The organism is Agrococcus terreus (assembly GCF_014645235.1).
GTDB classification, from domain to species: domain Bacteria; phylum Actinomycetota; class Actinomycetes; order Actinomycetales; family Microbacteriaceae; genus Agrococcus; species Agrococcus terreus.
On the sequence record NZ_BMLM01000002.1, the window covers coordinates 113,481 to 168,268 of the forward strand.

The window sequence follows — 54,788 nt, forward strand, 5'->3', positions numbered from 1 at the left end:
CGACGCCGAGGCCGGAGCGCCCGCCCTCCAAGAGGCTCGGCGCGAGCGCGAGCGCGTGCTCGAACGCCGGGAGCGGATCGTCGAGCGCGGCCTCCCACGTCGCGTCGTCGAGCAGGTCGAGCGCCGCGTCGACGCGCCCCTGCGCCTCGGCATCGGGGCTCGGGAGCCCTGGCACCGAGGGCGGCACCGGGACGCCGGGCGCCGGGTCGCCGAGCAGGTCGAGCTCCGCGCGCGGCCCACGGGCCCCCTGCGGCTGCGCGTAGTCGCCCCAGGCGTCGGGCGCGAGCGCGAGCGACTCGAGCACCCCGAGGCCCGCCGCGTCGATCGCGGCGATGAGGGCCCGCTCGGCGCTCGCGCCGGGCAGCGGGCCGGCGCCGATCGGCTCGGCGAGGCACGCGACGAGCACCACCGCGTCGGCCTCGGGCGCCGAGCGGCGGATCGCCGCGGCGACGGCCGCGACCTCCGACCGGCCGGGCAGGTCGAACGCCATCGGCATGCCGGAGCGCCCCTGGCGCAGCGGCAGCACGACGAGCGAGCCGGGCTCGGCCTCGCCGGCGATGCGCGGCAGCAGGCTGAGGAGGGACTGGGGCGTGCGGATGCGGACTCGTTCCATGCCGCGGAGCATGCGCCCGCGGGGGCGACCGCCGCTCCGCGCTCCCGCCCGGCTGTGGACGATCGCCCGGGCGGGACGGCCCTTGCGAGATACCCCTAGGGGGTATACCGTCGTCACCATGTCGAGCCACGAGCAGCATGCGCGGGCCTCGGCGCCGGAGGGCCACGAGCCCGCGACGCACGCACACGCCCACGAGCACCACGGCCACAGCCGTCCCGCCTCCAGCGACCACGCCTCCAGCGGCCACGGCGAGCACGCGTCCTCGGGGCACGCCGGCCACCGCGACCACGCCGGCGAGTTCCGCCGCCTCTTCTGGGGCATGCTCGTGCTCGCGGTGCCGACGGTGCTCGCGAGCGGCATGTTCGCGATGATCGTCGGCTACGAGCTGCCGGACGTCGCCTGGCTGCCCTGGGTCTCCCCCGTGCTCGGCACCGCCATGTTCATCGTCGGCGGCCGCCCCTTCCTCGTCGGGGCCGTGCAGGAGCTGCGCGCCCGCCGCCCCGGCATGATGCTGCTCATCGGCCTCGCGATCACGGTCGCCTTCGTCGCCTCCTGGGCGGCCTCGCTCGGCATCGCCGACCACGAGCTCGACTTCTGGTGGGAGCTCGCGCTGCTCATCGCCATCATGCTGCTCGGCCACTGGCTCGAGATGCGCTCGCTGGCGCAGACCTCCTCGGCCCTCGACTCGCTCGCGGCCCTGCTGCCCGACGAGGCGGAGCGGGTGGTCGCCGGCGGCACGGAGCGCGTCGCCCCCTCGGACCTCGCGGTGGGCGACGTCGTGCTCGTGCGACCCGGCGGCCGCGTGCCCGCCGACGGCCGCGTCGTCGACGGCGAGGCGAGCGTCGACGAGTCGATGATCACGGGCGAGTCCCGCCCCGTGCGGCGCGCTAGGGGCGACCGCGTCGTCGCCGGCACCGTCGCCACCGACTCGTCGCTCCGCGTCGAGGTCGACGCGACGGGCGACGACACGGCGCTCGCCGGCATCCGACGCCTGGTGGCGGACGCGCAGGCATCGTCGACGCGGGCGCAGCGGCTCGCGGACCGCGCCGCCGGCTGGCTCTTCTGGTTCGCGCTCGTGGCCGCGGTCGTCACCGCGATCGCCTGGACCGCGGCCGGGATGCCCGACGACGCGGTCGTGCGCGCCGTGACCGTGCTCGTCATCGCCTGCCCGCACGCGCTCGGCCTCGCGATCCCCCTCGTGGTCTCGATCGCCACCGAGCGCGCCGCCCGCGGCGGCGTGCTCGTGGCCGACCGCCTCGCGCTCGAAACGATGCGCCGCGTCGACGTGGTGCTCTTCGACAAGACCGGCACGCTGACCGCCGGCGAGCCCGCCGTCGTCGACGTCCTCGTCGCCCCGGGCGGCGCGGCGCCCGACGCGCGTCGGCTCCTCGCGCTCGCGGCCGCCGCGGAGTCCGAGAGCGAGCACCCGCTCGCCCGCGCGATCGTGCGGCGGGCGGAGGCCGACGGCATCGCGGTGCCCGCGGCCTCCGGCTTCGCCTCCTCCCCCGCGGTCGGCGTCACCGCGCTCGTCGACGGCGCCCGCGTGCGCGTCGGCGGCCCGCACCTGCTCGCCGAGGAGGGGCTCGCCGACGAGGGCGCCGCCGAGCTCGACGGCGTCGCGCCGTGGAAGGACGCGGGCGCCATCGTGCTGCACGTGCTCGTCGACGGCGCCGTCGGCGGCGCGCTCCGGCTCGCCGACGAGATCCGGCCGGAGTCGCGCGAGGCCGTCGAGGCGCTCCACGCGCTCGGCATCGAGGTCGCGATGGTGACGGGCGACGCGGAGGCCGTGGCCCGGCAGGTCGCGGGCGAGCTCGGCATCGACCGCGTCGCCGCGGGCGTGCGCCCCGAGCACAAGGAGCACGAGGTCGCGCGGCTGCAGGACGAGGGCCGCACGGTCGCGTTCGTCGGCGACGGCGTGAACGACGCGCCGGCGCTCGCCCGCGCCGACGTCGGCCTCGCGATCGGCGCCGGCACCGACGTCGCCATCGCCGCCGCGGGCGTCGTGCTCGCGAGCTCCGACCCGCGCAGCGTGCTCGGCGTCGTCGAGCTCTCGCGCCGCTCGGCCCGCACCATGGTGCAGAACCTGTGGTGGGCGGCCGGCTACAACCTCCTCTCCGTCCCGCTCGCGGCCGGCGTGCTCGCACCCGTCGGCTTCGTGCTCCCGATGTCGGTGGGCGCGCTGCTCATGTCGGCCTCGACGATCGTCGTCGCCCTCAACGCGCAGCTGCTCCGCCGCCTCGACCTCGACCCCGCCCGGACCGCCGCCCGCATCGTCGGCCGACCGGCCACCGCGGACGACCGACTGCCTGCAGCCGCCGGCACGGAAGCGCCTGCAGCCGCAGGCACAGAAGATGAGGAGCGCTGATGCGCCGACCCGCCCCCGCCCGACTGCTCGCCCTCTCCGCCGCGCTCGCGGCGGCCGTCGCCCTCGGCGGCTGCGCCGCGAGCGGCGGCTCGACCGAGCCCGCGAGCTCCGCCTCCGACCACGGCGGCGACGAGCACGGCGGCTCGACCGCGACCGCGACGGCCGGCACCGCCAACGAGGCCGACATCGCCTACGCGATGGGCATGGCGGCGCACCACGAGCAGGCGGTCGAGATGAGCGAGATCGTGCTGGCCCACGACGGGCTCGACGAGCGCGTCGCCGACCTCGCCGAGCGCATCCGCGACGCGCAGGGCCCCGAGATCGCTCAGATGGAGGCGTGGCTGGAGGCCTGGGGCGCCGACACGTCCGACATGGCCGGCCACGGCGACCACGGGATGGCCGGCATGCAGTCGGAGGAGGACCTCCAGGCGATGCGCGACGCCGACGCGGGCGACGCGCAGGTGCTGTTCCTCGAGGCGATGGTCGAGCACCACGAGGGCGCGCTCGACATGGCCGAGGCGCACCTCGAGGAGGGCGCCGACCCCGACGCGCTCGCCCTCAGCGAGCAGGTGATCGCCACGCAGCGGGCCGAGATCGACGAGATGCGGGCGCTGCTCGACGAGCTCGCCTGACCGCTCCCGGCCGAGGCGGCCTCCCTGCGGACCTCACTACGGTGGAGGGCATGATGCGCACGAGGCCGCCGCTGCAGGGATCGTTCGGAGCCGTCGCGTCGACGCACTGGCTCGCGTCGTCGAGCGGCATGGCCGTGCTCGAGCGCGGCGGCAACGCCGCCGATGCCGCGGCGGCCGCGGGCTTCGTGCTCCACGTGGTCGAGCCGCACCTCAACGGGCCCGGCGGCGACCTCCCCGCCATCGTGCGCCTCCCGGGGCAGGAGCCGCAGGTGCTGTGCGGCCAGGGCGTCGCGCCCTCAGCCGCCACGATCGAGCGGATGCGCGCCGAGGGCATCGACCACATCCCCGGCACGGGCCTCCTCGCCGCCGTGGTGCCGGGCGCCGTGCCCGCGTGGCTCGCGCTCGTGCGCGACCACGGCACGTGGGCGCCCGCCGATGTGCTCGCCTTCGCGATCGAGCTCGCCGAGCGCGGCCACCGCGTGCTGCCCCGCGTCGCCCGCACGATCGCGGGCCGCGCCGCCTTCTTCGAGGAGCACTGGCCCGAGTCGCACGCCCTCTGGTCGGCGCAGGCGCCCGAGCCGTGGGACCTCGTGCGGAACCCCGCGCTCGCCGCGACCTATCGCCGCCTCGCCGAGGCCGGCGCCGGGCTCGGCCGCGAGGCCGCGTGCGACGCCGCGATCGCGGCGTGGAGCGAGGGCTTCGTCGCGGAGGCGGTCGACCGGCACGCGCGCACGGCCCGCATGGACTCCTCGGGCGCCGCGCACGCGGGGCTCCTCACCGGCGACGACATGGCGTCCTGGCGCCCGACGTGGGAGCCGACGCTCTCGATGCCGTGGCGCGGCACGACCGTGCACAAGGCCGGCGCCTGGACCCAGGGCCCGATGGTGCTCGAGACCCTCGGGATCCTCGACCCGCTGCTGCCCGACGCCGCCGACGCGTTCGACGAGCGGCTCGTGCACCTCGCCGCCGAGGCGACGAAGCTCGCGCTCGCCGACCGCGACGCGTGGTTCGGCGACGGCGCCGACATCTCGGGCCTCCTCGACGAGGCGTTCCTCGCCGAGCGGCGCGCCCTCATCGGCGAGGAGGCGTCGCTCGAGCTGCGCCCCGGCGCCCTGCGCGGCGAGCCGCGCCTGCCGCGCGTCGAGGCCGCGGGCCCGGCGCCCAAGGCGGCCGGCACCGGCGAGCCGACGCGCGGCGACACCTGCCACATCGACGTCGTCGACCAGTGGGGCATGGTGATCTCGGCCACCCCGTCGGGCGGCTGGCTGCAGTCGAGCCCGACGATCGGCGAGCTCGGCTTCTGCCTCGGCACCCGCGCGCAGATGCTGTGGCTCGAGGAGGGGCTCACGACGAGCCTCGCGCCCGGCGTCCGGCCCCGCACGACGCTCTCGCCCACGATGCTCGTCGACGACGACGGCGCCACCGCGGCGCTCGGCACCCCGGGCGGCGACCAGCAGGACCAGTGGCAGCTCGCGATGCTGCTCGGCATGCGCGTGCTCGGCCTCGACCCGCAGGCCGCGATCGACGCGCCCTCGTGGCACGTCACGCACCTGATCTCGTCGTTCGAGCCGCGCGTGTGGGAGCCCGGCGGCCTGCACGTGGAGTCGCGGCTCCGCGAGGCGACGATCGCGGGCCTGCGCTCGCGCGGCCACGTCGTCACGGATGCGGGCCCGTGGTCGCTCGGACGGCTCTCGTTCGCCGGGCGCGATGCCGACGGCACCGTGCGGGCCGCCTCGAACGCGCGCGACGAGCAGGGCTACGCGGCCCTCCGCTGAGCCGCACCCCGCTGATCCCGGCTCGACGCGACGATGCCCGGCGGCCCCCGCCGCAGGGCATCGCTGCGCGTCAGGCGAAGAGGGCGGAGATCTCCTCGACCGTCGCGGCGTCGAGCTCGCCGCGGCCCGCCGCGGCGTTCTGCGCGACCTGCTCGGGGCTCGTCGCGCCGGCGATCACGCTCGTGACGGCCCGCTGCGCGAGCAGCCACTGGAACGTCGCCTGCAGCATGGTGCGTCCGGCGTCGCGCGCGACGCGGTCGTACTCCTCGAGGCGAGCCCAGTCGGTCTCGGCCAGCAGCTGCGGCTTCAGCGCGGTGAGGCGCGCGTCGGCGGGGCCGGTGCCGCCGGAGTACTTGCCCGAGAGCAGGCCGTTCGCGAGCGGGAAGTAGGGCAGGAAGCCGAGCCGGGCCTCGAGCACCGCCGGGAGCACGTCGCGCTCGACGCCGCGCTCGATGAGCGAGTACTCGTCCTGCGCGCTCACGAACCCGTTCGGGCTCTCGACCGCCGCGGCCTCGCGGATCTGCGCCGCGGAGAGGTTGGAGTGGCCGTAGGCGCGGACCTTGCCCTCGGCGACGAGCTCGTCGAGGGCGCGGACGGTCTCCTCGATCGGCGTCTGCGGGTCGGGCGTGTGCAGCTGGTAGAGGTCGATGCGGTCGGTCTGCAGGCGCCGCAGCGACGCCTCGACGGCGTTCCGGATGTAGGGGCGGGCGCCCTTCGCGCCCCAGCCCTCCGTGCCCTCGACGGGCAGGCCGCTGTGCCCCCACTTCGTCGCGAGCACGACCCTGTCGCGCGCGGCGGAGCCGGCCTTCGCGAGCGCGACGCCCATGAGCGTCTCGGAGGTCGTGGCCGGGTTGCCGTAGATGTCGGCCGTGTCGAGCAGCGTGATGCCGTGGTCGATCGCCGCGTGGATCACGGCGTCGGTGCCCGACTGATCCTCGGTGCGGGTGCCCTTCCGGCCGAAGTTGTTGCAGCCGAGCCCGATCGTCGAGACCTCGATGCCGCTGGTTCCCAGGGTGCGCGTCATGCCTCCGAGCCTAGGCCTCGTGGGAGGCGCCTCCCTGACCACCGGCCCGGCGCCGAGGCTTGGTCGTCCGCGGCTTCGCCGGGCCCGCGCCGCGCGCTCGCGGCGGCTTGTGCGGCTGCGTCGCGGCGATCGTCTGCGCGACCTCGTGGAGCCACTCGGTGTCGTCCATCGCGTCGTCGTCGACGATCCCGTAGGGCTTCGAGCCCGGGTATGCCTCGCCGCGCGCGAGGTGCGCCGTGAGCTCCTCGGCCTCGGGCACGAGCTTCAGCAGCAGCGTGTCGTCGCAGACGAAGGCGAAGATGCGGTCGTCGCAGTAGAGCGCGTGCTCGCCGAACATCGGGTGCAGGCGGATGGGCAGCGGGTCGAGGGCGCGCTCGATGCGCTCGAGGGTCTCTGGCCGGTTCGGCATGCGTCGATCATGGCCCACGCCGCCCACGGCGCGGTCAGGCGATCCGCAGCACCCCGGTGCGCTCGATCGCCGCGATCGCGAGCATCTTGTAGCCCTCCTCGTCGAAGAGCACGGTGATGCGATCGCCCTCGACGCCGACGACGCTGCCGCCGCCCCACGAGTCGTGCTCGACGGCGGCGCCCACCGCGAAGGCGCCGTGCTCGCCGTCGGCCGCCCGGCCGTCGGCGCCGGCCTCGTCGCGCGCTGCGTCGGTGCGCTCGGCGGCACCGCTGCGGCAGGTGTCGCACGCGCCGCAGCGCTCGGCGAGCTCCTCGCCGAAGTAGCCGAGCAGGAAGCGACGGCGGCAGCCGGTGGTCTCGGCGTAGCCGCGCATCATCTCCACCCGGGAGCGGTCGACGCGGCGACGGGCGTCGGCGAGGCGCGCAGCCTCGTCCACCGCCGGCGCCACGGTGCCCTCGCGCCACACGAGCGCGCCGTCCTCGTCGGTCGCGACGGCGCCCGCCTGCTCGAGCAGGTTGACGGCCGCGGTGAGCCGGCTCGCGCCGACGTCGAGCCGCTCCCGCAGGCGCTCGGGCGGCACCGGCAGCTTCGCGCGCCGCACCCGCTCCGCGACCTCCCGGAGCATCCTCCGATCGGCCCTGCCGCCCGTGCGGAAGCGATGGAGCCCGAAGTCCTCGCCCCGGGCGTAGAGGGCGGCGAGCGCGGGCTCGCCGTCGCGCCCGGCGCGCCCGAGCTCCTGGTAGTACGCGTCGAGCGACTCCGGCGGCGCCGCGTGGAGCACGAAGCGCACGTCGGGCTTGTCGATGCCCATGCCGAAGGCGCTCGTGGCGGCGACGACCCGCGCGCTCCCGCTGTGGAACGCGTCGTGGACGCGCTCGCGCTCGTCGCGCCGGAGGCCCGCATGGTAGGCCTCGGCGGCGACGCCCCGCGCCCGCAGCGCCTCGGCGATCCGCTCGGCCTCCGCGCGCGCCGCCACGTAGACGAGGCCGGCGCCCTCCTCGGCCTCGGCGCGCGCCACGACGGCCTCCCGGCGCGCGTCCGCGTCGTGCTCCCGGTGCACCTCGAGCTCGATGTTCGGGCGGTCGAACCCGCGCACCACCTGGGCGGCGCCGGCCATGCGGAGGCGCTCGACGATCTCCTCGCGCACGGGCGGCGCGGCCGTCGCGGTGAGCGCGACCGTCGTCGGCGCGCCGAGCGCCTGCCGCGCATGGCCGAGGCGCAGGTAGTCGGGCCGGAAGTCGTGGCCCCAGGCCGAGACGCAGTGCGCCTCGTCGACCACCAGCAGCGCCGGCTCGAGCGCGGCCAGCCGCTCGAGCACGGCACCGTTCGCGAGCTGCTCGGGCGCGAGGAAGACGAACGACGCCTCCTGGGCCTCGATCGCGGCCCATGCGGCATCCGACTCCGCCTTCCGCTGCGCCGAGTTCAGCAGCACGGCATCGGCGGCGCCGAGCCCCTCGAGCTGCTCCACCTGGTCGCGCTGCAGGGCGATGAGGGGCGAGACGACGATCGTGAGGCCGCCGCGGATGCGGGCGGCGAGCTGGTAGATCGCCGACTTCCCGTGCCCGGTCGGCATGACCGCGAGCACGTCGCGGCCGTCGACGAGCAGCTCGACGGCCTCCCGCTGGCCCGGCCGGAGCGCATCCCAGCCGAGGTCGTGGGCGGCGCGGTCGATGGGGGACAGATCGGGCATCCCCCGATGCTAGGCGCGGGCGCCCACCGACGCGCTGGACGTGCGCGGATCCTGCACCGTGAGCCGCAGCCCCGCGTCGGCGCGCTCGAGCGGCAGCCCGGCCGTCGACGCCCACGCCGCGAGCGCATCGGCCGATCCGGCCTCCGCCCCGGCCTCGGCGAGCGCGCGCACGAGGGCGCCCTTGCCCGCCTTGTTCCAGTGGTTGAGCGCCTTGCCCTCGGGCGAGACGACCTCGACCGCCACCGCGCCCGGCACGGGCGCGAGCTGCGCGTAGGCCTTCGATCGCAGGTCGAGCGCGAACCCGTCGAGCTCGTGGCCCGCGTCGGCCCACAGCGCGCGCATCCGCTCCCCCGGCAGCCTCGTGTGCTCGGACACCTTGTAGGCGGGGATCGCGTCGCCCGCCCGCACGAACCCGAGCAGCGCCGACTGGATGACGACGTGCCGCTCCACCCAGGCCCGCGCGTCCGGCGCGAGCGACGCGGCGTCGAGCGCGTCGTAGAGCACGCCCGTGTAGCGGTCGATCGCGGGCATCGTGGGCGCCGTGCGCACGGCGGCGTTGTCGGCCGCCGCGCGCGCCTTCGCCGGCGTCGACGTGTCCTGCCCTGCGGCGACGAGGCGGTCGAGCGCAGCCAGTGCCCGCGAACGGGCGACGGCCAGCCCGGGGAACCCCAGGCCGGCCGTCGTGAGGCTGGCGCCCGTCCCGCCTGCCGCCTTCGTCTCGCTGGGCGGCAGGAGGACGATCACGCGAGCGCTGCGTCGCGGGCGACGATCTCCACGCGGTCGTGGTCGACCGAGAGGAAGCCCTCGTCGGCCTGCACGCGGTGGACGGTGCCGGCGGTGTCGGTGACGCGCACCTGCCCCTCGGCGAGCAGCGCGAGCACGGGCTCGTGACCGGTCAGGATGCCGATCTCGCCCTCCACCGTCTTGGCGATGATCTGCGACGCGTCGCCCGACCACACCTCCTGGGTGGCCGACACGATGCTCACCGAGAGGGGCATCAGCCGTTCTCCTTCTGGATCTGCGCCCACTTGGCCTCGACGTCAGAGATGCCGCCGACGTTGAAGAACGCCTGCTCGGCCACGTGGTCGAACTCGCCCTTGACGATCGCGTCGAACGACTCGATGGTCTCCTTGATCGGGACCGTGGAGCCCTCGACGCCGGTGAACTTCTTCGCCATGTAGGTGTTCTGCGAGAGGAACTGCTGGATGCGGCGCGCGCGCGACACCGTGATCTTGTCCTCCTCCGAGAGCTCGTCGACGCCGAGGATCGCGATGATCTCCTGCAGCTCCTTGTTCTTCTGGAGGATCTGCTTCACCGAGGTCGCCACGCGGTAGTGGTCGGCGCCGATGTAGCGCGGGTCGAGGATGCGGCTCGTCGACGTGAGCGGGTCGACGGCCGGGTAGAGGCCCTTCGACGCGATCTCGCGGCTCAGCTCCGTCGTCGCGTCGAGGTGCGCGAACGTCGTGGCCGGGGCCGGGTCGGTGTAGTCGTCGGCCGGCACGTAGATCGCCTGCAGCGAGGTGATCGAGTGGCCGCGGGTCGACGTGATGCGCTCCTGCAGGATGCCCATCTCGTCGGCGAGGTTCGGCTGGTAGCCCACGGCGGAGGGCATGCGGCCGAGCAGCGTCGACACCTCGGAGCCCGCCTGCGTGAAGCGGAAGATGTTGTCGATGAACAGCAGCACGTCCTGCTTCTGGACGTCGCGGAAGTACTCCGCCATCGTCAGCGCCGACAGGGCGACGCGGAGACGCGTGCCCGGGGGCTCGTCCATCTGGCCGAAGACGAGGGCGGTCTTGTCGAAGACGCCCGCCTCCTCCATCTCGTGGATGAGGTCGTTGCCCTCACGGGTGCGCTCGCCGACGCCGGCGAACACCGAGACGCCGCCGTGGTCCTGCGCGACGCGCTGGATCATCTCCTGGATGAGGACGGTCTTGCCGACGCCGGCGCCGCCGAACAGGCCGATCTTGCCGCCCTGCACGTACGGCGTGAGGAGGTCGATGACCTTGATGCCGGTCTCGAACATCGCCGTCTTCGACTCGAGCTGGTCGAACGCGGGCGCCTTGCGGTGGATCGACCAGCGCTCGGAGACCTCGAGCTGCTCGCCCTCGGGGAGGTTGAGCGGCTCGCCGATGACGTTGAAGACCTTGCCCTTGGTGATGTCGCCGACGGGCACCGTGATCGACTCGCCCGTGTCGCGCACCTCCTGGCCGCGGACCAGGCCGTCGGTCGGCTTCAGGGCGATGGCGCGGACGAGGTCGTCGCCCAGGTGCTGCGCGACCTCGAGCGTCAGCGTGAACGACTCCGAGCCCTCGCCCAGCGAGACCTCGGTCTTGAGGGCGTTGTAGATGCCCGGGATGGCGTCGTGCGGGAACTCGATGTCGACGACGGGGCCGGTGACGCGAGCGATGCGACCGACGCCGCCTGCGGCCGCCTGCGGGGCCGACTGGGTGTCCGTGATGGTCATGTCGTTGCCTTTCGTGGCTTACTTCGCCGAGGAGAGGGCGTCCGCGCCGCCCACGATCTCGGAGATCTGCTGCGTGATCTCGGCCTGACGCGCGTTGTTGCGGAGACGCGTGTAGTCCGTGATGAGCTTGTCCGCGTTGTCGGAGGCCGACTTCATGGCCTTCTGCGTGGCCGCCTGCTTCGCGGCGGCCGACTGCAGGAGCGCGTTGAAGATGCGGCTCTCGACGTAGACGGGGAGGAGGGCGTCGAGCACCGACGCGGGCTCCGGCTCGAACTCGTAGAGCGGCAGCGCCGCCTCGTCGGAGGCCTGGTCGGCCTCGACGATCTCGAGCGGGAGGAGGCGCACGACGCTCGGCTCCTGCGTCATCATGCTCACGAAGCGGTTGTAGACGACGTGGATCTCGTCGACCTCCCCCTTCGTGTACGACTCGATGACGAGGTCGGCGATCTCGCGGGCCAGCTCGGCGTCGGGCACGTCGGTCTGGCCCTGCCAGTCCTTGATGAAGGCGCGGCGGCGGAACTGGAAGTACTGCACCGCCTTGCGGCCGACGAGGTAGTGGTCGACCTCCTTGCCGTCCTGCTCGAGCTGCGCCCGGAGCTCACCCGCCTCGCGGATGATCTGCGAGTTGAACGCGCCGGCGAGGCCGCGGTCGCTCGTGAGGACGATGACGGCGGAGCGCTTGATCTCCTCGCGCTCCGTCGTCAGTGGGTGCCCCTCGTTGGAGTACGTGGCCACGGCCGAGACGGCGCGCGTGATCGCCCGGGCGTAGGGGCTCGACGCCTCGACGCGACCCAGAGCCTTCTGGATGCGGGAGGCGGCGATGAGCTCCATCGCCTTCGTGATCTTCTTGGTCGTCTGCGCAGACTTGATCTTCTGCGTGTAGACCCTGAGCTTGGCGCCCATGGATCAGCGCTTGCCCTTGACGATCTGCGCCTGGTTGACGTCCTCGAGCGGCATCGCGCTCGAGGGGTCGTTGTCGACGATCGAGTCGGAGCCCTTGGCCTGGAAGCCCTTGGCGAACTCGTCGACCTCGCGCTCGAGCGTGGCGAGCGTCTCGTCGTCCAGCACGTTCGTCGTGCGCAGCGTCGTGAGGACCTCCGAGTTGTTGCGGAGGTGCTCGAGCAGCTCGCCCTCGAAGCGGAGGATGTCCTCGACCGGGACCTCGTCCATCTTGCCGTTCGTGCCGGCCCAGATGGAGACGACCTGCTCCTCGACCGGGTACGGCGAGTACTGCGGCTGCTTGAGGAGCTCGGTGAGGCGCGCGCCGCGCGCCAGCTGCCGGCGGCTCGCCGCGTCGAGGTCGGACGCGAACATCGCGAAGGCCTCGAGCGAGCGGTACTGGGCGAGCTCGAGCTTGAGCGTGCCGGAGACCTTCTTGATCGACTTCACCTGCGCGTCGCCGCCGACTCGCGACACCGAGATGCCGACGTCGACCGCGGGGCGCTGGTTGGCGTTGAAGAGGTCCGACTGGAGGAAGATCTGGCCGTCGGTGATCGAGATCACGTTCGTCGGGATGTAGGCCGACACGTCGTTGGCCTTCGTCTCGATGATCGGCAGGCCGGTCATCGAGCCCGCGCCGAGCTCGTCCGAGAGCTTCGCGCAGCGCTCGAGGAGGCGCGAGTGCAGGTAGAACACGTCGCCCGGGTACGCCTCGCGGCCCGGCGGGCGGCGGAGGAGCAGCGAGACGGCGCGGTAGGCCTCGGCCTGCTTCGACAGGTCGTCGAAGATGATGAGGACGTGCTTGCCCTGGTACATCCAGTGCTGGCCGATGGCCGAGCCCGTGTACGGCGCCAGGTACTTGAAGCCGGCGGGGTCGGAGGCGGGAGCGGCGACGATCGTCGTGTACTCCATCGCGCCGGCGTCCTCGAGCGCGCCCTTCACCGAGGCGATGGTCGAGCCCTTCTGGCCGACGGCGACGTAGATGCAGCGCACCTGCTTCGTGATGTCGCCCGAGTCCCAGTTGGCCTTCTGGTTGATGATCGTGTCGATCGCGATCGCCGTCTTGCCCGTCTGACGGTCGCCGATGATGAGCTGGCGCTGGCCGCGGCCGACCGGGATCATCGCGTCGATGGCCTTGATGCCCGTCTGGAGCGGCTCGTGCACCGACTTGCGCTGCATGACGCCGGGGGCCTGGAGCTCGAGGGCGCGGCGGCCGGTCGACGAGATCTCGCCGAGGCCGTCGATCGGGTTGCCGAGCGGGTCGACGACGCGGCCGAGGTAGCCCTCGCCGACGGGGACCGAGAGGACCTCGCCCGTGCGGGTCACCTCCATGCCCTCGACGATGCCGTCGAACTCGCCGAGCACGACGACGCCGATCTCGGCCTCGTCGAGGTTCTGGGCGAGGCCGAGCGTGCCGTCCGCGAAGCGCACGAGCTCGTTGGCCATGACGCCCGGGAGCCCCTCGACGTGGGCGATGCCGTCGGACGCGTCGATGACGTGGCCGACCTCGGCCGTCGTCGACGACGACGCCTCGTAGGACGAGACGAAGTCGGCGAGGGCGCCCTTGATCTCGTCGGGGCTGATGGTGAGCTCTGACATGTGTCTTCCTCTTCGGATGCCTTCGACCTAGCCGAGCTGCAGGCGGAGGTCGGTGAACTTGGAACGGACGGTGCCGTCGATGACGTCGTCGCCGATCGCGACGCGGAGGCCGCCGAGGACCGCCGGGTCGACGATCTGCTGCAGCTGGAGCGTGCGGCCGTACTGGCGCTCGAGGCCGGCGCGGAGCCGGTCGAGCTGGGCCGCGGGGAGCTCGCGAGCGGTGGTGACGGTCGCGAGCGAGCTGCCGGACGCGGAGGCGACCTGCGCCGTCGCCGCTCGGAGGAGCTGCCGCACGCGGCGGCCGCGGGGTGCGCGCACGAGGTGGTCGAGGATCGCGGCGGCGGCTGCGCTCGCGCGGCCGGCGAGGAGGCGCTCGACGAGCACCGCCTTGTCGTCCGCCCGGCCGAGCATGCCGCCGAGCGCGAGCTCGAGCTCGGCGTCGGAGGCGACGGTCCGCTCGAACGCCGCGAGCTCGCCCGCGACGTCGGCGCCGCCGGCGGAGCGCACCGCGATCCGGATGCCCGCGTCGTCGAGCGCCGCGAGGATGTCCTCCGCCTTCGACCAGCGCTGGCGCGCGAGGTGCGCGGCGACAGCGCGGGCGGGGGCGCCCAGCTGGCCGAGCACCCGCTCGGCGAGCGCCGCGCGGGCGTCCGCCGTCGCGACCGGGTCGACGAGCGCCGAGAGCACCTGCGGGCTGCGCTCGATGGCGCGCGAGGCCTGGAACAGGTCGCGCGCGTCGTCGAGCCCGGCCTGGGGCTGGCCCTGGAGCGCCTCGTCGATGCCGGCTCGCGCCTGGCTGGTCGCGCTGCCCACTAGCGGGTCGCCCCGTCGCGCTCGAGGTCGGCGAGGAAGCGGTCGACGATCGCCGCGCTGCGCGCGTCGTCCATCGACTCGCCCACGACCTTCTCGGAGAGGTCGATCGCGAGCGTGCCCACCTCGGTGCGCAGCGACGAGAACGCCGCCTGGCGCTCGGCCTCGATGCGCTGGTGCGCCTGCGCGGTGATGCGCTCGGCCTCGTCGTTGGCGCGAGCCTTGAGGTCGGCCTCGATCTTGGCCGCGTCGGTGCGCGCCTGGTCCTTGATGCGAGCGGCCTCGGCACGTGCCTCGGCGAGCTGCGTCGTGTAGGTCTCGAGCGCTGCGGCGGCCTCGGCCTGCGCCTCCTCGGCCTTCTTGATGCCGCCCTCGATCGCAGCCGAGCGCTCGTCGAGGAGCGCCTGCATGCGAGGGAGCACGACCTTCCAGAAGATCAGCAGGAGGACGACGAAGATGACCGACGACCACAGGATGTCGTAGAACGCGGGGAGCAGCGGGTTGGGCGTGCCCTCTGCGCCTTCCTCCGCGAGGAAGAGAGGAGTGGTCAGCATGTCGCCTCGATCAGTTGGTCATGAAGAAGTACGTGGCGATGCCGATGAACGCCAGGGCCTCCGTGAACGCGATGCCGATGAACATGAGGACCGTCAGGCGGCCCTGCAGCTCGGGCTGGCGGGCGACCGACTCGATCGTCTTGCCCACCACGATGCCCACGCCGATGGCGGGGCCGATGGCCGCGAGGCCGTAGCCGACGGTGCCGATGTTGCCGTTGATCTCGGCGAGGATGGTCGTGGCGTTGTCCACGGTCGTTCCTTTCGGTTGTCCGGGGGTTCCGGGGTCAGTGCTCTTCAGCCAGCGCGAGCTGGATGTAGACGGTGGTCAGGATGGCGAAGACGTAGGCCTGCAGCACCGAGACGAGGAGCTCGAAGGCGGTGAAGGCGAAGCCGAAGGCGAGCGTGCCCACGCCGAGCAGCGGGAACAGGCCGCCGGCCGAGAACATGAAGAAGTGCGTGGCCGCGAAGAACAGCACGAGCAGCAGGTGGCCGACGAACAGGTTCATCATGAGTCGGAGCGTCAGCGTGATGGGACGCAGGACGAACGTCGAGACGAACTCGATCGGCGTCACGATGATGTAGAGGAACCACGGCACGCCGCTGGGGAACAGCGCGTTCTTGAAGAAGGCGCCGGGGTGCTTCTTGATGCCGGCCCACATGAACGCCACGTACGAGACGAGCGCGAGCACGAGCGGCACGCCGATCACCGAGGTGCCGGCGATGTTCAGGAACGGGATGACGCCCGTGAGGTTCATCGCCAGGACCATGAAGAAGATCGTGGTGATGATCGGCAGGAAGCGCTTGCCGTCCTTCTCGCCGAGCAGGTCGTAGGCGATGCCGTCGCGCACGAAGCCGAGCGGCAGCTCGACGAGGCTCTGCGCGCGGGTCGGGATGATGCGCATGCGGCGCGTGCCGAGCACGAACACCAGGATGAGCACCGCGGCGGCGATGAAGCGCACCAGCATGATGCGGTTGATCCCGAAGATCGGGTCCTCCTCGCCCAGCCACGCGATGGTGGGCTCCTGGAACAGGAAGACCTGGGGGAAGAACTCGGAGATCGACGGCGGGTGGAAGGGCTCCGGCTCGGATCCTGCAGAGGCCAGCAACGACATGGGGACGTTCAGTGTCTCTTCCTCAACCTCATGGCGCCTGGCGCCTTCTCGACGTCGGTGCGCCCCCTCGCGCGAATGCGCTCGAGAACGAGCGCTGCAGTCGGGGGGACGCTGAAAACCCTATCAGAACCTGGGAGCCTGGGGGCCCGCCGCGGTGGCGGCGATCAGGCGCGGGCGCCCGAAGCGGGGCGCCCCTGCGTCTCGTCGTCGGCGTCGCTGTCGACGATCGGCTGACGGCTCGTGGCGACCACGACGCAGTCGATGACGAGCGAGCCGATGACGGCCGCGACGAGCGAGCCGAAGGCGACGCCGCGGTGCAGCCAGTCCTGGTCGGCGAGCACGAAGACGAGCACGATGAACAGCACGAACTTCACGAGCCAGCCGCCCAGCACGATGCCGAAGAACGCGCCGGAGAGCATCTGGCCGCGGGAGGCCTTGAACGCGAGCACGATGCTGGCTGCGGTGAGGCCGCAGAAGACGATGGCGAGGGCCGTGCCGACGAGCGCCGAGGCCACGCCCGCGCCCTCCGCGGCGATCCAGCCGACGATGCCGCCGATCACCGCCACGGCGGCGGCGAGCATGCCGCCCCAGAGGAGGATGCGACGCATGATCGCGTTCGTGGTCATCGGTGGTCTCCCGGTCGGTCGGAGCTGGTCGCGGCGAGGCGGCTGGGCCGGACTCCCCTGCGCGCAGCGCGCCGCTCGTGCAGCACCCGCAGGAACGTGCGCCACACGCGCCGGCTCACGGGCGCTGCCGTCAGCACCGCGCATACGACGAATCCGCCCACCATGATACCGACGGCCACCCACCAGGGCTGGATGAGGAAGACGAGGCAGCCCACCGAGACGACGGCCGTCCACGCGTAGAAGATGAGCACGGCGCCCAGGTGCGAGTGCCCCATGTCGAGCAGCCGGTGGTGCAGGTGCTTGCGGTCGGCGGCGAACGGGCTGTTGCCGTTCGCGACGCGGCGGATGACCGCGAGGGCGAAGTCGGTGAGCGGCAGCAGCAGGATCGCCAGCGGCAGCAGGATCGGGATGAACGCAGGCAGGATCTGGCTGCGGCCGCCCATCGTGCCGAGGTCGATCTGGCCGGTGACCGCGATCGCGCTCGCGGCCGTCAGCAGGCCCAGCATGAGCGCGCCGCCGTCGCCCATGAACATCTTCGCGCGGTGCCAGTTGACCGGCAGGAAGCCGACGCAGACGCCGATGATGATCGCGGTGATCAGGCTCGCGAGCGAGAAGTAGGCGTTCCGCTGCGCGAAGTTCTCGCTGATCATCCAGATGTACGCCCAGAACGCCGCGGCGCCGATGATCGTCGTGCCCGCGACGAGCCCGTCGAGGCCGTCGATGAAGTTCACGGCGTTCATCACGAGCACGATCACGAGGATCGACAGCGCGATCGACATCTGCGACGAGGGCACCGTGAGGCCCGCGACCGGCAGGCTCACGATCTGCACCGCGAGGACGGCGACGCCCGCGGCGACCAGGATCTGCGCGCCGAGCTTCAGCATCCAGTCGAGGTCGACGAGGTCGTCGAGCACGCCGACGGCGCAGATCGCGATCGCGGCGCCCAGCAGCGTCCAGATGCGGATCGGCTCGGCGAAGACGCCGGCGAAGTCGGGCAGCAGCGACGCGACGCCGAAGGCGCCGAGCACGCCGAGGCACATCGCCACGCCGCCGAGCCGCGGCGTCGGCCGCGAGTGCACGTCGCGCTCGCGCACGGGCGGGTGGATGCCGTGGCGCAGGGCCAGGGCGAGCACGACGCGGCTCGCGACGAAGGTGACGAGGGCGGCGACCGCTGCGACGAGGAGGAAGGTCACGCGCTCACTCGGCGGCGAGCAGGTCGCCGAGCGCCTCCGCGACCGCCTCGCGCGGCAGCACGCCCTGGCGGACGATGCGGACGACGCCGTCGGTCGAGCAGTCCAGGATCGTGGAGCCGTTGGCGGCGCCGTCCGGCACCGGGCCGCCGACGGGGCCGGCGTCGAGCACGACGTCGACCCGGTCGCCCAGCATGTCGGCGGCCTCCTGCGCCGTCGTCGCGGCGGGCATGCCGTGCAGGTTGGCGCTCGAGACGGCGAGCGGGCCGGTCTCGCGGAGCAGGCCGATCGCGATCGGGTGGTCGGGCACGCGCAGCGCCACGGTGCCGCCCGTGTCGCCGAGGTCCCAGGTGAGCGAGGCCTGCGCGCGCACGATGATCGTGAGCGGGCCGGGCCAGTGCGCATCGAGGAGCGCCTCCACCTCGGGCGGGATCCGCTCGGCGAGCGCCGCCGCCATCGGCCGGTCGGCGACCAGCACGGGCGGCGGGAAGCCGCGGTCGCGGCCCTTCGCCGCGAGCAGCGCCGCGACCGCCGAGTGCGAGAAGGCGTCGGCGGCGATGCCGTAGACGGTGTCGGTCGGGATCACGATGCAGCGCCCCGCCGCGACCGCCGTGCGCGCCGCCCGCACGCCCTCGAGGAGCGAGGCGGGATCGGCGCAGTCGTGGATCGCGGGCACGGGCCCATCGTACCGCCGCGGTGCGCGACGGTCCCCGCCGCAGCTGTCGTCAGCGGACCGCGGAGGTGACGCGGTCGCGCCCCGCGAGGTCCTGGCGCGTGCGCGCGCTGTGGAACCCGGCGTCCTCCAGCAGGCCCCGGATCGCGGCGCCCTGGTGCTCCGCGTGCTCGAACGCGACGAGGCCGCCCGGCGTGAGCAGGTCGGCGGCGAGCGGGGCGAGGCTGCGCACGAGGTCGAGGCCGTCGGCGCCCGAGTAGAGCGCGAGCGCGGGGTCGTGCGAGCGCACCTCGGGGTCGGCGGGGATGGCCGCGTGCGGCACGTAGGGCGGGTTCGACACGAGCACCTGCAGCGAGCCGGGGACGACGCCGATCGCATCGAGCGCGGCGAGGTCGCGGGCGTCGGCGTGCAGCAGGCGCACGCGCGGCGCGAGCTCCCGCACGTTGCGGCTCGCCCAGACGAAGGCCGCAGGGCTCGCCTCGACCGCGACCACGCGCGCGCGCGGCGCCTCGCGCGCGATCGAGATCGCGACGGCGCCCGAGCCGGTGCCGACGTCGAGCACGAGCGGCTCGCGGCCGGCGCCGCGCAGGTGCTCGAGCACGACGTCGACGAGCACCTCGGTCTCGGGCCGGGGCGTGAAGACGCCCTGCCCCACCGCGAGCTCGACGTGGCGGAACGGCGCGACGCCGATGATGCGCTGCAGCGGCTCGCGCCGCGCGCGCCGGACCACCGCGTCCGCGAGCCTCGACTCCGCCTCCGGCTCGAGCGCGCGCCCGACCGCCATGTCGAGGCGGAGCTCGCCGAGCGAGCGGTCGGTCGCCCAGGCGGCGAGCAGCTCGGCGTCCGGGCCATCCACGCCGGCTTCGGCGAGGACGGCCCGCACGGACCGGACAGCCTCGGCGACGCTCCTGGTGGGCATCCGTCCACGGTACTCGGCGGCGGCGCCGCCCCACGCCGCGCAGGGGCGATCCTGCGCCGTCGTGGAGCGAGCGCTGACGCTCGGGCCGCGAGGAGGATGACGGCCGTATGCTGAAAGCCCCGCTTCCATCGGATGAAAGGCAGGCGCATGGCCCGCATCTTCGACGACATCACCGGCACCATCGGCGGCACGCCGCTCGTGCGCCTCCAGCGCCTGGACGACACGCACGCCACCGTGCTCGTCAAGCTCGAGTCGTTCAACCCCGCCGGCTCCGTGAAGGATCGCATCGGCAAGGCGCTCATCGACGCGGCCGAGGCCTCCGGCGAGCTCCAGCCGGGCGGCACGATCGTCGAGGGCACGAGCGGCAACACCGGCATCGCGCTCGCCTTCGTCGGCGCCGCGCGCGGCTACCGCGTCGTGCTCACGATGCCCGAGACCATGTCGGTCGAGCGCCGCGCGATCCTCAAGGCCTACGGCGCCGAGCTGGTGCTCACCCCCGGCGCCGACGGCATGCGCGGCGCCGTCGAGCGCGCGCAGCAGATCGTCGACGAGACTCCCGGCGCGATCCTCGCCCGCCAGTTCGAGAACGAGGCCAACCCGGCCGTGCACCGCGCCACGACGGCCGAGGAGATCTGGGCCGACACCGACGGCGACGTCGACGTGTTCGTCTCGGGCATCGGCACGGGCGGCACCATCACGGGCGCCGGCAACCGCCTCAAGGAGCTGGACCCCGACATCCGCGTCGTCGCCGTCGAGCCCGCAGACTCGCCGCTGCTCACGAAGGGCCAGGCGGGCCCGCACAAGATCCAGGGCCTCGGCGCGAACTTCGTGCCGGCGCTGCTCGACACCGACGTCTACGACGAGGTCGTCGACGTCGAGCTCGACGACGCCGTGCGCGTCGGCCGACGCCTCGCCGCCGAGGAGGGCATCTTCGCCGGCATCTCCTCGGGCGCGATCGTGCACGCGGCGCTCGAGATCGCCCGCCGGCCCGAGTCGGAGGGCAAGACGATCGTCGCGATCGTCTGCGACACCGGCGAGCGCTACCTGTCGATGCCCATCTACGCTGAGCTGGCGCAGCAGGGCTGACGCCGACGCCGGACCGGGAGCCCGGCAGCCACGACGAGCCGGCACGACGACGAGAGGGAGGCGATGGGCCTGCTGCACGTCCGCGAGGACATCGAGAACGCCAAGCGGCACGACCCGGCCGCGCGCGGATCGCTGACGATCGCGCTGACGTACTCGACCCTCCACGCCGTGTGGGCCCACCGCGTCAACCACCGCCTCTGGCACGCCGGCGCGCGCTCGCTCGCGCGCGCCGGCAGCCAGTGGGCGCGCTTCATGACGGGCGTCGAGATCCACCCCGGCGCCCGCATCGGCCGTCGCTTCTTCATCGACCACGGGATGGGCGTCGTGATCGGCGAGACCGCCGAGGTCGGCGACGACGTGATGCTCTACCACGGCGTCACGCTCGGCGGCACGGCCCGCGGCGCCGTGAAGCGCCACCCGACGATCGGCGACCGCGTGCTCGTCGGCGCCGGCGCGAAGGTGCTCGGCGCGATCTCGCTCGGCGACGATGTGAAGGTCGGCGCGAACGCCGTCGTGCTGCACTCGTTCCCGGCGGGCACGACGCTCGTCGGCATCCCGGCCGTCCCGGTCGAGCGCGGGACGCCCACCGGGCTCATCGAGTACGTCATCTAGCGGCTCGCGCCGCCTCGCCTCGAGTGGCGCCGACTCCTGCCGAGTGGCGGCGATCGGCGCCGAGTGGCGGCGATGTGCTGGCGATCGCCGCCACCGTCGACCAGATGCCGCCACTCGAGACCGGATGCCGTCACTCGATGCGGGAGCCGCGGCTGGGCGGCGGCGTGGTCAGGCCGCGGGCCCCCCGGTCGGAGGTCGGGGCCGCGGGCGCCGCGGGCTTCGGCGCCGTGAGCTTCAGGCCGATGACCGCGGCCACGATGACGGCCACGAACAGCACCGTCCACCACGAGAACGCCTGCGCTCCCGTCGCGATCGCCCACCCGACCGTGAGCGCGGCCCCGAGCCCGACCCACACCGCGTAGGCGGTGCCGATCGGGATGCTGCGGGCCGCGCGCTCGAGGCCGATCATCGAGAGCACGATGCCGATCGCGAAGACCACGGTCGGCACGGGCTGCGTGAGGCCCTGCGACTCCCCGAGCGCCGTCGCCCAGACCGCCTCCAGCACGGCCGAGACGACGAGCACGATCCAGGCCGATCGGCCCGCGGCCGCCGCCCGCGCGTCGCCCCCCGGGACGCCGGCGCTCCGCGCGCCGCCCGACTGCGCCCCGGCCACTAGGCCACGACCTTCAGGCCGACGACGGCGGCGACGAGCACCGCCAGCAGCAGGATGCGCACGAGCGTCGCGCGCTCGGCGCGCGTGACCATCGCCCAGCCGGCGGTCGCGGCTGCGCCGATCCCCACCCACACCGCATAGGCGGTGCCGGTCGGGATCGTGAGCATCGCGAGCGCCAGCCCGGCCATGCTCGCGACGAGCGCGATGCCGAAGACGACGGTCGGGCGGCGCTTCGTGAAGCCCTCCGAGCGCGAGAGCGCGATGGCCCAGACCGCTTCGAGCAGTCCGGAGACGATGAGGACGAACCAGTCCATGACGAAGACCTCCAGTGGTGGTCAGTCTTGTCGCTGTGCGGGTACTGCGCCCTCGTCCGCAGGCCTGTCTGGGCCTGCCCCCAGGGTAGCCGAGCCCCAGCGCGGCGGCTAGGGCCTGCGACCGCCGAGCGCTGCCGTGACGCGGTCGGCGGCCGCGACGACGTCGTCGACGAGCGCCTCGCACGCCTCGCGCGTGAGCCGCAGCGTCGGCCCCATGACGGTGAGCGCGCCGACGAGCTGCGCGTGCGCGTCGAACACCGGCGCCGAGAGCCCGCTCGCCGCCTCCACCCGCTCGCCCGTCGTGATCGCGAAGCCCTGCGCGCGCGTCGTCGCGACGACGTCGCGGAGCGACTCGGCATCGGTGATCGTCGACGCGGTGAGCGCCTCGAGCGGCCCGCCCGCGACCTGCTCGAGGAGCTCGTCGCTCCAGGCGAGGATGACGCGGCCGGCGCTGCCGACGTGGAGCGGCTGGATGCGCCCGACGTACATGTCGCGCTTCAGTCCGTGGCGGGTCTCGGCGACGCCGACGCACACGCGCGCCAGGCCCTCCGGCCGGAAGAAGCACGCCGTCTCGCCTGTCGCGTCGCGGAGCGCCGTGAGCTGGGGCGAGAGCAGCTCGCCGAGGTCGCGCGTGCGCGCCGCGGGACCCGCCCAGTAGGCCATCCGGGCGCCGATCGCGTAGTCGTCGCCGACGCGGTCGAGGAAGCCGTGCTCGACGAGGTTGTGGAGCAGTCGGTGCGCCGTCGAGGCGGGGATGCCCGTCGCGCGCCGCACGTGCGCGGCGGTGAGGCGCGGACGCTCGAGCGTGAAGGCGTCGAGGATCGCGGCGATCTTCGCGAGCACGAGCAGCGGCGCATCGGACATGGCGCGATCGTACCGCCGCCCGACACGCCCATGGCACCGTGATGTGGGATGTGTCCTACGATGTGGGAATCCGTGGCGCCGCCGCTCGGGCGCGCGCCACCCTCGACGGAGAGGGAAGCACCATGCCCGAATGGACCATCCTGGCCGTGGTCGCGGTCGCCATCATCGCGGTCGTCCTGATGATCGTGAAGCTGCACGTGAACCCGGTCATCGCGCTCGCGATCGGCGCCGCCGCCATCGGCCTCATGTCGGGCCTCGGCGCCGTCGGCACGGTCGAGACCATGGCCACCGGCTTCGGCGACACGATGGCCGAGGCGGGCCTGCTCATCGCGTGGGGCGTGCTCATCGGCTCGCTGCTCAACCGGATGGGCGCGATCACGAGGCTCGTCGAGACGCTGCTCAAGGCGTTCGGCCCCAAGGGGGTGCCGTACGCGATCGGCGTCTCGTTCGCCACCTACCTGCAGACGATCTTCGTCGACGTCATGATCGTGCTCGCCGCGCCGCTCGCGCGCCGGATCGCGCCCCGGCTGGGGAAGGCGGGCGTCGGCATCATGGCCGCGACCTTCGCGATCAGCCTCGAGGTGGGCATCGCGCTCATGGTGCCCGGCATCGGCGCCGTCATGATCGCCGCGAGCCTCGGCATCCCGATCGGGCAGATGCTGCTGTGGGGCGTCGTCGTGGTCGTGCCGACCGTGATCATCTCGATCCTGCTCATGACGATCGCGTTCCGCGCCGGCTTCTGGAAGGCCGAGACCGACGAGCTCGCGATGATCGACGACGGCGGCGACCGCCCCGCCGACGGCGCAGGCCCCGAGGACGCCCCGCGCTCGGTCGCCGGCGCCACCCGCTCGATCCCGGTCGCCGACGCGGACGCGCAGCGCAGCGCGGTCGCCGTCGCCGAGCACGACGACGAGGGCCTCCGCCGCCTGCCGCTGCTCGTGCTCTTCGCACCGCTGCTGCTCTCGCTCGTGCTGATCGCCTCCGGCGCGCTGCTCGACGTGGCCGAGCTCGAGGTGCCGCCGATGCAGTTCCTCGGCGCCCCGGCGATCGCGCTGCTCATCGGCGTCATCGGCACGGCGATCATCGCCCGCCGGGTGCTCGGCCGCACCGAGCTCGAGCGGGCGCTCGTGCAGGGCTTCAAGGACGCCGGCCAGATCTTCGCCCTCACGGGCGTCGGCGGCGCCCTCGCCGCGGTCATCGCCGCGGGCGAGCTCGGCCCGCTGCTCACGCAGTACCTCGGCGCCTCCGCCTTCGCGCCCATCCTGCTCGTGTGGGTCTTCGCGGCCGTGCTGCACATCGCCGTCGGCTCGGTGACGCTCTCGGCCATGACGGCCGCCGGCATCCTCGCGCCCGTCGCGGCGAGCCTCGGTCTCAACCCCGTGCTCGTCGGCCTCGCGGCCGGCGCGGGCGCCCTGTTCTGCATCCACGTCACGTCGAACACGTTCTGGCTGCTGCAGTCGTTCCTCGGGCAGTCGGTGCGCGGGGCCCTGAAGTCGGTGACGGTCGGCGTCTCGGTCGCGAGCCTCGTGGCGCTCGGCATGGTGCTGCTGCTCTCGCTCGTGCTCTGACCCGCCTCCCCGATCCGCCCCGATCCCGAACCGTCCGAACCCTGGAGGGAGCCCCGTGACCCACGACCGTCCGCTCGCCGGCATCCGCGTGCTCGAGCTCGGCAACTACATCGCCGCCCCCACCGCGGGCCGGCTGCTCGCCGACTTCGGCGCCGACGTCGTCAAGGTCGAGCGCCCCGGCACCGGCGACGAGCTGCGCCGCTGGCGGCTCCACGCCGGGGAGACGTCGATGCTCTACCGCGCCATCAACCGCGGCAAGCGCTCGGTGGTGCTCGACCTGCGCAGCGATGAGGGCCGGGAGGCGGTGCTCGCGCTGGCCGCGGAGGCCGACGTGCTGCTCGAGAACTTCCGCCCCGGCACGCTCGAGCGCTGGGGCCTCTCCCCCGCCGAGCTCGAGGCGCGGAACCCCGGGCTCGTGCTCGTGCGGATCTCAGCGTTCGGGCAGACGGGCCCGCTCTCGCCGCGGCCCGGCTTCGCGGCGGTCGCGGAGGCCCACGGCGGCTTCCGCGAGCTCGTCGGCGAGCCAGGGCGGCCGCCGAGCCGCACGGGCTTCTCGATCGGCGACACGATCGCGGGCCTCTACGCCGCCTTCGGTGCCGTGATGCAGCTGCTCGAGCGGGAGCGGAGCGGGTCGGGCTCCGGAGTCCGCCCGCCCCTCGACCGCCGCGCGATCGACGTGGCGCTCAACGAGGCGATGCTCTCGGTCACGGAGTCGCTCGTGCCCGACTGGGAGGCGTACGGCGTGCGCCGCGAGCGCACGGGCGGGCGCATGGAGGGCATCGCGCCCTCGAACGCGTACCTCTGCGCCGACGACCGCTCGATCGTCGTCGCGGGCAACGGCGACGGCATCTTCCGCCGCTACATGGAGGCGATCGGTCGGCCCGACCTCGCCGCCGACCCCGGGCTCGCCTCGAACGAGGGCCGCTGGGCGCGGCGCGAGGAGCTCGACGCCGCGATCGGCGCGTGGACGGCCGAGCTCGCCGCGGCCGACGCGCTCGAGGCGCTCGACGCCGCAGGCGTGCCGGCGGGGCTCATCGCCACGGCGGAGGACGTCTGCGCCGACGAGCAGTACGCCGCGCGCGACATGATCCAGCGCTTCGACGTCGACGACGGCGAGGCCGTGCGGCAGGGCGTCGGCTTCCCCGGCATCGTGCCCGTCATCGGCGGGCGCTCACTCCCGATCGCGCACCCGGGGCCCGACCTCGGTGCGCACACGGGCGAGGTGCTCGGCGAGTGGCTCGGCTGGGACGAGGCGCGCATCGGCGCGCTGGGCGGCGAGGCGCCCGTGACCGCATCCGCATCCGCATCCGAGGGGGACGCATGACCGGCATCCGCATCCGCGACGTCACGCTGCGCGACGGCCTGCAGCTCACCGGCAAGCCGCTGCCGACCGAGCGGAAGGTCGTGCTCGTGCGCGAGCTGCTCGCGCTCGGCGTCGAGGAGCTCGAGATCGGCTCGATGGCGCGGCCCGACCTCGTGCCCGCCGTCGCCGACACCCTCGACGTCGTCGCGGCCCTCACCCCCGGGGAGCTCGAGCGCTGCTGGATCTGGGTCGCCACGCCGCGGCACGTCGAGCGCGCCCGGGCGGCCGGCGCGACCCGGTTCCAGTACTGCTTCTCGGCCTCCGACAGCCACAACCGCGCGAACGTCGGCCGCGACACCGAGACCTCGGTCGCGGCGATGCCGGATGCGGTCGCCGCCGCGGGCCCGGACGGGCAGGTGCAGCTGTGCATCGCGACGTCGTTCACGTGCCCCTTCGAGGGCGAGGTGCCGCTCGAGCGGGTGGCGGGCATCCTCGCCGACGGGCGGACGGCGGGCGCGAGCCACGTCGTGATCGCCGACACGCTCGGGCAGGCGCACCCCGCCGAGGTGACGCGGCGCGTGGGCCTCGCGGCGCGGGAGCGACCGGAGGCGGGGCTCGTCTTCCACGGGCACGATACGTGGGGCCTGGGCGTCGCGAACGCGCTCGCCGCGGCGGGCGCGGGCGCGGGCGTGCTCGACGGCGCGCTCGGCGGGCTCGGCGGCTGCCCGTTCGCGCCCGGCGCCTCGGGCAACACCGCGACCGAGGACCTCGCGTTCGGCCTGCGGCCCTCGTGGGCGGATCCGGGCTCGTTCGCGGCGCTCGTGCGGCTCGGCCAGGAGGTCACGGGCCTCCTCGCCGAGGACGACCGCGCCCGGGTGCTCGGCGGCGCGCTCAGCGAGCGCGCCCGCGCGTTCCCCTGGACGCTGCAGGACTGACGCTCCGTCTCGACGGCTCTGCGCGGCAGGGCAGGGCGGGCGTCAGGTCTCGACGAGCGCGTGCGGCTCGTCGTCTGCGGGCCACTCGAAGCCGTCGAGGTAGGCGTCGAGCGCGTCGTGCTCGAGCCGGACGGCATCGGGGCCGGGCGTCCGCGCCTCGACCCGGTCGTGGAGCGTCGCGCGCTCGGCGCGCACGACGACGAGCTCGTGCTCGGCGCCGAGCGCGGCGCAGCGGGCCCGCCACTCGTCGCGGACCGCGCGCACCGACATCGAGGCGTCCACCACCACGCGCTCCCCCGCGACGACCGCGGTCCGCATCCGCTCGTGGAGGTCGGCGTCGACCGCCTCGACGAGCTCGCGGGACGGCCGCCCGTCGCGCACGCCGCGCGCCCACGCCTCGCGGTCGAACGACAGCACCACCGCGCCGGCCGCCTCGAGCTCGCGCGCGATCGTCGTCTTGCCCGCGCCTGCCGGGCCGCACAGCAGGGTCACCTGTGCCATGGCGCGAGCGTAGCGGCGCGGATCCGGGCGACGGACGCGCTGAGGGCGACCCGGCGCCCGTGTCGCGCTCAGCGGACGGTCGCGTGCGCGCGCCAGGCGCCGAGCACGGCCCCGAGCGTCATGGAGATCACCGCGAGCGCCAGCAGCACCAGCCCGCCCTGCACCGATCCGCCGACGACCGCAGCGAGCGCGCCGAGGCCCGCGAGGACGGCGATCGAGCCGGTGAGCCAGGACACCGGCGTCGCGGCGCGGTGCCCGCGCAGCCACGCCTCGTCGCTCGCCATGAGCGTGCGGGTGCGGATGCCCGCGAGGTGGTTGCGCCCGATGCGCCCGATGCCCGCGAGGTGGACGACCGCGACGAGCGCGGCGGCGCCGAGGACCACCGCGATCGAGGCGATCGAGAGGGGCACGACAGCGGCGGCGGCGTCCTGGGCGTCCATGCCTCCATCGTTCCACGGGTGGCCGGATGGCCGCGCAGGGCTCCGGCTCCGGGTCCGGCTCCCTCGGCATCACTCCCCCGGCGCTCGCCCGTAGCGCACGGCGGCCCGCACGGCGGGCGGCGCCGCCGCCGCGAGGGCAGCGTCGGGCGCGGCGCCCAGCGCGTCGTTGACCGCGGAGAACGCCATCCGGGCGCCGACGTACGCGGTGACGCCCAGGATCGCGCGATCGCCGAAGCCCGCGGCCCGCAGCCGCTCGACGTCCTCGGCGGTGGTGCCGTTCGGATCGCGCGCGACGCGACGCACCCACGCCGCGAGCACGCGCTCGCGCTCGTCGAGGCCGCCGTCGTCGCCGGCGAGCACGGCCGCGGCCGTGCCGTCGGAGCTCGCCGCGGCGAGCCGCGTGCCCCACGCGAGCGAGCAGTACGCGTCGCCGAGCGCGCCCGCGAGCGCGCTCACCACGATGCCCTTCTGCCGGAGGCTCAGGCCGCCGGCCGTCGCCGCCGCGACCGTGAACGCCTCCCAGGCCGCTTCGACCTCCGGCGCGTGCGCCCACACGCGCGTGAGCGCCATGACGTAGCCCGGGTCGTCGCGGTCGGCGGCGAACAGCCGCTCGGCGCCCTCGCCCTCCGGCGGATCGGACAGGAACCCGGCGGCCACGGCGACCGCCTCAGCGCAGGTCGATCTGCAGCACCGAGCCGCCGCCGGTCGAGGTCGACCCCACCGTCACGAAGGCCGAGTGCCCGCGGATCGCGAGCCCGTACGGCGCCTCGAGGCCGTCGACGACGACCGCGTGGTCGGATCCGCCGGGCGTCACCCGCCGCAGCGAGCCGTCGGCACCGTCGAAGAAGTCCGCGTCGTCGAGCTGCACGGCGTAGAGCGCGCCGTCGCGCCACGCGAGGCTCGTCACGGTCGTGAGCCCGGTCGCGTAGGTCGAGACCTGCCCGTCGGCGCCGATGCGCCAGATCGACGACCCGCCCTCCGGGAACGGGAAGCCGGTGAGCTGCGAGACGTAGAGCGCGCCGTCCGGGCCGACCGCCACGTCGGTCGGCACCGCCTCGGGCGGGATGAGGCCGGGCCCGAAGGGGTTCGGCACGGGCGCCCCGGCGGGCAGCACCGCGAGGGCCTCGAGCCCTCCGCGATCGACGCCGACGACGGTGTTGCCGCCAGCGTCGGCGACCGCCCATCCCGCTCCCGCCGTCGCCATGCCGACGGCGTTGGAGTCTGGCGCCTCGCTCCCGTCCGGGTTCTCGGCGACCTCGAAGGCGTTGAGGTCGGCGACGAGACCGAGATCGGCCGCGTCGAGCGGCGCGCTGCCGAGCCGGCCGCTGCGGAGCGTGCCGAAGAGCCCGTAGTCGCCGCCGAGGTCGTCGCGCGCGCTCGCGGCACCCGACATGCCGCCGATGAGGAGCGAGATCGTGCGGCCGCGCACCACGACGTCGGATGCGCCGATCGCGTCGCCGCCGAACGACAGCGTCGGCACGCCCGTCACGACCCGCCGCTGCTGCCCGTCGCGCACCTCGGTGACGGCGCCCGTGAGGCCGCACCACGCGAACGCGGGGTCGACGCCGGGGATGGCGTCGCACGCCGCGGTGCTGCCGGCCTCGGCCACGTAGAGGCGGTTCCCGGGGCCGATGGAGAGCTGCCGCGGGTTGTCGAGCCCGCTCGCGATCGTCACCGGCTCGCCGCCGGGAGGCGCCGCGGAGGCCGTCGTGCCCGCGAGCGGGACGAGGCCGACGGCGACGACCGCGGCGGCGATCGCCGCCGAGCCGCGGAGCGATGCAGGACGGATGGGTGCAGGCATGATCGCGCTCCTCCTCGCGGTGCCGCCACCGCGGCGGCACCTCATCGCGAACAGCGTCCTCGTACTCGGGGGTCGAGGCAAGATGCGACTTGGCCCAGCGTCCGACGCCGCGCCGCGCGGCTGCGCCGCGGACACGGCTCAGCGAGCGCGACGCCGGGCGAGCGGCGACCGCGCGAGGCCCGCGGCCGAGAGCGCGAAGCCCACCACGACGACCGCGAGCACCGGACCGAGGCCGAGCGCGTCGGCCGCGATGCCGGCGATCGGCGCCGCGACGACGAACATGCCCCGGTTCGCGGTGCGCATCGTCGCGTTCATGCGCGCCTGCATGGCATCGGGCGTCGCCCGCTGGCGCAGCGCCATCTCGCTCGGGTTGCCGAGGCCCATGCCGACCCCGGCCATCACGAGCCCCGCGACGACCACGGCGAGCCCCGCGGGAGGCGCCATCGGCGCGAGCGCCGGCAGCGCCACGAGCGCCCAGCCGAGCGGCGAGCCGACCCGCGAGAGCACGATCGTGCGCGCCTCCCCGGCCCGGCCGGCGACGACCTCCGCCAGCGCCGTGCCTGCGAGCGTCGCCGCGCCCAGCGCGCCGAGCGCGAGGCCGAGCCCCGCCGGGCCCGCCGAGAGCCCCGTGAGCACGAGCGGCACGAGCAGCGTCATCGCGGCCCCGTTGCAGAGGAACCACGCATGCGTCCAGCGCGCGAAGGGCCCGAGCCGCGGATGCCGGTGCACGAAGCGCAGGCCGCGCCCGATCGATCGCCACAGGGGCGGGCGCGACGTGCGCACCGGCTCGTCGACCGGCATGGTCGCGAGCACGACGGCCGACGCGAGGTGCGCAGCGGCCGCCACGAGCAGCGACACCGGTGCGCCCAGCCACGCGATGAGCGCGCCGGAGGCGGCCGGCCCCGCCGACTGCGCCGCGTTCGCGCCGAGGTCGAGCCGCTGGTGCGCGGCGAGGAGCAGCGGGCGCGGCACGAGCCGCGGCACGAACGCCTGCGAGGCGGCGTCGTTCACGAGCGACGCGGCGCCCAGCGCGAGCGCTGCGAGCAGCAGCGCCCACAGCGCGCCGCCGCCGAGCAGCCACGCGGCGGCGAGCGCCCCGAGGATCGCCGCGCGCGCGAGGTCGCTCGCGAGCATCGCCGTGCGCCGACGCCAGCCCTCCACGAGCGCGCCGGCCACGAGCCCGAGCACCACGTACGGCAGCCAGCGCGCTGCGGCGAGCCAGCCGACCTCCGCCGCGCCGCCGCCGAGGTCCTCGACGAGCATCGTCTGCAGCGCGATGATCGCGAGCCCGACGCCCGTGCCGGTCGCGAGCTCGACGCTCCAGAAGCGCCAGAACGCGGCGCCGAGGCGCTCCCGCCCCGACGCCGCGCTCATCGCAGGATCAGGCCTCGTTGCCGAGGGCCGCGAGCCGCGCCTCCTCGTCCGCCTGGATGCAGGAGTCGATGACGGGCTGCAGCGCGCCGTCCATCACGGAGTCGAGGTTGTACGCCTTGAAGCCCGTGCGGTGGTCGGCGATGCGGTTCTCGGGGAAGTTGTACGTGCGGATGCGCTCGGAGCGGTCCATGCCGCGGATCTGCGAGCGGCGCGCGTCGGACGCGGCCGCGTCGAGCTCCTCCTGCTGCTTCGCGAGCAGGCGGGCGCGCAGCACGCGCATCGCCGCCTCGCGGTTCTGCAGCTGGCTCTTCTCGTTCTGCATCGACACGACGATGCCGGTCGGCACGTGCGTGATGCGCACCGCCGAATCCGTCGTGTTCACGCTCTGCCCGCCGGGGCCGGACGACCGGAAGACGTCGATCTTCAGGTCGTTCTGGTCGATCTGGATCTCCTCCGGCTCGTCGACCTCCGGGAAGACGAGCACGCCGGTCGTCGACGTGTGGATGCGGCCCTGCGCCTCCGTCGCCGGCACGCGCTGCACGCGGTGCACGCCGCCCTCGTACTTCAGCGACGCCCAGACGCCCTCGGCGGGGTCGCTCGAGGAGCCCTTCACGGCGATCTGGACGTCCTTGTAGCCGCCCATGTCGCTCGCGGTCGACTCGAGCATCTCGACCTTCCAGCCGCGGCTCGTCGCGTAGTGCGTGTACATGCGCACGAGGTCGGCGGCGAACAGGGCCGACTCCTCGCCGCCCTCGCCGCCCTTCACCTCGAGGATGACGTCGCGGCCGTCGTCGGGGTCGCGCGGGATGAGGAGGCGGCGGAGGCGCTCCTCGGCCTCGTGCGCCGCGGCCTCGAGCCCCGGCACCTCCTCGGCGAACGCGTCGTCCTCGCGGGCGAGCTCGCGCGCGGCCTCGAGGTCCTCGAGGCCGTTCGTCCACCGCTCGTGGGCAGCCTTGATCTGGCTGAGCTCCGCGTAGCGGCGGTTCACCCTGCGGGCGCGGCCGGCGTCGGCGTGCAGCGCGGGGTCCGCGAGCTGCAGCTCGAGGTCGGCGTGCTCGGCGAGCAGGCCCGCCACCGACTCGAACACGTCAGTCCTTGTCGTGCTGGCCGGGCACCGACTTCGAGACCTTCATGAGGAACTCGACGTTCGACTGCGTCTCCTTGAGCTGCTTGAGCACGAGCTCGAGCGCCTGCTGCGTCTCGAGGCCCGCGAGCGCCCGGCGCAGCTTCCACATGACCTTCGTCTCCTCGACGCCCATGAGCATCTCCTCGCGGCGCGTGCCGGAGGCGTTGACGTCGACCGCGGGGAAGATGCGCTTGTCGGCCATCTGGCGCGACAGGCGGAGCTCCATGTTGCCCGTGCCCTTGAACTCCTCGAAGATCACCTCGTCCATCTTCGAGCCCGTCTCGACGAGCGCCGTGGCGAGGATGGTGAGCGAGCCGCCGTGCTCGATGTTGCGCGCGGCGCCGAAGAACTTCTTCGGCGGGTAGAGCGCGCTCGAGTCGACGCCGCCCGAGAGGATGCGGCCGGAGGCGGGGGCGGAGAGGTTGTAGGCGCGGCCGAGGCGCGTGATGCCGTCGAGCAGCACGACCACGTCGTGGCCGAGCTCGACGAGGCGCTTCGCGCGCTCGATCGCGAGCTCCGCGACCGTCGTGTGGTCCTCGGCGGGCCGGTCGAAGGTCGACGCGATGACCTCGCCCTTGACGGTGCGCTGGAAGTCGGTGACCTCCTCGGGGCGCTCGTCGACGAGGACGATCATGAGGTGGACCTCGGGGTTGTTCTCGGCGATCGCGTTCGCGATGGCCTGCATCACGAGCGTCTTGCCGGCCTTGGGCGGCGAGACGATGAGGCCGCGCTGGCCCTTGCCGATCGGCGCGACGAGGTCGATGACGCGGGTCGAGAGCTTGTTCTGCGTCGTCTCGAGGCGGAGGCGCTCCTGGGGGTAGAGCGGCGTGAGCTTCGAGAACTCGGTGCGCGCGAGCGACTCCTCGACCGTCTGGCCGTTCACGGAGTCGACGCGCACGAGCGCGTTGAACTTCTGGCGGCCCGACTGCTGCTCGCCCTCGCGCGGCTGCTTGATGGCGCCGACGACGGCGTCGCCCTTGCGGAGGCCGTGCTTCTTCACCTGCGCGAGCGAGACGTAGACGTCGTTCTGGCCGGCGAGGTAGCCGGAGGTGCGCACGAAGGCGTAGTTGTCGAGCACGTCGAGGATGCCCGCGACGGGCAGGAGGACGTCGTCCTCGTGGATCTCGAGCTCGGCGTCCTGGCCGCCGCGGCGGGTGCGCTCGCGGCCGCGCGAGCGGCGCGACTCGGCGTCGGCCTGCTGGCGGTCCTGGCCCTGCTGGCGGTCCTGGCCGCGGCCGCCCTGGCTGCCGCGACCCCGGCGCGAGCCGTTGTCGTCGTCGCCGTCGTCCTGCTGACGGCTGTCCTGGCGCCCGTTGTCCTGCCGGCTGTCCTGGCCGTTCCGGTCCTGGCCGTTGCCCTTGCCGCGGCTGCGGCGGCGGCGCGAGCCGCCCTCCCGCTGGCCGTCGCCCTGCTGCTCGGCCCCGGCGTCGTCGCCCTTGGCGTCGTCCTGCGGCGCGGCGTCCTGTGCGGGCTCGGCCTGCGCCGAGCGGGCCTGGGCCGGTGCCTGCTGCTCGGCGGCGGGGGCGACGGCCTCGGCGGCCTCCGGTTGCTCCGCCTGGGGCGCGTCGGCGTCGGCCTTGCGCTTGCGCGGCGTGCGGGTGCGCTTGGCCTTGGGGGCCTCCTCGCCCTCGGCCGGCTGCGCGTCGGCCTGCGCGGCCTCGCCCTGCGGCGCCTCGGCGGGCGCGGCTGCCTCGGCAGCGGCCGCGTCGGCGGCGATCTGCGCCTTGGTGCGGCGGGGCGCGCGCTTCTTCGGCGCGGCCTCGGCCGGCGCCTCGGTCGGCTCCGCGGCGGGCGCCTCGGCGGCGGGCGCCTCCGCGGCGGCTGCCGCGGCCGCGGGGGCCTCGGCGACCAATGCGGTCGACGCGCGGCGCGAGCGGCGCTTGGGCGCGGCCTGCTCGGCGGGCGCCTCTGCGGCGTCTGCCGCGGGGATGGTGTCGGTGGTCTCGCTGGTCATGCGCGAGGGCTCCTTCAGATCTCGGCCGGCGCAGAGCGCGCCGGCGGGGAGCTCGTCTCCTGCAGCGCCGTCGGCGTGACCGCCGACGATCCGGCGCGGCAATGCGCGGAGAGGAGTGGGGATCGCCCCCTGCCGGGCTAGGCCGCGGCCTGCGGGGGGATGGGCTCCACTGTACCACCGCGGATGTCGACGGCCAGCAGGAGCGCGCGCCACGGCTCGTCGCGCGACTCGACGATCGCCGCGGCCTCGAGCCGGGCTGCCGGATCGCCCGCGAGCACGAGCACCGACGGGCCCGCGCCCGACACGACGGCGGCGTGGCCGGCGGCGCGCAGGGCGCCGACGAGCGCGCTCGTCTCGGGCATCGCGCTCGCCCGGTACGTCTGGTGCAGGCGGTCCTCGGTGGCGTCGAGCAGCAGCTCGGGGCTCTGCGTCAGCGCGGCCACGAGCAGCGCCGAGCGCGAGAGGTTGAAGACGGCGTCGGCGTGCGGCACGGCCTCGGGCTGGAGGCTGCGCGCGAGCTTCGTCGACATCGTCGCCTCGGGCACGGCGACGAGCAGCGAGACGCCGCGGTGCACGGCGAGCTGCTTGTGCCGCGGGCCGGTCTCGTCGACCCACGCGATGGTGAGTCCGCCGAAGATCGCGGGCGCGACGTTGTCGGGGTGGCCCTCCAGCTCGGTCGCGAGGCGCAGCACGTCGGCGTCGGCGAGCTCGACGAGACCCTCGAGCAGCCCCTGCGCGGCGAGCACGCCCGAGACGATGGCGGCGCCGGAGGAGCCCATGCCGCGGCCGTGCGGGATGCTGTTGCGCGCGCGCAGCACGAGGCCCGGCGCCTCGACGCCCACGGCCTCCAGCACGTGCAGCAGCGAGCGGGCGACGAGGTTCGTCTCGTCGGTGGGCACCTCGTCGGCGCCGACGCCCTCGACCTCGACGCGCACGGCCGTGCCGGCCGTCGCCTCCACCTCGAGCTCGTCGTGCACGTTGAGCGCGAGCCCGAGCGTGTCGAAGCCGGGGCCGAGGTTGGCGCTCGTCGCCGGCACCTGCACGCGGACGCGGCGGCCGACCGGGATGCTCGCGCCGGGCGCGGCGGCGATCACGCCAGGCCCAGCATCTGCGCGACCTGCGCGACGTCGGCGTCCGCGGCCTCGGGCGTCGCGTCGGTGCCGTCGTCCTGGCGGAGGCCGTACTGCGCGTCCTTGAGGCCGTGGCCGGTGACCGTGAGCGCGATGGTCGAGCCTGCGGGGATCTCGCCGGCGGCGTGCCGCTCGAGGAGGCCCGCGACCGAGATCGCGGAGGCCGGCTCGACGAAGACGCCGGTCGACGAGGCGAGCAGGCGCTGCGCGCGGAGGATGTCGGCGTCCTCGATCGCGCCGATCCAGCCGCCCGACTGGTCGCGCGCGTCGAGCGCGCCCTGCCACGAGGCCGGGTTGCCGATCCGGATGGCGGTCGCGACGGTGTCGGGGTCGCGCACGACCGCGCCGCGCACGATCGGGGCCGCGCCCGCGGCCTGGAAGCCGAGCATCCGGGGCCGCTTCGTGGCCATGCCGCTCGACTCGGCCTCCGAGTAGCCGCGCCAGTAGGCGGTGATGTTGCCGGCGTTGCCGACCGGGATGCAGTGGATGTCGGGCGCGTCGCCGAGCACGTCGACGATCTCGAACGAGGCGGTCTTCTGCCCCTCGATGCGGTCGTCGTTCACGGAGTTGACGAGGTGCACCGGGTAGTGCTCGGCGAGCTCCTTCGAGATCTCGAGGCAGTCGTCGAAGTTGCCGCGGATCTGCACGATGCGGGCGCCGTGCACGACCGACTGGGCGAGCTTGCCCATCGAGATGCGGCCCTCCGGCACCAGCACGACGGCCTGGATGCCGGCGGCGGCCGCGTAGGCGGCGGCCGCGGCCGAGGTGTTGCCGGTCGACGCGCACGCGATCGCCTTCGCGCCCCGCTCGACGGCGCGCGAGACCGCGACCGTCATGCCGCGGTCCTTGAACGAGCCCGTCGGGTTCAGCCCCTCGAACTTCACGAACACGCGCCCGTCGACCATCGCCGAGAGCGGCCGAGACTCGATGAGCGGCGTGCCGCCCTCGCCGAGCGTCACGACCGTCGACGCCTCCGTCACGCCCAGCTGCTGCGAGTACTCGCGCAGCACGCCCTGCCACTGCTTCGCCATCGTGATCCTCCTAGTCGATGAGCCGGATCACGCTGTCGATCCGCTCCACGTCGTCATGCGCATCGAGCGCGGCGAGCACCGCCGCGATGCGGGCCTCGCTGGCCGTGTGGGTGCCGAGCACGAGCGCCGCCTCGTCGTCGCGCGCGTCCTGCCGCACCGACTCCACCGAGACGCCGTGCTCGGCGAAGAGGCCGGCGACCGCGGCGAGCACGCCGGGGCGGTCGGCGACCGTGAGGGCCAGCTCGTGCCGCGCGAGCACGTCGCCGAACTCCGCGACCGCGAGGTTCGCGTGCGACGAGGGCGGCGATCCCGGGCCGCCGAGCACGTGGCGGCGGGCGATCGAGACGAGGTCGCCGAGCACCGCCGATGCCGTCTCGGGGCCGCCCGCGCCCGCGCCGTAGAACATGAGGTCGCCCGCGGCCTCCGCCGTGACGAAGATGGCGTTCTTCGCCTCGTGGACGGCGGCGAGCGGATGCGTCGCCGGCAGCGAGACGGGGTGGACGCGCGCGCTCACGCGGTCGCCCGCGGGGCCGCCCAGCCGCTCACAGATGGCGACGAGCTTGAGCACGCGCCCGGTGCGCTCGGCCTGCGCGACCATCTCGGCGCTCACGCCCGTGATGCCCTCGCGGTGGACGCGGTCGGCGGGCACGACGGTGTGGAAGGCGAGCGAGGCGAGGATCGTCGCCTTCGAGGCGGCGTCGAAGCCCTCGACGTCGGCGGTCGGGTCGGCCTCCGCGTAGCCGAGGTCGGTCGCGACGCGCAGCGCCTCCTCGAGCGTGGCGCCCTGCGTGTGCATGCGGTCGAGGATGAAGTTCGTCGTGCCGTTGACGATGCCCATCACCCGCAGCACGCGGTCGCCCGCGAGCGACTGCTCGAGCGGGCGGATGATGGGGATGGCGCCGCCGACGGCCGCCTCGTAGGCGACCTGCGCGCCCACGGCCTCCGCCGCCTCGAACAGCTCCGGGCCGTGCGCGGCGACGAGCGCCTTGTTCGCGGTGACGACGTCGGCGCCCGCGGCGATGGCGTCGAGCAGCAGCGAGCGGGCGGGCTCGATGCCGCCGAGCAGCTCCACCACGACGTCGGCGCCGGCGACGAGCGTCGCGAGGTCGTCGGTGAGCAGCTCGCGCGGCAGCTCGACGTCGCGCTTCGCCTCGACGTCGCGCACCCCGATGCCCACGAGCTCGAGCCGCGCGCCGGAGCGGGCGGCGAGCTCGTCGCCCTGCTCGAGCAGGAGCCGCGCCACCTGTGCGCCGACGCTGCCGGCGCCGAGGAGCGCGATCCGGAGGCTGCGGTAGTTCATGCCTGGTCCTCCCGTGCCCGCTGCGCGCCGGCGGCGAGGCCGGCGTCGCGGGCGAGCAGGTCGTCGATGGTCTCGCGCCGCACGAGCGTGCGCACGGCGCCGTCGCGCACGGCGAGCACCGGCGGCCGCGGCGTCAGGTTGTAGTTCGAGGCGAGCGAGTGGCAGTAGGCGCCGGTCGCCGCGACGGCGAGCAGGTCGCCCGGGGCGACGTCGGCCGGCAGCCACTCGGCGTCGACGACGATGTCGCCCGACTCGCAGTGGTGGCCGGCGACCCGCACGAGCACGGCCTCCGCATCCGACGTCCGGTTCGCGAGCCGCGCCGAGTAGTGCGCGCCGTAGAGCGCCGGCCGGGCGTTGTCGCTCATGCCTCCGTCGACCGAGACGTAGCGGCGCTCGCCGCCCTCGACGCGCACGGGCTTCACCGTGCCGACCTCGTACGCGGTGACGCCGGCCGGCCCGACGATCCAGCGGCCGGGCTCGATCGCGATGCGCGGCACGGGGATGCCGAGCTCGTCGCAGCGCGCGCGCACGCTCGCGGCGAGCCTGTCGGCGATCGCCTCGATCGGCTCGGGGCTGTCGGCGGCCGTGTAGGCGATGCCGAAGCCGCCGCCGAGGTTGAGCTCGGGCAGCGGGGCGCCGGCGGCCTCGCCGAGCTCGGCGTGCAGCGCGAGCATGCGGCGTGCCGACTCGGCGAAGCCCTCGTGGTCGAAGATCTGCGACCCGATGTGGGTGTGGAGGCCGACGAGCTCGAGGCTCGGCAGCTCGCGGATGCGCGCGGCGAGCGCCGGCGCATCCTCGATCGCGATGCCGAACTTCTGGTCCTCGTGGCTGGTGGCGAGGAACTCGTGGGTGGAGGCGTGCACGCCCACCGAGATCCGGAGGCGCACGCGCTGCACGCGGCCGGCGAGCGCGGCGGCCTCGGCCACCCGCTCCACCTCGATCGCGGAGTCGAGCACGAACGTGCCGACGCCGGCGGCGACGCCGCGCTCGATCGCCGGCTCCCCCTTGTTGTTGCCGTGGAAGCCGAGCTGCTCGGCCGGTGCGCCCGCGGCGAGCGCGAGCGCGAGCTCGCCGCCCGTGCACACGTCGATGCGGAGCTCCTCCTCGCGCATCCAGCGCACGACCTCGGCCGTGAGGAGCGCCTTGCCGGCGTAGTAGACGTCGACGCCGGGGGCGCCGTGGGCGGCGAAGGCGGCCTCGAACGATTCGCGGATCCGGCGGGCGCGGCCGCGCACGACCGTCTCGTCGACGAGCAGGAAGGGCGTGCCGTGCTCGGCCGCGATCGCGGGCAGGCTCGCGCCGCCGACGACGAGCGCGCCGTCGATCCTCGCGGCGCCCTCGGGCCAGACCTGCGCGGCGAGCGCGTTGGGGTCGCCCGCGTCGGGCAGCTGCGGGGCGAGCGGATGGGGCACGGGACTCCGTCCGAGGTGGGTCGGTGGGCCCGCGGATGTGGCGCGCGGGCGTCGAGCGGCGCTTGTGGCGCGGCTCCCATCCTACGGATCCGCGCGTGCCGCTCCGACGGCGGCGGACGTCCGGCGTCATCCTGCGGGCGTCGTCGGCCGATCGCTAGGGTGCCGGTGATGGCAACCCCCTCCCCCGTGTGGTTCGAGCGCGACCCGCTCGAGCTCGCGCCGCTGCTGCTCGGCGGCGTGCTGCGGCGCGCGGATAGGGCCGGCGCGGTCGCGATCCGGGTGACGGAGGTCGAGGCGTACCGCGGCGCGGACGACCCGGGCGCGCACTCGTTCCGGGGCCGCACGGCGCGGAACGCGACGATGTTCGGGCCCGGCGGGCACGTGTACTGCTACTTCACGTACGGGATGCACCACGCCGTGAACGTCGTGGCGGGGCCGGCGGGCTCGGGCTGGGGCGTGCTCGTGCGGGCAGGCGCCGTCGTGGAGGGCGCGGCGCTCGCGCTCGCGCGGCGCTCGGCGCGGCGCGCGTCGGCGCCGTCCGGGGAGCTCGCGCGCGGGCCGGGCAACGTGGCGCAGGCGCTCGGGGCGACGCTCGCCGACGACGGCGCGGCGCTGGGCGGCACGACCTCGGACGGGGCGGCCTGGTCGTTCGAGCCGGTCGCCGGGTTCGCGCCGCCCGGGCACCGGACGGGCCCGCGCGTGGGCGTCAGCGGCCCGGGCGGCGACGCGACCGCGTTCCCGTGGCGCTTCTGGCTGCCCGGCGAGCCGAGCGTGAGCGCGTACCGCGCGGCGGCGCCGCGCCGCCGTTCACCCGCTGGTTGAGCCGCTCCGCGCGCGCAGCGCGCTGAGCGTGTCGAGACCACAGCATGGCGAGCGGTCCGCGGAGCAAATGGTCTCGAGACGCGGCCGGCTGCGCCGGCAGCTCCTCGACCCGCGGAGGGAGCACCGGCAGCTCCTCGACCAGCGGAGGGAGCGCCGGCAGTTCCTCGACCAGCGGCAGGCGACCAGCGAGGTGGCTACATGCGCTCCGGGGACGAGACGCCGACCGTCGTGAGCGCCGTGCGCAGCACCTGGCCGGTCGCGTCGTTCAGCCACAGGCGCGTGCGGTTCACGGTGCCCACCGGCTCCTCGCCCTGCGGCACCACCCGACACGCGTCGTACCAGCGGTGGTAGAGGCCCGCGAGCTCCTCGGCGAACCGCGCGACGCGGTGCGGCTCGCGCAGCTCCGCCGCCTGCGCGAGCACGCGCGGGAAGTCGGCGAGCGCGCCGAGCAGCGCCGCCTCCGACGGGTGCGTCAGCAGCGAGGGGTCGAACTCGGAGCGGTCGACGCCCGCCGCCGCAGCGTTGCGCGCGACCGCCGACATCCGGGCGTGGGCGTACTGCACGTAGTACACGGGGTTGTCGTTCGTGCGCTGCGTGAGCAGCTCGAGGTCGATGTCGAGGGGGGTGTCGGCGCTCGAGCGCACGAGCGCGTAGCGGGCGGCGTCGACGCCGACCGCGTCGACGAGGTCCTCCATCGTCACGATCGTGCCCGCGCGCTTCGACATGCGCATCGGCTGCCCGTCGCGGATGAGGTTCACCATCTGGCCGATGAGGATCTCGAGGTGCTCGTGCGGGGTGTCGCCGAACGCCGCGCACATCGCCATCATGCGGCCGACGTAGCCGTGGTGGTCGGCGCCGAGCATGATGATGCACTGGTCGAAGCCGCGGTCGCGCTTGTTCTGGTAGTACCCGAGGTCGCCCGAGAAGTAGGCGGGCATCCCGTTCGAGCGGATGACCACGCGGTCCTTGTCGTCGCCGAAGGAGGTCGTGCGCAGCCAGAGCGCGCCGTCCTCCTCGAACACGTGCCCGCGCTCGCGGAGCACCTCGATCGCGCGGTCGACCGAGCCGTCCGACTGCACCTGGTGCTCGTGGAAGTAGACGTCGAAGTCGACGCCGAACTCGTGGAGGTCCTGCTTGATCTCCTCGAACATGAGGGCCACGCCGCGGGCGCGGAACGCCTCCTGCAGCGCGACGTCGTCGAGGTCGAGGAGGTCGCCGTCGTAGCCGTCGTCGACGCGGCGGGCGATCTCGGCGATGTAGGCGCCGCCGTAGCCGTCCTCCGGGGTCGGCTCGCCGCGGAAGGCGGCGACGAGGCTGCGCGCGAAGCGGTCGATCTGGCCGCCGTGGTCGTTGAAGTAGTACTCGCGGGTCACGAGCGCGCCCTGGCGCTCGAGCACGCGGCCGAGGCTGTCGCCGACCGCAGCCCAGCGGGTGCCGCCCATGTGGATGGGGCCGGTGGGGTTGGCCGAGACGAACTCGAGGTTGACCTTCACGCCCGTGAGCGCATCGCCCGAGCCGTACGCGTCGCCCGCCTCGAGGATGGTGCGCGCGAGCTCGCCCGCGGCGCCGGCGGCGAGGGTGAGGTTGATGAAGCCGGGCCCGGCGACGTCGGCGCGCTCGATGCCGTCGACGGCGGCGAGCGAGGAGGCCACCTCCTCGGCGAGCTCTCGCGGCGCGACGCCAGCGCGCTTCGCGAAGCGCATGGCGGCGTTGGTGGCCCAGTCGCCGTGCTCGCGCTGGCGGGGCCGCTCGAGCACGATGTCGCCCTCGGCGACCTCCACGTCGGCCGCGCGTCGGCCGACCGCGTCGCGGACGGCGGCGAGCACGGCGGCAGAGAGCGAGGAAGGCTGCATGGCCTCGATCGTAGTCCGCGCGGCGGCCCGTCGACGGCCGCCGCCGGCCGTAGCCTTGCGGCATGCCGAGCCCCCGCATCCGCCGCCTGCTGCCCGTCGCCGTCGTCGCCGCCGCGGCGGCGCTCGCGCTCACGGGCTGCGAGCCGGGGGCGCTCGCACCCTCCCCGATGCCCTCGGCGACCACCGGCGAGCCGACGCCGACGCCGACTCCCGAGCCGAGCCAGACGGAGCCGGGCGAGCTGCCCGTGCCGACGCCGGCGCCCACGAGCACCGCGCTCCCGACGACGCCGCCGGTCGTGGGCGCGCTCGCCTGCGACGCGGTGCTCACCGCGGAGCAGCTCTACGACTTCAGCCCCAACTTCGCCCCGACCGGGCGGGAGGGATCGCTGCCCGGCGCGGTCGCCGGCATCGCCGAGGCCGGCGGCACGGTGTGCGCCTACCAGCACGTCACCGCGTCGGACCGCCTGCTCGTCGCCGTGCTGCAGGACGCCGCCGGATTCTCGGCACCCGCGTTCGAGACCGTCGACGGGATGGGCGTCGCGACGGAGGCGGCCGGCGGCTCGGTGGTCTCGGTCGCCTCCGAGTACTTCGGTGCCGCGGCCGACGCGCAGCAGGTGCTCCAGCAGGTCGGCACCAACCTCGGCTGAACCGGTCGGCCCCTCGGGCGGTTCAGCCGATGCGGATGCGCGCGGCCGGGTCGTCGACGGCGTCCTCGGCGATCGCGTCGTCGTGCGCCTCGACCTCGACGCCGAGCAGCGACACGGGGTTGCGGCTCGTCGTGGCCCACGCCGTCTCGAGCGCGTCGGCGCCGGTCGCGATGCGCATGAGGCTGCCGCGCGGCGCGAGGCCCGTCGCGTCCACCACCCACCACGCGCCGTCGAGGTGCACCTCGGCGACGGCGTGGAAGTCGGGCGGCCGCAGCGCCGGCGCGTAGACGCCGACGTAGCGGGCGGGGATGCCCGCGGCGCGCGCGAGGGCGATCATGACGTGCGCGTAGTCGCGGCACATGCCGCCGCCCTTGCCGAGGGTCGTCACCGCCGAGTCGTCGGGCCCTGACATCGCGGGCGAGTAGGTGAAGCCGCGGGCGATCCAGCGGCGCATCGCGTCGACCTGCTCGAAGCCGCTCGCGCGGCCGAAGCGCTCCGAGACGAAGGCGCGGAGGGCGCTCGCCTCGACGTAGCGGGAGTCCTCGAGGTAGCGGGCGGGATCCTCGCCGTCGTCCTCCGCGTGCGCCACGCGGTCGATCGTCGTGCGCACGTCGACGTCGAGGCGGCCGGCGCCGGCGGTGAAGACCAGCTGGCGCGTGCCGTGGGCGGCGAGCTCGATGCGGTGCTCGAGCGGGGCGCCGTCGAGGCGCACGTCGATCGCGTCGTCGGAGCCGTAGGCCTCGGCCGGCAGCACGAGCAGCACGACGTCGGTCTCGCCCACGAGGGACAGGGAGAAGGCGGCGTGGGCTGTGCGCATCAGGGGTCGATCCTCCCACGAGCCGGCGGGGCGCGCCGCCCGCCGCGTCACATGCTGCCGAAGGTCTCGATGAGCTGCAGCACCGCCGGGGTCATGACGACGATGAAGAGGACGGGCAGGATGCACAGCATCAACGGGAACAGCACCTTCACGGGTACCTGCTGCGCCTTCGCCTCGGCGGTCTGCCGTCGCTTCAGCCGCATCTCGCTCGCCTGCGTGCGGAGGACGTCGCTGACCGAGATCCCGTAGGCGTCGGCCTGGAGGATGGCGCGGACGAAGCGGCGCAGGTCGGCGACCTGGCTGCGCTCCGCGAGGTCCTCGAACGCCTCGCGTCGCGAGCGGCCCATCCGCATGTCCTGCAGCGTGCGCGTGAGCTCCTCGGCGAGCGCACCCGTGCCGTTGGCCGCAGCGCGCGACATCGCGGAGTCGAAGCCGAGGCCGGCCTCCACCGCGATCATCATCTGGTCGAGGGTGTCGGCGAGCTCCTTCTGGATCTTCTGGTCGCGCTCCTGGCCGCGGCTGACGAGCAGCAGCTCCGGGAGGAAGTAGACGACCACGCCCACGACCACGACGCACACGACGAGGATCGCCTCTGCCCGAGCTGCGAGCACCGTCACGAGGAGGAGGCCCGCGATGGGCAGCCACAGCAGCTTGCCCGCCAGCAGCCGGTCGACCGGCCAGGCGGCGGGCCGGCCCGCTCTTGCGTGCTGGTGCTCGAGGCCCGCGACGAGGGTCGGCAGCGTCGCGCGTCGAGCGAACCGCTCGAGCGCGCTGCCGGTGGTGCTCTGCGCCTCGACGACGACGGCGGTCGTGCCCCGACGCAGGTTCGCGATGCTGCGCGAGCGCTCGGGCTGCAACGCACCGGCGATCGCCCACACGACCACCGCGACGGCGGCCGCCACCGTGAGGCTCGCGAGCAGGATGGGCGTCGGCATCGTCAGAACTCGATCTCGACGGTCTTCTTCATCCAGATGCCGCCGATCGTGAAGAGCACGACGCAGCCGACGATGAGGAACGGGCCAATGGGGTGCTCGACGAACGGCTTCAGGTACGTCGGGTTGGTGAGCATGAGGATGCCCGCGACGGCGACCGGCAGCAGCATGAGGATGATGCCCGACAGCCGGCCCTCGGCGCTCAGCGACGCGACCTGTCGGCGGATGAGGCCGCGCTCGCGGATCGTGGCGGCGACGCCATCGAGCACGTCGGCGAGGCTGCCGCCGACCTCGCGGTTGATCGCGATCGCCTGCGTGGCCCACCGGAAGTCGACGCTCTGCATCCGGTCGGCCGACTCCTCGAGCGCCTCGATGACAGGCCTGCCGACGCGCGTCTCGTTGACGACGCGCGCGAGCTCGGACGCGGTCGGCTCCTCCGACTCCTTCGCGGTCGACGCGAGCGCCTGCATCATGCTCTGCCCCGCGCGCAGGCTCGACGACATGAGCTGGAGCGTTGCGTCGAGCTCGTCGGCGAAGGCCTTCCGACGCTTCGCGACGCGGCTGCGCACGAAGCCCGCTGCGAAGACGAGGGCGCTCGCGCCCATCGGCAGCGCGAGGATGCCGCGGCCCAGCACCAGGCCGAGCGCGACCATCACGAGCACGCCGACGGCGACGAGGAAGGCGAAGTCCTGCGGCCGCATCCGGATGCCCGCGAGGTCGAGGCTCACCGCAAGCTCGTGCGAGCGGCGGCGGATGAGCCGGCCCATGAGCCCGCTCGCGGCCTCGGCGGCACCGGCGAGCGCGCCCTCGCCGTCGCGCGCCGCCGGGCGGCGGCGGTCGCGCGGCAGGCGCTCGCGCCCGGGCATGGCCGCGAGCGCCACGGCGCCCGCGATGCCCGCGGCGACGGCGCCTGCGCCGACGAGCGCGATGCTCACGGCCGCACGGGCGGGTCGAAGGTGCCGGCGGGCACCTCGATCCCGAGGTCGTCGAAGCGCTCCGTGAACTTCGGCCGCACGCCGGTGGCGATCGGCACGCCGACGAACTTGCCGGCCGCGTCGACGCCTGCCGCGTAGTCGAAGAGGAAGACGTCCTGCATCGTCACGGTCTGGCCCTCCATGCCCTGCACCTCGGTCACGGCGGTGATGCGCCGCGTGCCGTCACGGAGGCGCGTGAGCTGCACGATGAGGTCGACGGCCGAGGCGATCTGCTCGCGGATCGCGCGCAGCGGCAGGTCCATGCCCGCCATGAGCACGAGGGTCTCGAGCCTCGCGATGGCGTCGCGGGGCGTGTTCGCGTGGACGGTCGAGAGCGAGCCGTCATGACCGGTGTTCATGGCCTGCAGCATGTCGAGCGTCTCGCCGCCTCGGACCTCGCCGACGACGATGCGGTCGGGCCGCATGCGGAGCGAGTTCTTGACGAGGTCGCGGATGGTGATCTCGCCCTTGCCCTCCACGTTCGGCGGCCGCGACTCGAGCCGCACGAGATGCTCCTGCTGCAGCTGCAGCTCGACGGCGTCCTCGATCGTGATGATGCGCTCGCGTGGCGGGATGAAGGAGGAGAGCACGTTGAGCAGCGTCGTCTTGCCGGTGCCGGTGCCGCCGGAGACGATGATGTTCATCTTCGCCTCGACGCACGCCTGGAGCAGGTGCGCCATCTGCGGCGTGAGGGTGCCGAAGCGGATCAGGTCGGGGACCTTGAACGGGTCCTTCGCGAACTTGCGGATCGTCAGCGTCGAGCCCGAGAACGCGAGCGGCGGGATGATCGCGTTGACGCGGGAGCCGTCCTCGAGGCGCGCGTCGACCATGGGCGACGACTCGTCGATGCGGCGGCCGATGCGCGAGACGATGCGCTCGATGACGCGGCGCAGCTGATCCTCGGAGGTGAAGCGCACACCGGCGCGCGAGAGCTTCCCGTTCTGCTCGATGTAGACCATGTCGGGGCCGTTCACCATGATCTCGGTGACGGTCGTGTCGTCGATGAGGCGCTGCAGCGGGCCGAGGCCGAGCACGTCGTCGCGCACCTCGTTGATGAGGCGCTGCCGCTCCTCGACGGTGAGCGGCGCCTGCTCCTCCTCGACGACGCCGTTGAGCTCGTCGCGCACGAGCGCGTGCAGCTGGTCCTCGCTCAGCGTGGGGTCGTTGAGGCGCGTGCCGATGCGCGTGAAGAGGGTCGCCGCTGCGCGCTCCTTGACGCGCAGGAGGGCATCGATCTCGGGGGCCGCGTCGACCTCGGCGGGCTCCTCGCCCGGCACGGCGTCGGCCGGGGCGGGCAGCAGCGGCACGGGCCGCGGCTCTCGCGGTCGCAGCGGCGCTTCGGCCTCGGCGGGGGCGCCGGCGCGCGCGACGCCGAGCCGCTCGGCGAGGCCGCTCATGCTGCGGCCCGGTGCCTGCCGATGCCGCGGCGCGAGCCGACGCCGGCGTAGTAGCCGAGCAGCTTCTTCAGCTGCTTCGCGACGGGGTCGCGGGGGCTGCGCGTGAGGAGCGGCTCGCCCACGTTGAGCGAGGCCGTGACGGCGCGGGAGAACGGGATGGCGAAGTCGACGCGGGAGCGGATGGTCGCCTCGACGTCCTGCTCGCTGAGGCCGCTGCGCGGATCCGCGAAGTTCAGCACGACCTGGCGCGCGTTGGTGAGCATGCCGAGCTCGCGGAGCGTCGCCATCTCCTTCGCGAGTCCCCGCGCGCCGGCGACGTCGAAGGTGGTGACGAGCAGCGGATCGGTGGTGTGGTCGAGCGCGGCGAGCGTGCGCGGGCCGAGGCCTGCGGCGGTGTCGACCACCACGAAGCGGAACTGGGTCGTGAGGGTCGCGAGCAGCGCGCTCACGTGCTCGGGCGTCACGGTATCGCCGGCCGCGGGGGTCTCCGGGGCGCAGATGACGGACAGTCCGGAGGGGTGCAGCGTCAGGTGCGTCTTCAGCGCGATCGGGTCGTGGAGCGAGGCGCCGTGCACGACCGACTCGAGCGTGTACTCGGGCGACAGCCCGAGCGCCGTCGCGACGTCGCCGAACTGCACGTCGAGGTCGACGAGCACGACGGCGCCCGGCGCGCTCTCCGCGAGTCCCACCGCGAGGTTCGTCGCGAGCGTCGTCTTGCCGGCGCCGCCCTTCGGCGACAGCACCGAGAGCACGCGACCGGGCGCCTGCGCGATCGGCAGCGCGGTCACGGGGTCGACGGGCTGGGCGCGCCGGACCGCGAGACCCTGCGCGACGCGCCCGAGGGCCGCGCGCAGCTCGTCGACGCCGGCAGCGACGTCGACGACGTCGCGCACGCCGGCGCGCATCGCGCCGAGCGCGAGCGCCTCCGGGTCGCCGATGAGCACGAGCCCCGTGCCCGGCAGCTCGCGGTCGAACCGAGCGGCGAGGTCGAGCGCCTCCTGCGGCGCGCGGCTCGCGTCGAGGACGAGGATGTCGGGCAGCGTCTCGTGCTGCACGAGGGCGAGCAGGCGCGACGGGTCCGCGGGCAGGGGGTGCGAGGGCACGGCGATGCAGGTGCCGCCCGACGCCTCGTGGACCCGCTGATGCAGATCGGTGCTGTCGGTGGCGAGGAGCACGTTGCTCATTGGAAGATCACCTCCCGGTCGACGATGCGGGTGCCGTCCTCGGGCGCGTCGGGCGATTCGAGCGACAGCCAGATCCGCTCCTCCTCCGCGGCGTAGACGACCAGCTCGGCCTCTGCCGTGGGGACGGCGATGGTGACGGAGACCGTGCCCGCGGGCCCGTTCTCCACTTCGTTGCCGTTCTCGTCGACGCCCATCGAGACGCCGCCGCGGACGTCGGTCACGAGCGCCTTGTTGATGACGAGGTGGGTCTCGGCGCTGATCGCCTCGTCCGCGCCGTCGCGGGTGACGAAGATGCCGACGAGGTCGCCCGGCACCAGCTCGCCGCCGAGCACGCGTCGTGACTCCAGCTCGATCGTGAGCTGATGGGCGCCGGCAGGGATCTCGACCGCGCCGGGCAGCGCCTCGGGAGCGGCGAACCGGGTCGCGAGCAGCTGCTCGCCGACCTGCAGCTCGGTGGTGGTCACCTGCCCGGAGAGCGACGAGAGGTCGGTGAGCGCGCCCGGCACGACGGCCGCCGACGGGATCTCCTGCACGGAGAGGCTCTCGGCGATCGACTCGACAGGCGTGCCCTGCGGGATGGCCTGCGAGACGACGAGCACCTGCTCGGGAGCCATGCGGGCCATCGCGCGCGCGTCGGCGCCGGTGGCGTAGGCGAAGGTGAGGGCGCCGCCGACGACGGCGAGCACGAGGGCGAGCCCTCCGATGATGATGCGACGGATCATGTCAGCCTCCCTCGGGCAGCCTGAGCTGCACGATGCTCGCGCCGAACTGGGGCCCGCTGGGCGAGATGGTCATGGCATCGTCGAGGTCGACGAACTCGACGATCGCGCCGCGGATGCATCGGGCGGGGTTCCCGCACGGCTCGGCGGCGGCCGGAGCGGAGGAGTACCCGCTCCCGAAGTAGAACGACTCGAGGCGGAAGCCGATGTAGCCGAAGATGTGGTACTTGGCGTTGCTGCCGGTGAGGCCGTTCGTGCGGTCGTAGACGGGCAGCAGCATCGACGTGCCGATCATGCTGCGGACGTCGGCCGCGGAGCAGTGGTCCGGCCGGTCGTTGCCGGTATCGGAGCTGATCCACATGCCGGAGGTCGTCGCGAGTCCTGCGCAGGTGCCGGTGCCGCTCTCCACGAGCCAGCTGAATCCGCCTGCCGGTGCAGCCCCGTTCGGACCGCTCGGTGGGGGCGGCGGGAAGCGGGTGCCGCTCGGGCACGCGTGGAAGTCGCTGCTGCGATTGCTCTTCGCGTAGATCGTGACGTTGCCTGAGGTCGGCGGGATGTCGAGGCCGATGACCTGCCCTGCAGCGTTGTAGATGGGCGTCGCCCGCGAGAAGTGGAGCACCTCGCACCACGAGATCGCGAGCGGGAAGTGCGCTCCGCCTGTCGGGTAACCCCACTGGGCCGCGCCGCGCGCGCTGACGTCGGTGCTCTCGACTCCGATCACGGGCCCGAACAGGTAGTCCCGCGTCGAGCTCGTCTCGACCTCGACGATGCCGCGCGCGGTGTCGAGGTCGACCGCTGCGGCCGCGTGGCCGCCCATCGGGTCGTTCGCGCCGGCCAGCTGCCCAGCGGTGGTCTGCGCCGAGGTGGTGTTGCAGTTCGTGCCGTGGCCGCACTGCTGCGCCACGGCGAGCGCCGCTGCATCCGCGCCGGTCTGCAGTCTCTGCTGGTCGGCGTTCATGCTGGCGATGTCGATCGCGAGCGCCGAGAGCACCAGGAACGGGACCATGAGGACACCGACCCAGATCGCGACGGCGCCCCGATCTCTGCGAGACCGCTTCAGCCGTTGCATCGCATGGTCCCCCTTCCGATGAGCGTGACGTCGCCGAAGCCGCCGACGAGGGCGAAGTCGGAGACGGTCACCGTGGCCGTGACGTTGGCCCCGACCGTGCAGGTCGCAGGTGCGACCGCGATCTGGTCGGCGACGAGCGAGACGCTCGGCCGGGCGGCATCGATCGCGGCCTGGCGAGCGTTGGCGATTCGCTGCGGCGAGCTGTCTAGCGCTGCGACGCGGACAGCCTGACGGGCCGCGTTGTCGAGCACCGTCTGGACGTGCCATGCGTAGCCGAAGGCGATGATGCCGAACGTCACCACCAGCAGCAGTGGCAGGACGATGGCGAACTCGACGGCGGCTGCGCCGCGGTCCTTGATCGTGCTCATCGTCGCTCACCTCCCCAGGCGATCCATCGATCCGTGAAAAGCCGCGGTGCGGCGCGGCGCTGAGCCGTGCCGCACCGCGGATCGATCAGCGCTCGACTACTCCCCGCCGCCCGTGCCGCCCGTGCCGCCCGTGCCGCCCGTGCCGCTCTCGAGCTGCGTGGTGCCGTCCGTGATCGCGCCGCTGGCGCTCTGGAACAGGTCGTTGAGGATCGGACCGAGCAGGACGACGGCGACGACGACGGCGACGGCCATGAGGCCGACGAGCAGGCCGTACTCGACCGCGGTCGCGCCGCGGTCCTTCGAGCTGAAGCGGTCGGCGACGGCCGACTGGAGGGAAGTGATGACTGCGTACATGGTGGAGTCCTTCGTGACAGGCCCGGTGCTGGGTTCCGGTGCTGCTTCGAACGTCACATCGAGTGGTGCGACGACAAGGATCGTGACACGCCGGTGCTCAACACGCAACATTCCGCAACCGCAAGAAAGCCTCAGGAGCAGAAGCGCAGGCTTCGCACTTCGCTCGCCGCGGGCGTACCTTGGACGAAACGGCGTTATGCACCACTGTTCTCCTGATGGACCAGGATTCCGTTCCGCAGCGCCGACGAAGGCCGGCCGACGAGCCCGGCAGGGGGGAGGCGGCCGTGATTGAGGCCCCGCTGAGCCATCCAGGCTCCAGCCTCCGCGGATTCCGCGGATCCATGAGGTATCGCGTCGCTACAGTGAGGCGCCATGCCTGAGAACGAGCCGCGCGCACCGCGCTCCCCGGGCCTCCGCGAGCGCAAGAAGATCCTCACGCGCCAGACGATCGCCGAGGCCGCGTTCTCGCTCGCCCGCGAGCACGGGCTCGACGCCGTGACGATCGACGACATCGCCGAGCGCGCCTTCGTGTCGCCGCGAACGGTCTCGAACTACTTCCCCTCGAAGGAGGCGGCCGTCGTCGCCTCCTCGAGCGATGGACCGGACGAGCTGCTCGTGGGCCTCGCCGCGCGCCCCGCCGACGAGGAGCCGCTGCTGTCGCTGCGGGCCGTGATCGTCGAGGCGATCGGCGCCTGGGACGAGGACCGGCTCGCGTCGGTGCGCGAGAAGGAGTCGCTCATCGACCGCTTCCCGGCGCTGCTCCCCCACCGCATGGCCCAGTACGACGCCCTCGAGGACGCGATGCGCCGCTCCGTCGCGCAGCGCGCGAACGTGGATGCCGAGACCGAGACGTTCCCGCGCCTCGTCGCCGCGGCCGCCGCCGCCGCGGTGAAGACGGCGATCCGGGTCTGGGTGCGGCAGGACGGCACGACGCCCTCGCTCGTCGAGCTGGTGGAGCAGGCGTTCGACGAGCTCGAGGCCGGGCTGCCCGAGCCGACCGAGGACTGACCGCCGCAGCATGCCGCCCGTCGCGATCCTGGTCGTCGCCGCGCTGTGCGCGGCTGCTGCGTGGGCGCTCACGCCGTGGGCGAGGCGCATCGCGGAGGAGCCGTCGCGGTGGCTGCACCGCGCCGTGCCGACCGTGGTCGCGGGCGTCGCCGGCGCGGGCGCCGCGTGGGGGACCGACCACCTCGCGGTGCTCGTCGGCCTCGCCGCGCTCGCGGTCGCGAGCGGCCTGCTCGTCGCGATCGACCTCGCGGTGCACCGCCTGCCGGACGCGATCGTCTGGCCGACGACGGGCATCCTGCTCGTCTCGTTCCTCGTCGCGGCCGGCGCCACCGCCGAGTGGGGCCGGCTCGGCACCGCGCTGCTCGCGATGCTCGCGGTCGGCGCCCTCTACTTCGTGCTCGGCTGGATCTCGCCGACGAGCCTCGGCCTCGGCGACGTGAAGCTGTCGCTGCCGCTCGGACTCGCGCTCGGCTGGATGGGCTGGGCGGCTGCGTTCGTCGGCGTGCTCGCCGGCTTCGTGCTGCTGCTCGTCGTCTCGCTCGTCGCGCTCGCGCTGCGGCGCACGTCGCTCTCGGGCGAGCTGCCGTTCGGGCCGTGGATGCTCGGCGGCGCGGCGGTCGGGATCGCGTGGGCGGCGCTCGCAGGCGCCTGAGAGCGGCAGCTGCGGCCGCTCGGACCGCGTCGACGGCCGGTCCGTGCCGGTGGTGCCCCCAGTAGGATTCGAACCTACGGCCTTCTGCTCCGGAGGCAGACGCTCTATCCCCTGAGCTATGGGGGCCGGGCTGCCGAGGCAGCGACGTCCAATCTAGCACCGGCGAGCCTCGTGCTCGGCCCGCGCGGTCGCTAGCATCGGGGTACAGCGAGCGCCACGCCGACGGCGGCGAGTCCCGAACACCGTTCCACAACGGTTAGTCTGTCGAGCATGGGAAGACCTCGCCTCCACGACGAGCAGCTGCGCCAGCGGCTGCTCGATGCCGCGACCGACCTCATGGCCGCGGAGGGACCCGACTTCTCCCTGAGGCCGCTCGTCGCATCCGTGGGCACGTCGACCTCCGCCGTGTACTCGCTGTTCGGCTCGCGCGGCGAGCTCGTCGAGGCGATCACGCTGCGCGCCGTGCGCTCGTTCGTCGACGCGCAGCTCGACGCCCCCGCCGGTTCCCCGATGGAGCGCGTGCTCGGCCTGGCCCACGCGTGCCGCGCCTGGGCGCACGAGCACCGCACCATGTTCCAGGTCGTCTTCGGCGGCGCACGCGGCTCGGCCGCGGTCGAGGAGGCGCGCGAGCGCACGATGCAGCCGCTGCTCGAGGTGGTCCAGGACGCGGTCGCGCAGGGTGTGCTCGAGGGCGACCCGCAGGTGGCCGCCCGCACGATCTTCGCGGCGCTCCACGGCTCGATCTCGCTCGAGCTGCTCGGCCTGCACTCGGCCGACGAGGCCGACGCGCTCTTCGACGCGCAGCTCGCCGCGCTCTGGCGCAGCTGGGCGACGCCGGAGCACCGCGACGCCGTCGCCGCCTGAGCGGACGCACCCTCGACATCCATACCCCGCAGGGGTATGCTGATCGCACCATGGAAACGACCACGCACGGCTACGCCTCCGACAAGGACGCCCTTTTGAAGCGGCTCCGCCGCGCCGAGGGGCAGGTGCGCGGCGTCGCCCGCATGGTCGACGAGGACGCCTACTGCATCGACATCCTCACGCAGGTCTCGGCCGCCACGAAGGCGCTCGAGACCGTGGCGCTGCAGCTGCTCGAGGACCACCTCGCGCACTGCGTCGCCGAGGCCGCCGAGCAGGGCGGTCCCGTCGCCCAGGACAAGCTCTCCGAGGCGAGCGCCGCGATCGCGCGCCTCGTCCGGTCCTGACCCCACCGGCATCCGTCGCCCCGGCGACCCCACGACAGGAAGGCACCACCGTGCAGCAGCCCATCGAGATCCTCAGCTCCCCCGCCGACGTCGACACCCAGGCGGGCGGCTGCTGCGGCGGCGGCGCGTGCTCGACCTCGTCGGCCGACACCGCCGCGGCGACGTCGACGCAGTCGTTCGAGGTCGACGGCATGACCTGCGGCCACTGCGTCTCGTCGGTCACCGAGGAGCTCTCGGGCCTGGCCGGCGTCGAGGGCGTCGACGTGCAGCTCGTCGCGGGCGGCCGCTCGACCGTGACGGTCGCCGCTGACGCGCCGCTGCGCCTCGACGACGTGCGCGCCGCCGTCTCGGAGGCCGGCTACACGCTCGTCGAGCGCTGACGCATCCCGACCGAGGGCGCCGCACCGCAGGGTGCGGCGCCCTCGTCACGTTCGCGGCCGCCGACGGCGCGGTGCCGACCAGGCGCGCCTACGGCGCGACGAGCCGGGCGCGCCGCCCGCGCACGAGCCAGATCGCGAGCGTCGTCCCGACGACGCCAATGCACGCGAGCAGCGCGTCGAGGCCCAGCTCCATGATGAGCGTCGGCCCGACGGCGAACAGCACGACCGCCGCGACCGTGGCGGCGCGGCCCGGATGGACGGGGTCGACGAGGTGCGAGGGGCTGCGCTCGTAGCGCACGAGCCACAGCGAGAGCAGCCAGACCACCGCCAGCACGAGGAGCAGCATCGGGATGCGGGTCGCCCACCAGACGGCGGAGCCCGGCTCCGGCAGCGGGAGCGGCAGGAGCAGCTGCACGCCCGTGAGCACCATGATGATCGGCAGGTGCCACAGGTAGACCGTCATGAGCCGGCTGCCGAGGAACCACACGGCGGCCCGTGCGGCCCGCGTCTCCATGAGCGCCGCGAGCGGCCGGTGGAGCAGCGTGAGCGCCGCCGCCTGGATCGCGCCGAACACGAGCATCGGCACCGTCGGCGGGTACTGGTTCGTGAGCATGCTCGGCGAGTAGCCGGCGAGCGGCACGAGGACGCCGAGGAGCGAGTAGCCGCCCGCGATGATCGCGAGCAGCGCCCACGGCTGACGTCGGCGGAACCACCCGTCGTGCAGCCAGAAGCCGAGCTGCTGCACCGCGAGCCACACCAGCACGACGTTGGGGATGCCGAGCTGCGGGATGCCCGAGGCGAGCCGCACCGCGTCGATCGCGCCGGCCGCGAGCGCCAGCACGACCATCGTGCGCACGGGCGCGCGGCAGTGGAGGCGGATCATCGCGGGCGCGAGCGCCTGCGCGAGCACGTACGCCGCCAGGAACCACAGCGGCGAGCCGATGCCGATCGCGACCGTGTCGACGAGCGCCGCGTCGACGCCGAGCGCCCAGGCGCCCAGGAGCGCGAGCGCGAGCACGACGAGGAGCGGCAGGGCGGGGCGAGCGAGGCGGATGAGGCGCGTGCGCACGAAGGCGTCGACGTCGCCGCCGCGCCGCTCCAGGCTGCGCCAGCCCGCCATCGCGGCGAAGCCACCGACGACGAAGAACAGCGGCATGATGTCGCCGATCCAGGTCGCCGCCGCGAACCACGGCTGCGCCTCGACGGTGCGCTCGATGACGAGCTGCCCGTCGGGTCCGCGGCCGACGCCCACGAAGAGCAGGTGGATGACGACGACGAGCAGCACGCAGCTCACGCGCGCGAGGTCGAGCGTGAGGTCGCGCTGCGCGATCCTGGCGTCCTCGCCGGTCGTCATGCGAGCACGCTAGCCCCGTCGGGCGCCCGCGGCCCGCATCCGGCGCACGTCGTGCGGGCGCGTCGCGCGGCGACGGGCGCTACCGCGCCTGCTCGATGCGCACGAGGTTGCCGGCGGGGTCGCGCAGCGCGATGTCGCGCACGCCCCAGAACTGGTCGGTCGGCTCCTGCACGACCTCGGCGCCCTCGTGCGCCGCGGCGCGCTCGAAGACCGCGTCGAGGTCGTCGGCGCGCAGGTTGACGCTGCCGAGCTCGCCCTTCGCCAGCAGCGCCGCGACCGCCTCCCCGTCGGC

At 74.1% G+C, this 54,788-nt stretch carries 58 protein-coding genes, 1 tRNA gene and 1 riboswitch (2 of these 60 cut by a window edge); of the genes, 15 read left to right on the forward strand and 44 right to left on the reverse strand.

Going from position 1 to position 54,788, the window contains the following annotated elements; all coding sequences use genetic code 11:
* A protein-coding gene (locus IEW90_RS10335) for a DUF4192 family protein (protein ID WP_188718216.1) crosses the window boundary here: on the reverse strand, positions 1-613 show its 5' portion. Its footprint begins 437 nt before the window's first position; only the first 613 of its 1,050 coding nucleotides appear in the window; its start codon is at positions 611-613; the stop codon falls past the left edge of the window.
* A 118-nt stretch (positions 614-731) separates the two neighbouring features.
* Between IEW90_RS10335 and IEW90_RS10340 the strand changes: the two genes are divergently transcribed.
* Genes IEW90_RS10340 through IEW90_RS10350 form a run of 3 tightly spaced genes read left to right on the forward strand, consistent with a single transcriptional unit; the run spans position 732 to position 5,385 of the window.
* Positions 732-2,978: a heavy metal translocating P-type ATPase gene (locus IEW90_RS10340; protein ID WP_188718217.1), complete on the forward strand. Its 2,247-nt coding sequence runs from the start codon at positions 732-734 to the stop codon at positions 2,976-2,978.
* A complete protein-coding gene (locus IEW90_RS10345; protein WP_188718218.1) occupies positions 2,978-3,610 on the forward strand; it encodes a DUF305 domain-containing protein in 633 nt (210 codons plus the stop codon). The genes IEW90_RS10340 and IEW90_RS10345 overlap by 1 nt, the downstream gene beginning before the upstream one ends.
* Before the next feature lie 50 nt (positions 3,611-3,660).
* On the forward strand, positions 3,661-5,385 hold the full coding sequence (locus IEW90_RS10350; protein ID WP_188718219.1) for a gamma-glutamyltransferase family protein: 1,725 nt from the start codon (positions 3,661-3,663) through the stop codon (positions 5,383-5,385).
* Between the two features lie 70 nt (positions 5,386-5,455).
* Here the strand turns inward: IEW90_RS10350 and IEW90_RS10355 are convergent, their stop codons facing one another.
* The 16 genes from IEW90_RS10355 to prmC all read right to left on the reverse strand — a co-directional run bounded on the left by IEW90_RS10355 (position 5,456) and on the right by prmC (position 19,394).
* Positions 5,456-6,409: an aldo/keto reductase gene (locus IEW90_RS10355; RefSeq protein WP_188718220.1), complete on the reverse strand. Its 954-nt coding sequence runs from the start codon at positions 6,407-6,409 to the stop codon at positions 5,456-5,458.
* A gap of 10 nt (positions 6,410-6,419) precedes the next feature.
* The gene (locus tag IEW90_RS10360; protein WP_188718221.1) at positions 6,420-6,818 is read right to left on the reverse strand and encodes a TfoX/Sxy family protein; all 399 of its coding nucleotides are present in this window, start codon (positions 6,816-6,818) and stop codon (positions 6,420-6,422) included.
* A 34-nt stretch (positions 6,819-6,852) separates the two neighbouring features.
* Positions 6,853-8,508: a RecQ family ATP-dependent DNA helicase gene (locus IEW90_RS10365; RefSeq protein WP_188718222.1), complete on the reverse strand. Its 1,656-nt coding sequence runs from the start codon at positions 8,506-8,508 to the stop codon at positions 6,853-6,855.
* A 9-nt stretch (positions 8,509-8,517) separates the two neighbouring features.
* Positions 8,518-9,252 (reverse strand): YaaA family protein, encoded by a 735-nt coding sequence (locus IEW90_RS10370; RefSeq protein ID WP_188718223.1) that lies wholly within the window; start codon positions 9,250-9,252, stop codon positions 8,518-8,520.
* Positions 9,249-9,506, reverse strand: a complete 258-nt coding sequence (locus IEW90_RS10375; RefSeq protein WP_188718224.1) for a F0F1 ATP synthase subunit epsilon — start codon at positions 9,504-9,506, stop codon at positions 9,249-9,251. The genes IEW90_RS10370 and IEW90_RS10375 overlap by 4 nt, the downstream gene beginning before the upstream one ends.
* The gene (gene atpD, locus IEW90_RS10380; protein WP_188718225.1) at positions 9,506-10,972 is read right to left on the reverse strand and encodes a F0F1 ATP synthase subunit beta; all 1,467 of its coding nucleotides are present in this window, start codon (positions 10,970-10,972) and stop codon (positions 9,506-9,508) included. Before atpD ends, IEW90_RS10375 begins: the two co-directional genes overlap by 1 nt.
* A gap of 18 nt (positions 10,973-10,990) precedes the next feature.
* Positions 10,991-11,875, reverse strand: coding sequence for a F0F1 ATP synthase subunit gamma (locus IEW90_RS10385; protein ID WP_188718226.1), 885 nt, complete (start codon positions 11,873-11,875; stop codon positions 10,991-10,993).
* 3 nt (positions 11,876-11,878) lie between these two features.
* A complete protein-coding gene (atpA, locus tag IEW90_RS10390; protein WP_188718227.1) occupies positions 11,879-13,510 on the reverse strand; it encodes a F0F1 ATP synthase subunit alpha in 1,632 nt (543 codons plus the stop codon).
* Between the two features lie 27 nt (positions 13,511-13,537).
* Complete coding sequence (locus IEW90_RS10395) at positions 13,538-14,323, reverse strand: F0F1 ATP synthase subunit delta (RefSeq protein ID WP_188718228.1); 786 nt, start codon at positions 14,321-14,323, stop codon at positions 13,538-13,540.
* On the reverse strand, positions 14,323-14,874 hold the full coding sequence (locus tag IEW90_RS10400; RefSeq protein ID WP_188718229.1) for a F0F1 ATP synthase subunit B: 552 nt from the start codon (positions 14,872-14,874) through the stop codon (positions 14,323-14,325). The genes IEW90_RS10395 and IEW90_RS10400 overlap by 1 nt, the downstream gene beginning before the upstream one ends.
* Positions 14,875-14,884: 10 nt before the next feature.
* Positions 14,885-15,124, reverse strand: coding sequence for an ATP synthase F0 subunit C (gene atpE / locus IEW90_RS10405; protein WP_308421876.1), 240 nt, complete (start codon positions 15,122-15,124; stop codon positions 14,885-14,887).
* A gap of 34 nt (positions 15,125-15,158) precedes the next feature.
* Positions 15,159-15,986, reverse strand: coding sequence for a F0F1 ATP synthase subunit A (gene atpB / locus IEW90_RS10410; RefSeq protein ID WP_188718230.1), 828 nt, complete (start codon positions 15,984-15,986; stop codon positions 15,159-15,161).
* A 164-nt stretch (positions 15,987-16,150) separates the two neighbouring features.
* A complete protein-coding gene (locus IEW90_RS10415) occupies positions 16,151-16,612 on the reverse strand; it encodes a Cg1360 family ATP-synthase-associated protein (protein ID WP_188718231.1) in 462 nt (153 codons plus the stop codon).
* Positions 16,609-17,805 (reverse strand): MraY family glycosyltransferase, encoded by a 1,197-nt coding sequence (locus IEW90_RS10420; RefSeq protein WP_188718232.1) that lies wholly within the window; start codon positions 17,803-17,805, stop codon positions 16,609-16,611. The genes IEW90_RS10415 and IEW90_RS10420 overlap by 4 nt, the downstream gene beginning before the upstream one ends.
* A gap of 4 nt (positions 17,806-17,809) precedes the next feature.
* Complete coding sequence (locus IEW90_RS10425; protein WP_188718233.1) at positions 17,810-18,478, reverse strand: L-threonylcarbamoyladenylate synthase; 669 nt, start codon at positions 18,476-18,478, stop codon at positions 17,810-17,812.
* A gap of 49 nt (positions 18,479-18,527) precedes the next feature.
* Positions 18,528-19,394 carry a peptide chain release factor N(5)-glutamine methyltransferase gene (gene prmC / locus IEW90_RS10430; protein ID WP_188718234.1) on the reverse strand — a complete coding sequence of 289 codons (867 nt, stop codon included), beginning with the start codon at positions 19,392-19,394 and terminating at the stop codon, positions 18,528-18,530.
* 147 nt (positions 19,395-19,541) lie between these two features.
* Between prmC and cysK the strand changes: the two genes are divergently transcribed.
* Both cysK and epsC read left to right on the forward strand, forming a co-directional pair.
* Complete coding sequence (gene cysK, locus IEW90_RS10435) at positions 19,542-20,480, forward strand: cysteine synthase A (RefSeq protein WP_188718235.1); 939 nt, start codon at positions 19,542-19,544, stop codon at positions 20,478-20,480.
* A 63-nt stretch (positions 20,481-20,543) separates the two neighbouring features.
* Positions 20,544-21,092, forward strand: coding sequence for a serine O-acetyltransferase EpsC (epsC, locus tag IEW90_RS10440; protein ID WP_188718236.1), 549 nt, complete (start codon positions 20,544-20,546; stop codon positions 21,090-21,092).
* A 130-nt stretch (positions 21,093-21,222) separates the two neighbouring features.
* On the opposite strand, the gene IEW90_RS10445 is transcribed toward epsC, so the two are convergent.
* From IEW90_RS10445 to IEW90_RS10455, 3 genes are all read right to left on the reverse strand, one after another.
* A complete protein-coding gene (locus IEW90_RS10445; RefSeq protein ID WP_188718237.1) occupies positions 21,223-21,705 on the reverse strand; it encodes a DMT family transporter in 483 nt (160 codons plus the stop codon).
* Complete coding sequence (locus IEW90_RS10450) at positions 21,705-22,019, reverse strand: DMT family transporter (RefSeq protein WP_188718238.1); 315 nt, start codon at positions 22,017-22,019, stop codon at positions 21,705-21,707. Before IEW90_RS10450 ends, IEW90_RS10445 begins: the two co-directional genes overlap by 1 nt.
* 16 nt (positions 22,020-22,035) lie before the next feature.
* Positions 22,036-22,098, reverse strand: a riboswitch (guanidine-III (ykkC-III) riboswitch).
* Positions 22,099-22,127: 29 nt separating this feature from the next.
* Complete coding sequence (locus IEW90_RS10455) at positions 22,128-22,883, reverse strand: IclR family transcriptional regulator (protein ID WP_188718239.1); 756 nt, start codon at positions 22,881-22,883, stop codon at positions 22,128-22,130.
* Between the two features lie 122 nt (positions 22,884-23,005).
* Between IEW90_RS10455 and IEW90_RS10460 the strand changes: the two genes are divergently transcribed.
* Genes IEW90_RS10460 through IEW90_RS10470 form a run of 3 tightly spaced genes read left to right on the forward strand, consistent with a single transcriptional unit; the run spans position 23,006 to position 26,689 of the window.
* Entirely contained in the window at positions 23,006-24,451 is a 1,446-nt protein-coding gene (locus IEW90_RS10460) for a GntP family permease (RefSeq protein ID WP_188718240.1), read from the forward strand.
* Between the two features lie 55 nt (positions 24,452-24,506).
* Positions 24,507-25,775, forward strand: coding sequence for a CaiB/BaiF CoA transferase family protein (locus IEW90_RS10465; RefSeq protein ID WP_188718241.1), 1,269 nt, complete (start codon positions 24,507-24,509; stop codon positions 25,773-25,775).
* Positions 25,772-26,689, forward strand: a complete 918-nt coding sequence (locus tag IEW90_RS10470) for a hydroxymethylglutaryl-CoA lyase-like TIM-barrel protein (RefSeq protein ID WP_188718242.1) — start codon at positions 25,772-25,774, stop codon at positions 26,687-26,689. The genes IEW90_RS10465 and IEW90_RS10470 overlap by 4 nt, the downstream gene beginning before the upstream one ends.
* Before the next feature lie 42 nt (positions 26,690-26,731).
* Here the strand turns inward: IEW90_RS10470 and IEW90_RS10475 are convergent, their stop codons facing one another.
* The 11 genes from IEW90_RS10475 to lysA form a co-directional block, all read right to left on the reverse strand.
* A complete protein-coding gene (locus tag IEW90_RS10475; protein WP_188718243.1) occupies positions 26,732-27,190 on the reverse strand; it encodes a P-loop nucleotide/nucleoside kinase family protein in 459 nt (152 codons plus the stop codon).
* A gap of 68 nt (positions 27,191-27,258) precedes the next feature.
* A complete protein-coding gene (locus IEW90_RS10480; RefSeq protein WP_188718244.1) occupies positions 27,259-27,630 on the reverse strand; it encodes an SdpI family protein in 372 nt (123 codons plus the stop codon).
* 69 nt (positions 27,631-27,699) lie between these two features.
* On the reverse strand, positions 27,700-28,287 hold the full coding sequence (locus tag IEW90_RS10485) for a carboxymuconolactone decarboxylase family protein (RefSeq protein WP_229679631.1): 588 nt from the start codon (positions 28,285-28,287) through the stop codon (positions 27,700-27,702).
* Positions 28,288-28,297: 10 nt separating this feature from the next.
* Positions 28,298-29,431 (reverse strand): ScyD/ScyE family protein, encoded by a 1,134-nt coding sequence (locus tag IEW90_RS10490; RefSeq protein ID WP_188718245.1) that lies wholly within the window; start codon positions 29,429-29,431, stop codon positions 28,298-28,300.
* A 138-nt stretch (positions 29,432-29,569) separates the two neighbouring features.
* The gene (locus IEW90_RS10495) at positions 29,570-30,805 is read right to left on the reverse strand and encodes an MFS transporter (protein WP_188718246.1); all 1,236 of its coding nucleotides are present in this window, start codon (positions 30,803-30,805) and stop codon (positions 29,570-29,572) included.
* Positions 30,806-30,812: 7 nt separating this feature from the next.
* The gene (gene prfA, locus IEW90_RS10500) at positions 30,813-31,892 is read right to left on the reverse strand and encodes a peptide chain release factor 1 (RefSeq protein WP_188718247.1); all 1,080 of its coding nucleotides are present in this window, start codon (positions 31,890-31,892) and stop codon (positions 30,813-30,815) included.
* 1 nt (position 31,893) lies between these two features.
* Positions 31,894-33,885: a transcription termination factor Rho gene (gene rho / locus IEW90_RS10505; protein WP_188718248.1), complete on the reverse strand. Its 1,992-nt coding sequence runs from the start codon at positions 33,883-33,885 to the stop codon at positions 31,894-31,896.
* 137 nt (positions 33,886-34,022) lie between these two features.
* Positions 34,023-34,979, reverse strand: coding sequence for a homoserine kinase (thrB, locus tag IEW90_RS10510; RefSeq protein ID WP_229679632.1), 957 nt, complete (start codon positions 34,977-34,979; stop codon positions 34,023-34,025).
* Positions 34,976-36,046, reverse strand: a complete 1,071-nt coding sequence (gene thrC / locus IEW90_RS10515) for a threonine synthase (protein WP_188718249.1) — start codon at positions 36,044-36,046, stop codon at positions 34,976-34,978. Before thrC ends, thrB begins: the two co-directional genes overlap by 4 nt.
* 10 nt (positions 36,047-36,056) lie before the next feature.
* Positions 36,057-37,346 (reverse strand): homoserine dehydrogenase, encoded by a 1,290-nt coding sequence (locus tag IEW90_RS10520; protein WP_188718250.1) that lies wholly within the window; start codon positions 37,344-37,346, stop codon positions 36,057-36,059.
* Positions 37,343-38,758: a diaminopimelate decarboxylase gene (lysA, locus tag IEW90_RS10525; RefSeq protein WP_188718251.1), complete on the reverse strand. Its 1,416-nt coding sequence runs from the start codon at positions 38,756-38,758 to the stop codon at positions 37,343-37,345. The genes IEW90_RS10520 and lysA overlap by 4 nt, the downstream gene beginning before the upstream one ends.
* 168 nt (positions 38,759-38,926) lie before the next feature.
* On the opposite strand from lysA, the gene IEW90_RS10530 reads away from it, so the two are divergent.
* Positions 38,927-39,580, forward strand: a complete 654-nt coding sequence (locus IEW90_RS10530) for a DNA-3-methyladenine glycosylase (RefSeq protein ID WP_188718252.1) — start codon at positions 38,927-38,929, stop codon at positions 39,578-39,580.
* A gap of 194 nt (positions 39,581-39,774) precedes the next feature.
* Here IEW90_RS10530 and argS read toward each other — a convergent pair whose 3' ends face one another.
* Complete coding sequence (gene argS / locus IEW90_RS10535; RefSeq protein WP_188718253.1) at positions 39,775-41,433, reverse strand: arginine--tRNA ligase; 1,659 nt, start codon at positions 41,431-41,433, stop codon at positions 39,775-39,777.
* Positions 41,434-41,495: 62 nt separating this feature from the next.
* Here argS and IEW90_RS10540 point away from each other — a divergent pair, with 62 nt between their 5' ends.
* On the forward strand, positions 41,496-42,080 hold the full coding sequence (locus tag IEW90_RS10540) for a hypothetical protein (RefSeq protein WP_188718254.1): 585 nt from the start codon (positions 41,496-41,498) through the stop codon (positions 42,078-42,080).
* Positions 42,081-42,102: 22 nt separating this feature from the next.
* Here the strand turns inward: IEW90_RS10540 and IEW90_RS13860 are convergent, their stop codons facing one another.
* The 9 genes from IEW90_RS13860 to IEW90_RS10585 form a co-directional block, all read right to left on the reverse strand.
* The gene (locus tag IEW90_RS13860; protein ID WP_229679633.1) at positions 42,103-42,897 is read right to left on the reverse strand and encodes a transglutaminase-like domain-containing protein; all 795 of its coding nucleotides are present in this window, start codon (positions 42,895-42,897) and stop codon (positions 42,103-42,105) included.
* Positions 42,898-42,944: 47 nt separating this feature from the next.
* Positions 42,945-43,832 carry a type II secretion system F family protein gene (locus IEW90_RS10550; protein ID WP_188718255.1) on the reverse strand — a complete coding sequence of 296 codons (888 nt, stop codon included), beginning with the start codon at positions 43,830-43,832 and terminating at the stop codon, positions 42,945-42,947.
* A 2-nt stretch (positions 43,833-43,834) separates the two neighbouring features.
* A complete protein-coding gene (locus IEW90_RS10555; protein ID WP_229679634.1) occupies positions 43,835-44,764 on the reverse strand; it encodes a type II secretion system F family protein in 930 nt (309 codons plus the stop codon).
* On the reverse strand, positions 44,761-46,200 hold the full coding sequence (locus IEW90_RS10560; RefSeq protein ID WP_188718256.1) for a TadA family conjugal transfer-associated ATPase: 1,440 nt from the start codon (positions 46,198-46,200) through the stop codon (positions 44,761-44,763). The genes IEW90_RS10555 and IEW90_RS10560 overlap by 4 nt, the downstream gene beginning before the upstream one ends.
* Positions 46,197-47,384: a CpaE/TadZ family protein gene (locus IEW90_RS10565; protein WP_188718257.1), complete on the reverse strand. Its 1,188-nt coding sequence runs from the start codon at positions 47,382-47,384 to the stop codon at positions 46,197-46,199. The genes IEW90_RS10560 and IEW90_RS10565 overlap by 4 nt, the downstream gene beginning before the upstream one ends.
* Positions 47,381-48,106 carry a Flp pilus assembly protein CpaB gene (gene cpaB, locus IEW90_RS10570; protein WP_188718258.1) on the reverse strand — a complete coding sequence of 242 codons (726 nt, stop codon included), beginning with the start codon at positions 48,104-48,106 and terminating at the stop codon, positions 47,381-47,383. The genes IEW90_RS10565 and cpaB overlap by 4 nt, the downstream gene beginning before the upstream one ends.
* 1 nt (position 48,107) lies before the next feature.
* On the reverse strand, positions 48,108-49,172 hold the full coding sequence (locus IEW90_RS10575; RefSeq protein WP_268236831.1) for a pilus assembly protein TadG-related protein: 1,065 nt from the start codon (positions 49,170-49,172) through the stop codon (positions 48,108-48,110).
* Positions 49,160-49,540 (reverse strand): TadE family protein, encoded by a 381-nt coding sequence (locus IEW90_RS10580; RefSeq protein WP_188718260.1) that lies wholly within the window; start codon positions 49,538-49,540, stop codon positions 49,160-49,162. Before IEW90_RS10580 ends, IEW90_RS10575 begins: the two co-directional genes overlap by 13 nt.
* 96 nt (positions 49,541-49,636) lie before the next feature.
* Positions 49,637-49,894: a Flp family type IVb pilin gene (locus IEW90_RS10585; protein ID WP_188718261.1), complete on the reverse strand. Its 258-nt coding sequence runs from the start codon at positions 49,892-49,894 to the stop codon at positions 49,637-49,639.
* Positions 49,895-50,266: 372 nt separating this feature from the next.
* Between IEW90_RS10585 and IEW90_RS10590 the strand changes: the two genes are divergently transcribed.
* Together IEW90_RS10590 and IEW90_RS10595 are read left to right on the forward strand one after the other, a co-directional pair.
* Positions 50,267-50,902, forward strand: coding sequence for a TetR/AcrR family transcriptional regulator (locus IEW90_RS10590; RefSeq protein ID WP_188718262.1), 636 nt, complete (start codon positions 50,267-50,269; stop codon positions 50,900-50,902).
* A 10-nt stretch (positions 50,903-50,912) separates the two neighbouring features.
* Positions 50,913-51,554 carry an A24 family peptidase gene (locus IEW90_RS10595; RefSeq protein ID WP_188718263.1) on the forward strand — a complete coding sequence of 214 codons (642 nt, stop codon included), beginning with the start codon at positions 50,913-50,915 and terminating at the stop codon, positions 51,552-51,554.
* Positions 51,555-51,604: 50 nt separating this feature from the next.
* Here the strand turns inward: IEW90_RS10595 and IEW90_RS10600 are convergent.
* Positions 51,605-51,680 (reverse strand) — tRNA-Arg (locus tag IEW90_RS10600).
* A gap of 144 nt (positions 51,681-51,824) precedes the next feature.
* Here IEW90_RS10600 and IEW90_RS10605 point away from each other — a divergent pair.
* Genes IEW90_RS10605 through IEW90_RS10615 form a run of 3 tightly spaced genes read left to right on the forward strand, consistent with a single transcriptional unit; the run spans position 51,825 to position 53,142 of the window.
* Positions 51,825-52,418, forward strand: a complete 594-nt coding sequence (locus IEW90_RS10605; protein WP_188718264.1) for a TetR/AcrR family transcriptional regulator — start codon at positions 51,825-51,827, stop codon at positions 52,416-52,418.
* 50 nt (positions 52,419-52,468) lie between these two features.
* Positions 52,469-52,762, forward strand: coding sequence for a metal-sensitive transcriptional regulator (locus IEW90_RS10610; RefSeq protein ID WP_188718265.1), 294 nt, complete (start codon positions 52,469-52,471; stop codon positions 52,760-52,762).
* A 50-nt stretch (positions 52,763-52,812) separates the two neighbouring features.
* Entirely contained in the window at positions 52,813-53,142 is a 330-nt protein-coding gene (locus tag IEW90_RS10615) for a heavy-metal-associated domain-containing protein (RefSeq protein ID WP_308421877.1), read from the forward strand.
* 88 nt (positions 53,143-53,230) lie between these two features.
* On the opposite strand, the gene IEW90_RS10620 is transcribed toward IEW90_RS10615, so the two are convergent.
* A complete protein-coding gene (locus tag IEW90_RS10620) occupies positions 53,231-54,496 on the reverse strand; it encodes an acyltransferase family protein (RefSeq protein ID WP_188718266.1) in 1,266 nt (421 codons plus the stop codon).
* A gap of 79 nt (positions 54,497-54,575) precedes the next feature.
* On the reverse strand, positions 54,576-54,788 hold the 3' portion of the coding sequence (locus tag IEW90_RS10625) for a VOC family protein (protein ID WP_188718267.1). 195 nt of this gene lie beyond the right edge of the window; 213 of the gene's 408 nt are visible here — the last part of the coding sequence; the start codon falls outside the window, past its right edge; its stop codon occupies positions 54,576-54,578.

Coding starts and splice junctions, on each gene's coding strand:
- IEW90_RS10345 (WP_188718218.1), top strand. CDS start 2,978: ATGCGCCGACCCGCCCCCGCCCGACTGCTCGCCCTCTCCGCCGCGCTC.
- argS (WP_188718253.1), bottom strand. CDS start 41,433: ATGCAGCCTTCCTCGCTCTCTGCCGCCGTGCTCGCCGCCGTCCGCGAC.
- cpaB (WP_188718258.1), bottom strand. CDS start 48,106: ATGATCCGTCGCATCATCATCGGAGGGCTCGCCCTCGTGCTCGCCGTC.
- IEW90_RS10530 (WP_188718252.1), top strand. CDS start 38,927: ATGGCAACCCCCTCCCCCGTGTGGTTCGAGCGCGACCCGCTCGAGCTC.
- rho (WP_188718248.1), bottom strand. CDS start 33,885: ATGACCAGCGAGACCACCGACACCATCCCCGCGGCAGACGCCGCAGAG.
- IEW90_RS10355 (WP_188718220.1), bottom strand. CDS start 6,409: ATGACGCGCACCCTGGGAACCAGCGGCATCGAGGTCTCGACGATCGGG.
- IEW90_RS10480 (WP_188718244.1), bottom strand. CDS start 27,630: ATGGACGCCCAGGACGCCGCCGCCGCTGTCGTGCCCCTCTCGATCGCC.
- IEW90_RS10595 (WP_188718263.1), top strand. CDS start 50,913: ATGCCGCCCGTCGCGATCCTGGTCGTCGCCGCGCTGTGCGCGGCTGCT.
- atpA (WP_188718227.1), bottom strand. CDS start 13,510: ATGTCAGAGCTCACCATCAGCCCCGACGAGATCAAGGGCGCCCTCGCC.
- IEW90_RS10610 (WP_188718265.1), top strand. CDS start 52,469: ATGGAAACGACCACGCACGGCTACGCCTCCGACAAGGACGCCCTTTTG.
- IEW90_RS10450 (WP_188718238.1), bottom strand. CDS start 22,019: ATGGACTGGTTCGTCCTCATCGTCTCCGGACTGCTCGAAGCGGTCTGG.
- thrC (WP_188718249.1), bottom strand. CDS start 36,046: ATGGCGAAGCAGTGGCAGGGCGTGCTGCGCGAGTACTCGCAGCAGCTG.
- IEW90_RS10605 (WP_188718264.1), top strand. CDS start 51,825: ATGGGAAGACCTCGCCTCCACGACGAGCAGCTGCGCCAGCGGCTGCTC.
- IEW90_RS10495 (WP_188718246.1), bottom strand. CDS start 30,805: ATGAGCGCGGCGTCGGGGCGGGAGCGCCTCGGCGCCGCGTTCTGGCGC.
- IEW90_RS10340 (WP_188718217.1), top strand. CDS start 732: ATGTCGAGCCACGAGCAGCATGCGCGGGCCTCGGCGCCGGAGGGCCAC.
- IEW90_RS10455 (WP_188718239.1), bottom strand. CDS start 22,883: ATGTCCGATGCGCCGCTGCTCGTGCTCGCGAAGATCGCCGCGATCCTC.
- atpD (WP_188718225.1), bottom strand. CDS start 10,972: ATGACCATCACGGACACCCAGTCGGCCCCGCAGGCGGCCGCAGGCGGC.
- IEW90_RS10580 (WP_188718260.1), bottom strand. CDS start 49,540: ATGAGCACGATCAAGGACCGCGGCGCAGCCGCCGTCGAGTTCGCCATC.
- IEW90_RS10620 (WP_188718266.1), bottom strand. CDS start 54,496: ATGACGACCGGCGAGGACGCCAGGATCGCGCAGCGCGACCTCACGCTC.
- prmC (WP_188718234.1), bottom strand. CDS start 19,394: ATGCCCACCAGGAGCGTCGCCGAGGCTGTCCGGTCCGTGCGGGCCGTC.
- IEW90_RS10365 (WP_188718222.1), bottom strand. CDS start 8,508: ATGCCCGATCTGTCCCCCATCGACCGCGCCGCCCACGACCTCGGCTGG.
- IEW90_RS10375 (WP_188718224.1), bottom strand. CDS start 9,506: ATGCCCCTCTCGGTGAGCATCGTGTCGGCCACCCAGGAGGTGTGGTCG.
- IEW90_RS10400 (WP_188718229.1), bottom strand. CDS start 14,874: ATGCTGACCACTCCTCTCTTCCTCGCGGAGGAAGGCGCAGAGGGCACG.
- IEW90_RS10415 (WP_188718231.1), bottom strand. CDS start 16,612: ATGACCACGAACGCGATCATGCGTCGCATCCTCCTCTGGGGCGGCATG.
- cysK (WP_188718235.1), top strand. CDS start 19,542: ATGGCCCGCATCTTCGACGACATCACCGGCACCATCGGCGGCACGCCG.
- IEW90_RS10490 (WP_188718245.1), bottom strand. CDS start 29,431: ATGCCTGCACCCATCCGTCCTGCATCGCTCCGCGGCTCGGCGGCGATC.
- IEW90_RS10520 (WP_188718250.1), bottom strand. CDS start 37,346: ATGAACTACCGCAGCCTCCGGATCGCGCTCCTCGGCGCCGGCAGCGTC.
- IEW90_RS10565 (WP_188718257.1), bottom strand. CDS start 47,384: ATGAGCAACGTGCTCCTCGCCACCGACAGCACCGATCTGCATCAGCGG.
- IEW90_RS13860 (WP_229679633.1), bottom strand. CDS start 42,897: ATGCGCACAGCCCACGCCGCCTTCTCCCTGTCCCTCGTGGGCGAGACC.
- IEW90_RS10540 (WP_188718254.1), top strand. CDS start 41,496: ATGCCGAGCCCCCGCATCCGCCGCCTGCTGCCCGTCGCCGTCGTCGCC.
- IEW90_RS10475 (WP_188718243.1), bottom strand. CDS start 27,190: ATGGCACAGGTGACCCTGCTGTGCGGCCCGGCAGGCGCGGGCAAGACG.
- atpB (WP_188718230.1), bottom strand. CDS start 15,986: ATGTCGTTGCTGGCCTCTGCAGGATCCGAGCCGGAGCCCTTCCACCCG.
- IEW90_RS10560 (WP_188718256.1), bottom strand. CDS start 46,200: ATGAGCGGCCTCGCCGAGCGGCTCGGCGTCGCGCGCGCCGGCGCCCCC.
- IEW90_RS10460 (WP_188718240.1), top strand. CDS start 23,006: ATGCCCGAATGGACCATCCTGGCCGTGGTCGCGGTCGCCATCATCGCG.
- IEW90_RS10590 (WP_188718262.1), top strand. CDS start 50,267: ATGCCTGAGAACGAGCCGCGCGCACCGCGCTCCCCGGGCCTCCGCGAG.
- IEW90_RS10575 (WP_268236831.1), bottom strand. CDS start 49,172: ATGCAACGGCTGAAGCGGTCTCGCAGAGATCGGGGCGCCGTCGCGATC.
- IEW90_RS10350 (WP_188718219.1), top strand. CDS start 3,661: ATGATGCGCACGAGGCCGCCGCTGCAGGGATCGTTCGGAGCCGTCGCG.
- IEW90_RS10470 (WP_188718242.1), top strand. CDS start 25,772: ATGACCGGCATCCGCATCCGCGACGTCACGCTGCGCGACGGCCTGCAG.
- epsC (WP_188718236.1), top strand. CDS start 20,544: ATGGGCCTGCTGCACGTCCGCGAGGACATCGAGAACGCCAAGCGGCAC.
- IEW90_RS10385 (WP_188718226.1), bottom strand. CDS start 11,875: ATGGGCGCCAAGCTCAGGGTCTACACGCAGAAGATCAAGTCTGCGCAG.
- IEW90_RS10360 (WP_188718221.1), bottom strand. CDS start 6,818: ATGCCGAACCGGCCAGAGACCCTCGAGCGCATCGAGCGCGCCCTCGAC.
- IEW90_RS10550 (WP_188718255.1), bottom strand. CDS start 43,832: ATGCCGACGCCCATCCTGCTCGCGAGCCTCACGGTGGCGGCCGCCGTC.
- IEW90_RS10585 (WP_188718261.1), bottom strand. CDS start 49,894: ATGTACGCAGTCATCACTTCCCTCCAGTCGGCCGTCGCCGACCGCTTC.